Below are 57,671 nucleotides of genomic sequence, written 5' to 3'. Positions count from 1 at the left end.
CCCGAGCATCTTCTCCAAGAAGTCGCCGAGACGGCGAACGGCGACGAACTCGACTACCGCCCCAACCGCGGTAGTGACTCCCGCGGGAACTACTACGCTCGCCAGAACGATTACGACTGGACCCGCTCGACGGATGTCGCACCTAACCGCCGCCACGGCGAGACACTGGCCGCCCAGGAACAACGCCACGGCGAGGCAGCCGAACAGGCCCGCCATACCCAGACGGCCTGCGATGCCCACGGCGAGATCGACCGCGAAGCCTCGACCCGCCAGCTCACCGCCAGCGAGACAGAACACCCGGAGACCTTTGAGGCAGAGCCAGACCCACGTACCGAGATGGACGTCGACGTGCTGGCCGACGTGAATCAAGACGCTACCACGGTCAGCGACAAGACTGGCATCAGCACCGCCGCGGCAAGCCGTCTCGTCGCCGGTCACACGACCGACAGCGACTCACGCTTTGACGGTGTCTTCGGTGCGCTCACGGCCGCTCGTGCTGCGATGAACACCCCGGTCCCCGTTGCGGATATGAACCCCCACGGGTACGAAGCCACCATCGAAGGAACGGTCACGCATCTTATCGAGAACCCCGCCGCTCCGAATCAGTATCAGGTAGCCTACGTCGAAGACGACGACGGCGATACGGCGAAGGTGACTATCTGGGTGAAATCCATCCACGGTGGCACGATGGTTCGCACCCTCCATGAAGGCGACCGCGTGCGCATCTGTGCCGGCAAGCCCGGCGAGTACAACGGACTGAAGACGCTGGCCGTAACGAGCGACTCCACGCTGTGTATCCTCAAACGTGGCGATGGTCCCGCCCCGACTGGTGACTGTCGCGCTTCCTTTGGCTGTGCCGGTGAGAGTCCCCGACTGGCCCCGTGGGACGTGGAATCAGACGCTCATGCATGGGTGAACCAGATGGACATGGAGAAGGCTGTTAAGGTGACGCTAGCCGACTAGGCCGGCCTTCGGTCGGCGGCTTTGCCGTCAAGTCGAGCGGCTCGGTCGGCGTGGAGCCACCTCGTGCACACGGCATCGTCGCCGCTCACCGGCAGGGTGGGGTGACGACGAGCCAACCACGCGTACGGACTGTGACTGCAAACAGCGTTGAAGTGGTAAGCTGGGCTTGATATCGGGAGTGTTCGATTTGCTTTTGAGATATTCACATAGGCCAGCCAGCGGAGTGGTGAAAGATGCTTGGCTGGTTTTTCGCGGCGCTCAGTGCAGCGCGCGCCGCGCAGCAGTCCACCATGCTCACTTCGGTGTGCACGGTCCGATATATTTAAGCTGAACAGGAATTGCGGAGCGGTCTACTATCGAAGAGAAAACTGAAATAATTATGTGTGCGGTAGATATACTGCCGAGAAGTCCGTTGGTGAGTATACTCGTAGGAGCGAACTTAACAAGTGCATCATTTCAACAGGCAACTCTCATTGAGGCTAACCTACAGTATACTGACCTCACAGATGCTAGTTTAGTAAACGCAAATCTATCTGGCTCGGGCCTCCGATACACCGTGTTGACTAGTGCCGATCTTCGTAAAACTGGGCTGTCGCTAACTGAACTCAAACGAGTGGGTGCTGCTGTCTACAGTATGAAAATTTAATCGAATAATAACTTGATAAAATATTCCTATATTATACAACGACAGTTCTCAGGGACCATCATTGTAGAAGAATAAATAGGATTTAGTACTTCAAAGTCGAGGGTCCTGAAACGCGTCCTCATTATGTACCAAGTGCTCCCACAATGAGGATAGATCAGGTTCTGGATTTCCAATCAAGGCTTGCTCTCGGATTTCAATCGGGATACTCTCGAAGAGACTCTCAAACGCTATTGGATCCAAATTAGGAGATGAACCCTGCGCGTATTTTCCACTAGAATAGTATTTTACAATTCTGAAGTGTGGGTATTTACTAACAATCTCATTATCGTCTTCATCAGTAATCCACTTCATTCTGAAAGCTCGGTCTGAGCCATCTGGAAGCTCTTTTCTCGAAATATTCATATTCTTTTTATCCTCAATCTCTGCATATTCGTCGGTATCATAGAGAGCATCTACAAATCGTTGATAGGATATATTTTCTTCCCCAAAGGTAGCCTCACGAACCGGTCGGGGTAGTTGCGTCAGTAGATCTTCAAAAATATTAGTTCCCATCCATCCGAGTCGTGATTTTGTTACGTTAGTTGTATTTTCCCATGTGAGTGTAATCTCATAATTAGCATCACTATCTGGCTGAGCAATAGCTGGCCTCATCCAGAGTCGCTTATACGGAGGACCGTCATTTTGCGCAATAATGACTTCCAGCTGATCAAACCGTAAGGATTTGGCAAACTCATTCCAGAGATATTCATCTTTTTCAAGCTTATGCTGTAACTGCTCCTCAACATACTTTTGCGGTACACGGCTGGTAACTTCATTATACAGCTGTCCCCAAGTTAGAGTACCAGCTCGAGGATGTTCTGGCTCAGGTGGAATCTGCAGCTGGTGGCGGTATTTCGCCATTTGGGTTGGCTCAAGTTTGTCACTATAGGTCTTTACTTCAATACCAATGAAGCGTTTCTCTCCGTGATTATCCTGTAATACTAGCCACCCGTCAATGGTACTACTATTGTTCCGAGTTGGTCTTTCATCTGCCCCAACCTGCTCCCCGTAACGTGAGATGCCTAGTAGGTACCCTTTTGCACCATCATCAAGTGATTCAGTGATATCATCACTATTCAGTGAAACCTGCGTGTCAACTTTTTTGAGTTCGAATCCTTTCCAATCAACGCCTGAGAAGCCACTCGAAAGTAACCATTGAGCAAACGAACGATCAGTATCTCGTAGAATTGTCAGTAAATTCTTACTAGTATTGTTCTCAAGTTGGTGGAGGGTATCTTGTCCTGCATGTTGGTATAAGAATACGCTATTCCATTTTTGATCCATGACCTCAAAATAAAAATAGATATGACATATATCTTTCCAAAAACTTCGAGTCTCTCTGGGATTATTTTCCCAAGAGTAATATATAGTATTATATTCACTATATCGCACATATAGTCGATCTTAGCGTGGAATACTTGGTACGAGGAAGTATCTGGCATGTAGATAATTAAAATAATCTTACACATAAGATAAAAATAATAAAAAATAAATTATTTCTATTAGCACGGAATAACGCACTAATTAGAATTTTTCATTGTTCTGAGTCCGTTCTTATGTTCAGCTTCCTGGACTAGTCACATCTCCGCCACCGAAGAGTTGATGAAATCTCAATGTAGTGAATTCCATCACGAAAATTTGCATAGTCAATTTCAGCTCTCGCACGAGCCGTCAGCGGCCCTGTAGCGATTACAAGCCATTCAGTCCCAGCGGGTACCTCATACAGCTGATCTTGAATCATCGGCCACGTCACAGAATCTGTGTCTTCACAGTGGAACTGCATGCGGAGGTCCTTGTGGTCGAATCGTAGTTCGACCCCGTCGTCGCAGATAACCACTGTAGCAACTTCCGGCGACGGATTGAACGCATCACAATCACGCACCAATGCCAGCAAGACACCGGCCACGTCCGCATCGGGGAGGGCAGCAACTGTATCATTCAGCAGTACCGTGCCAGGGGACTCAGGGAGCGTTGTTGTTTCGACAGTGAAGCCTCTTTCCGAGTGAAAATCGGCGGAAAACACGAAGCCATCGTAGCAAGAAATACTATTTAAGACTTTAGTTTTTAGCAACTGAATAGTCAGACAAGGCGTTTGCTTGCGATTATCGGCAAAGACATAACTAAACCATCATACAGGCTGCCACGAGGTCGTGTCATGAAAATATACCCGTGGCTGGTACGGAAACTTATTTTCCGATTTGAATCGTGTATATCTGGCGGTTCTAGCGGTTTTCCGCAATGATTTGATTTCCTTAATTCGGTGCTGGATACAATTCCCAGTGGACGATAGATGTATATACTATAACTGCTAGAACCGCCAGCGATATATACAAGATTCTCATCAGACTGGCTGCATGTCGTCATCCAACGATTCTGGCCGGGTGTCCGCCACTCCTATCGTAAACTGGGAGATCAGGTCTACTGAAGTCATGACCTCGAGTAAGGGGGAACCCGATTCGACCCTCGCGCTGGCTTTGACACTGTTTCTTGAGAAGTTGGAGACCGACGACTGGAGTGATCGGTTGAAGTTCGCCGGTATCGCGCGAGACTATACGAACCTTGGTATCCGAGAAGTTGCGGGGCTTTTAGGTGTTCACCCGATAGCAGTCCGCGAGGCGCCGCCTGCCTCTGACCCGCCATGGGTGTTGCAGCATCCAAACGAACACAGTACCATTCGAATCCGTACTTGGACTGAAAACTAGGACACCAACCACACCACTCTCTGGAGGTTGTTCGGATAGGCGATTGACATCTTCCTCCGCCTGAAGACGGAGGAATCCCGACCGCGGTTGGGACAAGTCATGAAGGTAGACTGCGGGCTGTGCCAACCACTGCTACACCTATCCTCAGACAACTGCCCGGAAGGCTCGGAGTTATGGTGGATGTTCTCCGCCCCGTTCTTGTCAGTGTTGAACGCCGTATCGCACGCCTCACAGACTTACTGGTTAGGTTCGACACACTGACTGTCGTCTTCTCTCCCGCAGACGCAACACGCTTTTGGCGTATTATCTTTGGACAGTACCGACACCGGTAATTTCAAATCGTGCGCCGCCTGCAGGCCCCTCACAAAGGTTGATTGTCCAGCCGTGTGCCTCAACGACTTGTTTGACGATACTTAATCCAAATCCGGTTCCCTGTGGGAGCGTCGAGTAGCCAGACGTGAACACATCGTCACGTTCGTCTGGCGGAATTCCAAGCCCCGTATCTTCAACGTAAAAGCCATCGGGAAGATCGCCGACGGTAACGGTGACGGTCTCGCCACCGTGTTCAACCGCGTTGCGGATGAGGTTCTCGAACACCTGCTTGAGCCGACTTACATCCGCACGAATAGTGTGTGTTCCCTCGATGGCAAGTGTGGCATCGGCTGTCTCTACATTTTTCCAGCAGGTCTCTGCGAACTCCGGGAGTTCGAGTTGGGTCACCTCGATAGGCGCATCATCTGTGCGAGCTAGAGTGAGTAACTCGTCAATCAAATCCGCCATTCGAGTATGGGCCCGGGCAATCTCGTCGAGATGCTCGCTCTCACACTCCGCTCGTGCGAGCTCTAATTTGCCCGACGCAACAGTAAGCGGATTCCGAAGATCGTGCGAAACGACACTCGCAAACTCCTCGAGTCGATCGTTTTGTGTGGTTAGCTCTTGTTCACGAGCCTGAAGCTGTTCGGTTTTGTCTACTTGTTCCAGCACTGTCGCGATAGTGCCAGCGAGGAGTTCACCAAGGAGCAGATCCTCGTGATCGAATGCCGCAGGTGTTGGAGAGCCAGCCATGAGGATACCAACAGTCCCAATTGGAACTTGAAGCTCGCTTTGGATGGGTGACTCCGGGTTATGAATATCGGGATCACTCTGAACATCATCGAAGGCGACTGGCTCGCCTTGCTCGTATGTCCGCCATGCAATACCATTACCGGGCGTGAACGTTGGTGGTTCACCAATCAGGTCGTAGACCATTTCGCTTGCGGCAATCGGCACCAGCGCATCCTGGTCTTCGTCATACAGGTGGATCGCGCTCGCGTCGAGATCAAGGATATCTGTCGCAACCCGCACACCAATCTCGGCAACAGCTTCCTGTGTATCAGCTGCAAGCAACTCCCGCATCGCCCGATTCAGCGCTTTGAGCCGCTGGGTCAGTACCTGGAGTGCTTGTTCCTGTTGGATACGGTCGGTAAGATCACGATAGACCCAGAGATGGCCGTTTCCGTTCGGGAGATCAAGTGGGCGATAACTTCGTTCAAACGTCCGACCGTCTGGTCGGGCTAATTCCTCGTTGTTCACCGGCTCACGTGCCGAAATGATTTCTGCGATTCGGTCAACAAATGTCTCGGAGGCAAACTGATCACGAATAGTCGTCGCCATACGATCACAGTCTGAGCCGACAAGGTCAGATGGCGAGTCAGAGAACTCGAATAGCTCAACCAGTTGTTGATTCGCGGCCATTACAGCTCGTGTTTCGTCCTCAGCCAAGACGCCGACTGGGAGCGCTTCAATGAGAGTTGCAAGCAGCGTGTTCACTTCTTCAAGTTCCTGTTCACGCTCCTTGTGGTCGGTAATATCAGTGATGAAGCCCTCGACACTATCGTTCCCCCACGTTGGTGCTTGGACTGCTTGTCCTCGTTCCCAAACCCACTTCGTGGTTCCATCGGCAGCCCGAATTCGATAGGTTACTTCAAATGTATCCTCAGTCTCAAGTGCCGCCTGAACCCGTTCCCAGACGCGGTCCTGATCGGCGGGATGAATCACATCCTCGCCCCACGCGACGTCGCCATTTTCGAGTGCCGATGCAGTATAGCCAGTCAGCGATTCACAGGCACCCCGGATGAACTCCATCGGCCATGCTTGCCGATTTTCACACCGGTATGCAATACCCGGTAGATTGCCACTGAATGTTTCTAATTGGCGTGTGTGCTCGACACGGCCGGTCACATCAGCTGCCATATTGATGAGTCGAGACACGTTCCCTGCGTCATCTGTAATGGAGATAATGCGGTTGCGGACCCACCGGATGTCCCCATCTGGGCAGATAATTCGATATTGCTCATCAAAGTCACCGACAGGCACCTGCTCGAGTGCTGCCTCGATTCGCTGCCAATCGTCTGGATGGATATCTCCAAGAACGACCGTCGGATCAGCAGAGAGCATTTCACTGGGCTGTTCCCAGCTATCCTCGTACGCTGGATCCACATAGAGTATCTCATCACTGACGATATCAGCTATCCAGACGACTTCGTCGAGATGGGTTGCTAGCTGCTGCAATCGCGTCTCTTGTTCAGGTGACGCTGCTTCTGTGGTTGGCTGGTCCGAGATTTCATGTAAATAGCCAATAAAGCGACGATCACCGTTTTGTTCGAATGTACTGTACTGCAACAGAACTGGGACCGTCTGTCCATCTTTGTGTTGGGCAGTAAACTCTACTTCTGATCCGCTCCCGGCTGAGCGGTTTGACTCGACGCATTGCTCGACTGCAGCGAAAGAGACATCCTGATATCGGTCCGGTAGTATCGTCACTATTGGCATCCCTTCCAGCTCAGCAGGCGAATATCCCAGCAAGTCATTGACGGCCTGGTTTGCAAAGCGAATCTGACCATCAGCAGCGATCGTGAGTATCGCATCCTCAGAATGTTCCAGAATCGTCCGTAACTGCATACGAGTGTGTGCGGCCTCTCGCTCAAGCCGGTAATGGTCAGCAGCGTTCGTAATTCGATTCGCTAATATCGTGTACTGTTCTGTTCCATTGCCTTTCTGCAGGTACTCCGTCACGCCAGCAGATATGGCCTCACTGGCTACCGCTTCTGACCCTTTACCTGTAAAGAGAAGAAATGGAATATCGGTCGAGATGTCACGAATGGTCTCTAACAGCTCAACTCCGTTTTGGTCTGGCATATCATAGTCTGAAACAATACAGTCGAACGCCCCATCACGGAATTTCTGCAGTCCGTCATGGGGATGTGTTGCAGTTTCGACCGTAATCTGGGTTTGCGCTCGTTCAAGGAATGTCGCGGCCAGATCCGCAAAATCAGGATCATCATCGATATGTAGAACACGTATCAAATCACCCATACAGCATCATTCGAATGGGCTTATATAAAGCCCATCCGCAGAATATCAATTTGCAGAATTAGACAATTGGGAGTCCATATTACAGAAAGTCAAGGAGAAAGCCCACGACTGTAGTCGTGGGTGGATGTCAACCGTCGCGACGTCCCTCTGGCAGGGTTGAAGGGGGCTAGGTGTAACAGGCGATGGTGGTCCAGACGGGCCATCAGTGCGGTCATTGCGGGTTGGGTCGTATAGCTCACCGATCTCAACGTGCTCGCGAGGGACACTGTTCGGGATGCGCTTTTCGATTAAATCATAATCCTCGCTACCGCGGTGACTCCACCGCCGGCGAAGAGCATCCCATTCTTCGCGGCCCAAGTCATCGATGTCGACACCAAGATCGGCCATAGCTGCGTGAACGGCCTGCGTGTCGATACCTTGAAACCACACACCGGCAGGAAAGTTGAGCCATTTAGTTATACCACTATGCACGAGCTTGACCCGGACGCCGGCTACATCCGCCGCGCCGCGGACATGCTCGACACGGTCGGTCACCTCAAGAATGGTATCAACAGCGTCACTCATCGCCGTACTCCTCCAGGAGTCTGGGCGCTACCTGAGAGAGTTCATGAGCGAAGGCTCGGTAGTTTTCTTCCGCCGCTGTGGGATCGTAGGCGGTGTATCTTTCGACCCGTTGGGCGATCTTGTGCATGTGGCACCGCGTCGTCTTCGGGGACATATCCGAGCAATTCGACGTCAAGGAACTCTGCGACATGGTCCGCACCGGGAGAAGTTCCCGTTCCGGCTTTTGTGAGAATGAGCCCACAGACTGGCATCTCAGCTCAGTCAGCAAGTTTCTGAGTGTTTCCGACGTTGCGTAACCTATCTAATATCAATTCATAAACTGTCGTATAAGATGAGCATATTTGCTCAAATATTCAATAATCCATTAAATATGAGAGAATCAGTATTAGATTCTGTCTGAGTCCAGATATCAGGTCTCTGAAGCCGTTTATCGCCGTATATTATGTCTATTCGGCAGAGGGTAAAAGCTATAGCATATATTCTATTTCTAGTCTATGTAGCGATTGGTTGTGAATATTCGAGACCAAGATGTATGCTTCCATGACTTTATTACGATAGACGATATTCTTGTACGCAGAACTTCCTACCATATGGCCCCGCTCAATGAATGGGAGCCAGTACCAGTCGATCCTGGCACCAATATACTCTGTCTCGCCTCTATCTTCGAGGGGTCCGGCTCCAAAGCCTGTATGCAGCTACACGCTGTCGAACCGCCGGAACAGGTTGCTGCTCTTGTAATCACATACACTCAGTCGCCACGTGAGCAGTTGGCGCTCTATGAGAACCATTTTGACCGCTTCCCGTCGAGAACTGAGATTCTCCACGTTGGTGGCGATCGGCGGCCGATTACTGTCCCGTTCGACGATACGGCCGCCAGTGAGGTCCATGGGGAGGTCACAATCAAACCGGTTCTGTCCGCAACTGATCTCACTAGTCTTGGGACACTCATCACAAACCAACTTGATACCTGGCAAACGACGGTCTCTGATCATCAAATTGTAGTGTGTTTTCAGTCAGTGACGGATTTTCTCCAGTACAATAGCCTGCAGGCAACCAAACGGTTTCTGACCGAAGTGATCAAACGATGCGCTGATACCGCTGCTATAGCGCACTTTCACATGGACCCGAAGGCTCATGACGATCAGACCATCGATGCCCTTCGTCCGCTCTTTGACGTGGTTTTGGAATGCTAGAAGACGTCGCGAGTGAACCGTCTCGGGTTAATGTTATTCGAGAGAACGATGGATTCTCGTCAGCATGAATGGTGACGCTGCTACAGACAGCTATGAGGTATTCGGCCTTCTTGGACTGAAAATATCGGTGTCAGGCAAGGAAATACCTCAAGAAGACTCGCTGCTGAGTTGCTTCAGTTCCTTTTCGACGAGTTCATCTTCAATTCGTTGTTCCTCTTGTGGGTCAGTATCTGTGCTCTCGGAAACCGTCTCACGGCGTCTAGCAAAGACAGTAGTAACACGTCGTAGCAACACATAAACTGTCGCACCAGTCGTTATCGCTACTGCTGCATAGGCGAGTAGGAGAGCTTCTGGGCCAAGTAGCTCCAACAATAGTGGCCGTGCAAGCGCGAGGAAGACGATAACGGTCACAAGTGCACTTACAGTTAGGGCGGTCAAGCGTCCCATGATGATTCTATCGGGCTATTGGCGTTTCAGCCCTTTGACTGTTTTTGGGTTGTCTGTGTTCCCCTGTATCTAGTATGTAGGCAAGAATCTACTTGGCTCCGAGAGGGTTCACAGGCGATCGGTAGTTTCGATTGTCAGTGTATGTTCAGTCGCATCTTGGTGACGTTCCGCTTTCGATTCCGCTGCGATTCGTGATGGATGGGAGCCGATCTGTCCACACTCCTCACAGGTAACCTCGTACATGTACTATCCAGAGAGATCCATGATTATTAATAATTCAGAAGCTACCAGCGTAGAGCCGTATTTGTGAGTTGGTAACTAACCACAAATAGACGTAGACACCATCTTCAAATCGTAGCGACTGTCTGAAAATGTCGTATACGGTGACTATTCTTTACCTAGTATTACACTGGGCTAACTATGCCAGGTATTACCATAGCGGCAGGGGGTGAAATCCCGAGTACCGAAGAGAGTAAGATGGCTCACCGCTCGGGCATGTACGACGATCGATACACGTTCGAGTCTCGAGATGAGCGGGATATGCGGCTCATGACAACGCTCTATCCAGCATATCCATTCGAGCAGTATCAGCTCGAAGACGTAACGATATACGTCGAGGGCGTCGTTTACAATCGCGATGCACAGACACTCCGAGACGAACTCGAACAACGGGCCACTCAACAAGAGAAGTCACTGACCGATTCGAAGTGGCTTCGCTCACTCGACGGCGAGTTCGTCTTCTACGTGTATGACGCTGCAGCATCCAAACTAGTAATCGTCCCAGATCTTCTCGGACAGCTCCCGCTGTTCTACGCGACGAATACGGAGTATGCACTTGTCGGGCGTAACAAGCCGATTCTGGCTCGTCTTAGCGGCTGTGAGTCTTTCGATCAGATGGCTGTCGCCCAGTATCTCCGACTCGGGTACGCATTGACAGACCGGACGCTCTATGCCGATATTCGTCGGCTCCCGGAAGGCCACCACCTCCAAATCAATATGGAGACGGGCGACCTCGCCATGCACCAACACTATGAGTTCGAGCTGGGAGGGGAGCCAAACGCCAGTAACATCAGCAAAGTGAATGCACGTGAACTGGCAAGCCGGTTCACCGATGCGTGCCGCCGTCGTGCCGAACGCTGTCCTGGAGCGAACGTCGTCTTGCTGAGCGGCGGTCTAGATTCTCGGGCAATTCTCGGTGGCTTTGAACATTGCGACGCTGACTACCGCTCGGCGACGCGAAACTTCGAACACGATTCGCAGGCCGATATCGACCTTGCTGGAGAGCTAGCAGCCGCCGTCGAGTCCAACTGGCAACTGCTGTCGACGCCAGGCCCGACTGGCACTGAGCTCATTGATCACCTCAACATGACAGCTGGCACCGACCCATTCAGTATCGCACATATGCAGCCGTTTCTCCGCCGCGTGCAAGAGATGATTGAGGGCCCGCTCTGGTCATACACAGGGGACGGCGGGGACAAACTCATTCCAGATCTCTCACCGGTCGTTGAGTTAGAGTCGCCGGCAGCGCTCGTCGACTACATCCTCGACTCGGAAGCGAAATTTAGTGCCAACGACGTCGAGCAAATGACTGGCGTCAGCGAGGCCGCAATCCGCACAGAGATCCGAGAGACAATCCGCGACTACCCTGAATCGTCGCTCGCAAAGAAGTTCGTCCATTTCGAACTATTCCAGCGGGCGTTCGCGTGGCTGTTCGAAGCGACGGATACGAACCGGAATTACTTCTGGACGACGTCGCCCTTCTATGCGATCGACTTTGTCGAGTATGCGATGGACTGTCCCGACGAGCAAAAGCGCAGATATCGCCTTTACAGTGAATTCTTGCAGAGCCTCGACGCGGAACTGGCATCAGTTCCGAACGCGAACTTCGGTGCGCCACCGACAAGTCGATCGCATGAACTGCGAGTGGGACTGTACAATGCCCTACAACGCCATCCCGGCGTCTTCGAGACCGTCAAACCGACTATCAAACGCATCCTCGGGCTCAGCAGTACCAGCGACCCTGATCCAACAATTCTCACCTGTCTGCGGCAGCAAAACGCCCGGAATTCACAGCATGTCGTCGAGCCACAGGGTATCGAACAAACTGTCCTCGCGAGTCCGGAGTCCTATTCGCGAGGCGAGCTCTGCCATGTCCTAACGCTGCTATCGCTGATCGACAGTCACCGGGATGAACCCGTGTTACATGAGTACAGCACCACAGAGTTCGCCTGAAACAAGAATTGACTGTCGTCTACAGCGAAATTTCAGTTTATAGAAACTACAACGTGAATACATTCATCTACAGATGGCAATATTGGTTCATTCGGCTCCGGTGAATCGCCAAATGGCGCCGAGTTAAGTCGTCTTAGCATCCTGGTGAATGGTTCCATTTGCTTCGCCAGTATGGACGCTGGAAAACTGTAGTCAGATTTCCCCAAGTGTCACGAATCAAGTCGCCGGCTCTATTGCCGGAAGTCACTGCAGTCTCCCGATTCACCAAAGCCACTATTCAGAATAAGACCAACTTATCGAAAACCCGGCTTAGAACAATCGTATATTACAATTAACACGTCACGACGAACAGCAATGATGTATGGGTCCAAACCATTCGCTATCCCGTCGGACAGTTCTCGGTTCCACAGGAACTCTTCTGGGCATCGCAAGTATGGCTGGCGTGGTGAGAGCTCACGACGATGAGGAAGAAGATACAGATGAAGAACAAGATGCAGACAGGGACTCAAACCGAACATTCGAAAGCGGGACTGACCGACTATATACCGCATTCGATAGCCGCACACGATATGCGAACCTCGGTGAGCGTATCGACAACTTCGAAGACATCGACGAGTGGGACGCTACAAGCGGGTCACTTGCTATCGAGGAGCAAAGCGTTTACGAGGGGTCACAGTCGGCTCGTCTCACGTCAACGACCGACGACGATGGGAATATTGAGATCCGCCGCGAGTTCGACGAACTCGATCTTTCGAATCGTACTCTCTCCGTCGCAGTTCGGCTTGAATCCCCTGATGTCGAACAGCTGGAAGCCATTGTCGAAGATGAGTCCGGCGACGAAGTCGTCATGCAACGACGCACGATCACGCCTGACTATGGCTGGTTCGTTCTTGATCTGGGTGTTACGGAAGAAAAAGGGGAGCCAGATCTTGAGGACGTTGCGGAGATTCGGTTCCGAATGAATCAGGATTATGGGAACCCGATCTCGGTCTTGTTTGATGACCTCCGTGCAACCGAGCGTGGCGACAGTGGGTATGTACTCCTCACATTCGATGATACGGCGGAATCACAGTACGAGAAAGCATTTCCAGTGATGCGTGAGTATGGGTTCCCTGGGTTTGCAGCGATTAATCCGGACCGTGTCGGGGACGGAAACTCGCTCTCACTCGAGCAGCTCACGGATCTACAAGATGCCGGCTGGGAGATCGGGAGTCACACACTGGACCATCGCAATCTCCCGGAAATTGAAACATCAGAAGCGCGTGAACAGGTCGCTGCTGCCAAAGAATGGTTACTCGAGAACGGCTTCGAGACGGGGGCAGACAGCTTTGTCTATCCATGGAGTAGCAATGATCCGTCGACGCGTGATATAGTGAGCGAGTATCACTATCTGGCGTTTACCGATGGCAGTAATAGTCACGGACGGCAACTACGCGGTCCATTGACTGTGGGGCGGATCTTCGCTGAGGAACGCGAACGTGTTGTGGATGCATTGTCACTGGCTGCGAAATACGATCAAGTGGTCGTACTTGCCTATCATGAGATTGGGACTGGCAAGTGGATTGATGAAGCTGGGTTCCGCGAACAGATGGAGCTGATTGCGGAGCTCGAGGAGCTTGAGGTGGTTACACCCTCGAATTTGCTTGAAAACGTCCTTACGCCCCCAATGCTGTGATTCCACCAGCGACCCGCGACTGGATTATGATAGTGTTCTCAGTTTCGAATATTGTGTACCGTGAAACATCGGGCGTCTCAGCTGGGTCTGCTAAACTTGCTTAGGTTCTAACCGTTACGTCGTTCATAGTGGTGTCCCGGTCTTATTGAGACGCGATACTGCACGCTGTCCAGGGAGTTGCCAGTAGCTATGTGCGTTCTCTGCAGCACCGAGGGCGAGAGCGTCGCGTTAGAGGTATCATCAACATCGTCCAAGTAGAATGGTTACGGAAATCGACAAATATCCGAGATAGCCACAGAATTTCATAATTGAGGTTATATATAGATATGAGAAATCGAGAAGAGCCTAGAAAATTCGAGATTGGCCGAGATAGAGTGCTATTGGGCTATTATAATAACAATTTATCAAATATACAATTCAATCAGTGATTCAACGTTTAAAACACAGAGTTGTACGGTTCACAGCGCAGTTTCTCCCATTCGAGGTACCTCGAACGGGTTCCAATCGACAGAAACTGTATCTGACTCAGGACACCAATCATCGAGAAGATTCTGGGCAAGCATTATATGATGGCTGCTCGAACAAGCTAGTACGTATGTCAGCCAGTAGCATGCTATATCCGGAGTGTTGTCAATACTGCCCGCATCTGCAGACGATCCAAGGTTCATGCGGGCACGAACTACGGCAGTCGCTTATCCAGGGGTTAGCAGAGGGAGAAAAACTTGACTCGCCCTGTCCGGTTTTCGACCAGTGGCACGCAGAGAAGATGCAGGAACTCTCCGTGGCACTCGAATCGTAAGTGAGCCGCCGTTCACAGCTGGAGTTATTCTCAACTTCAAGATTGAACTGCCCGGCCAACACCGGGTGGGAAACCCACGACGATCGTCGTGGGGGCACGTCACATTTGCGTCACGTCTCGATATCTGCGGTCACGAATTCAAGGGCTCGGCCGGAAACCTCGGTAATTCCCCTGATTGAGCGGCCAAGATCAGCCTGAATGATGGTCCCGGTCATTGGTCGAGAGTTCTGTGGTGAGGCGAGCAACACGTAAGCGCCTGTGTAGTCAGTGGGCGTCGGAACGATGTTCAGTGGATGGTTCGAGGCGTCGAACGTGTCCGCCGAGGCGATGCTCTGCTTGCCGCCGAGGGCCTCGGCGTCAGAGAGGTCGGTTGGGACGTACCCCGGCGCTACAGCATTGACACGAACTCTGGGAGCGAGTTCAAACGCGAGCTGACGGACGATGCCAACGATCGCATGCTTCGATGGAGTATAGAGAATGCCGCCACCATCGGCATTGAAGCCGGCCTGAGAGGCTGTAAAGACCATCTGTCCCTCGCTCTCAACGAGTTCTGGCAGGGCCGCGCGTGCGCCCATGAGATAACCGAGGACGTTGATACCGAAGAGCTCCTTGAAACTCGTCTCGATGTCATCAGCCGGAAGTTCCGGCAGCGTAACGTTATCATCGAAGACACCAGCGTTTCCAACGAACACATCGAGTGAGCCGAATTCGCGTACTGCCGTGTTCACCGCACGCTCGTTTGCCTCGAGACTACGCACGTCGCCTTGGACAGTTACCACACTGTCGGAGAGTGTCATATCTGCATCTATTTCTTGAAGTTGTTCTTCATCAACGTCTAGAACGACCACGTTCGCGCCTTCCGCGACGAACCGCTCAACGATCGCTCTACCGAGGCCGGAGCCGCCGCCGGTCAGGAAGACGGTCTGGTTGTGAAGCCAACCCATATATCTACCTCAGTACAGTCTTACATAATAGTTCGCACTGGGTCGGCTACATGCGGCGACCCCTTTACGTTCTGTAATTCAGAACCGAGCGCTGTGACGCAAGTGTTCGGCGACTCTGTATTCGTCCCCCGATTCGAATAACTCGTGTACCTGTGTTAGTTACACTGGAGACATACTTCGGGTCGCAAAGCATCACTAGATTAGCGAAACGCCCTCGGCACGACTGCTTCTAGTTGTGGTGTGAGACAAATGGTCAGCGACGTCGAAAACAAGGCCATCTATACAAGCTGGTTCTGTAATTCAGAACGAGACGAAAATCGCTCGTAAGTGTCTCACTCAAGTCAATATCATACCGTCAGCGGATGCAGCGAAGATCAACATGCAGATACAGGTCACTGCAAGCTCAGGTTCAGTTCAATCTCGTTTGCAACGCCGAGGAGAAGGTCCGTCAACTCAGTCTCCTGTTGGTCGCTCCGAAGACGGTACGACGGTGCAGCAACGCTCAGGGCCCCAAGCACCTGCCCTTCGTCTGTGTATATCGGAACGGCGATAGCGTGCAACCCTTCGATATGCTCTTCTTTGTCGAACGCATATCCGCGTTCGTTAATCCTCGCTAATTCCTCAAGGAGTTCGTCTACATTGGTAATTGTATTCTCGGTTTTCGCTGGCAGTCCATGTCGCTGAGCGAACTCCTCGACGCGGGCAGCCGACTGAGCGGAGAGAATCGCTTTCCCAGCGGTAGTGTGATGAAGATGGAGTCGTGCTCCGGCCCGTAACTTTGTTTCGACGGCGTTGGCCCCTTCTCTCCGAAAGACGACAACACCTTTCCCGTGTTCTTCGATCATGAATTGACACAGCTCGCCCGTCTCGGTAGCCACCTGCTCGACTTTCGACTCGACAAGCTCCAGCCGCGAATCTCGCATCAGTGCGTGTTCACCGTGGTCGAGAAAGCGAAGGCCAAGATTGTATTCCTCGCCTTCTTTGACGACGTACTCGAACTGTTCAAGCGTGGCTAAATGGTTGTGAGCCGTACTCTTCGAGATATCGAGTTTCTCGGCGATCTCCGTCACTTTCGCGCCGTCGAGTTCCTGCACTACCTGAATGATTCGAAGCGTCTTGGCGATGGATTTCACCGGCACGTTCGGCCGCCGTGTTTCGTCCATGAGAGGAAGAGACACCCTAGCAACTTGAATGTTCTGTAATTCAGAACAGCTACCTGACGCTGGTCTATTCGGTGTGTCTCGAAGCTCGAAACGGAAACACCGTTCTGACAGGTTATTTGTCTCTGAATACAGGATTGAGGGTTTATAACTAGTACTCTCGTCATATATCAAAATGGGCCTCGGTCCAACTATCAGAAACTTATATGTACTAGGGGGTAAATCATGATAAACATGTCATGGCGAGAAGAATGGCGGTTAGAAGACCGTCCAGACGCGGGAGAGATTCCAGAACGATACGGATTGCTATCGAACGTCGCGGACAACCTGATGATGGGGTATTTCGCAGGCGTTCTGATCCTCGCGTACCTCGGGCTGAAGTTCATCGGAACGCAGGCGACGCTCATCGCCGGAATCCCAGTACTGATCTGGCTGACTGTTGGCGTCTCAGTGTTGATCATCACCGGGCTGTATCTTAGTCTCACGCAAGCGGACACGAGTGAAGACATCTCGGACGTAACGGTCGAACAGGGAGTGAAAGATGACTAGTGCGATAGGTCCGTCGCTACAGATTCTGCCGCCCGACCTCGCGGGACGAATCTCGGACAATCTCCCCATCGCACTCGGGATACTAGCGGCGTACATAGTAGTGTTTCTCGCTATCACCTACGTCGCGAGGCGACAATACTCGGAAAGTCTCTCGGATTACGTCGTCGCCTCACGTGGGCTGAGCTGGATCGTCGCGTCGCTCACGCTCGTCGCGACAGTGCTAAGCGGCGTTGGCATGGCCGGGTTCCCCGGAACCGTCTATTCGGTCGGTATCCCGTTCATCACAATGATTCTCGTCGGCTACGCTGCGACCGCTCCCGCCATTTGGTATCTTGGCCGGCGTATCTGGGTCGTCGGGAACGAATACGACCTTAACACGCCGGGTGACCTCCTTGGTGACTACTATCAGAGCGATACAGTTCGCGTCTACACCGTCCTGGCGAGTATCGCGTTCAATACCACCTACATCGTCGCCCAGTTGCTCGCCGGTGGACTCATCCTGACGGTGCTGACGGGGGGTATCGTCCCGTTCAACGTTGGTGTGCTCATCCTCGCTACCGTCGTCGTCCTCCATGTCGTCGGCACGGGGATGCGCGGCATTGCGTACTTGGATACGTTCAACGGCGCGCTCATCTCAGTCCTTCTCGGTACCTTCGGTATCTTCATCATACTCCACGCTGGCGGCGTGAACGAAGTCTTCACCCAGCTGGGCGATTCGATGGGCGGATACACGACCGTTCCCGGTGTCACCGGCCTGTTTACCCCCGAAGTCATCGTCTTGTTCGGTATCTTGGTGACTGTGGGGAATTCACTAGTCGCACCGGCGTCATGGATTCGGATGTATTCGGTCGACAGCGAGCGGAACTTCGCGCGAATCGCGGCGACTATCGTCGGGGTGTTCACGCTAATCTACGTGTTTGGGACCAGTTTCATCGGTATTCACGGGCGCACCGTCCTCCCAGACGTGTCGAACCCGGACACGGTGTCGTCACTGCTCGCCTTCGAGGTGATGCCGTTCGCGCTGGCTTCGCTGTTCCTCGTCGGAATCCTCGCGGCAATCGTCTCAACCACTGACTCGTACGCCCACGTCATGGCCGCGACCGTCGTTCGTGACTTTGTGAAGTCCGTCGTTAAGACGGACCTCTCTGAGCGTTCCGAGTTGTTGCTCAACAAGGTTGTGATCGTCTTGACAATGCTCGCGGGTGTCATCGGTGCGCTTCTGTATCCCGGACTGATTACCCCGCTGGCGCTTATTGTCGGCGGTGCCACGGTACAGCTACTCCCACCGTTGATCGGTGCAGTCGCGTGGCCGCGGGCGTCTGCTGAGGCAGCCATCATCTCGCCGGCCGTCGGCGCGATCTCGCTTGTCTTGTTCCAGCTCCAGCTACTTCCGAACCCGTTCGTGACGCCGCTCGTTCCGGGTCTCGTCACCGCTTCGGTGCTCAATCTCGTGGTCTTCGTTGGGACCAGCTATCTCACTAGTCCTCAGCCGCTTAGTAAGATCGAGCAGTACCACGGACTCATCTACGAGCGGCTCTGATCGGCAAGAACTGGAGATTCGTGGGTAGCGTGATTGCTGGCTACCGTTGACAGGAGTTCAGTTTTCCTCAGGTGGCTCTAGCAACTCGACGTAGTTCCCGTCCGGATCACGCACGTACGTGATCTGTGCCCCATTGCCGACCATCTGGGGTTCCTCGACGAACGACGCGTCATCGCGATTCTCTTCGTATAGCTCCCAGACGTCATCGACTTCTAGACAGAGGTGCGCGACGCCGACATCGTGACCCAACGCGTTGGTGTGGACGTTATCGTTCGCAGGTGTGTCGTAGGCGATGAGTTCGACTTCGAACCCGTCCGCATCGAGAAACGTGATGGTTCCCTCAACGTCCGCGACGCCGACAATATCTCCCTGCACGTCGCTCATTGATAGTTCTCGAGTAACCTCCAAGCCGAGCAGGTCTCGATAAAACGAGAGTGCGGTCTCCATATCCGATACATTCAGCCCATAATGGGTGGCGCTATGTCTCATGGTCGCTCCACATAGGGAATCCACTCTCGAGGTAATATCAGTTGTCACTTCATCGCATACTTGCTGTGTTGGTGCCCCTACCCGACTTCGGACTTCGTGCATCGCCAATCACGATGCACCCACCCGCGAACGAACGAGCGTCTGCGTCAACGTCAGCGGCAGTATAATATCCCTCTGGGACAACAGACAATCCAATGGAACGACTCTCGCTGTCGAACACGGCTTTCGAAGGGAACAACAACAGCTACCTCTTCGCTGACGGCCCGGAGACTGTGCTGGTAGATACCGGGGACTGGACGGGCGCTACGCGCGAACAGCTAGAAGCCGGACTTGAGGCCCACGGCTATCAGTTCAGCGACATCGACCGGATACTGCTTACTCACTGGCACCTTGATCACACCGGCCTTGCGGGCGAAATCCAGGCCGCGAGTGGGGCGTCCATCCATGTCCACGCCGCAGACGCGCCTCTCGTCGAAGGCGACGAAGAGGCGTGGAGCGAGCTTCATGACCACCACACGAGGGCGTTCGAGGCGTGGGGGATGCCCGAGTCGAAACAAGAGGTACTTCGAGAACGGCTATCTGGGCCGGAGACCATTGGTGAAACGCCCGATGTGACGCCATTCGAGCACGGCGAGACGTTCTCGGTCAACGATAGTGAGTTGTCCGTCGTCCACACTCCCGGCCACGCCGCGGGGCTCTGTCTCTTCGAACTGGACGACGGAGAGCGCACCGAGGTGCTTTCCGGTGATGCGCTGTTGCCAAAGTACACGCCGAACGTCGGCGGTGCAGACGTCCGTGTCGACCACGCTCTCGAGAAGTATCTCCACGCACTGCGGGCCATCGTCGAGGCCGACTACGCTCGAGCATGGCCCGGCCATCGTCAGCCTATCGACAATCCGACGGCACGGGCGAGAGAAATCCGTCAGCACCACGAAGACCGCACACAGCGCGTCCTGGACGCGCTGGACAAACGGGGGCCGAGCGACGCGTGGACCGTGAGCAACGAACTGTTCGGCGCACTCGACGGGATACACATTCTCCACGGTCCCGGTGAGGCGTCCGCTCACCTCGAACACTTAGTGGCGGATGGATTCGTCGCTATCGACGGAATCGAGTATCGATTAATTGGCGAATAGACGACAGCTGTGGCCACCGCGTGTCGTCGCAGCTTGGCAGACCAGCAGTGACCGTAGCCGAACTTTTTTTACGCGGGCAGCGCGCATAGCGTGTATGCCGACGACAGAACCAACTCCAGCAGATATCACGCTGGAATCGATGACGTATACCGCTGAAGACGGGCAGGCGTTCGACGGATTCGAAATCACGAGTGACCATGTCGAGATGGAACACCCAGATACAGGCATTCTCTTTCTCCACGGTCTCCGCGGATTCGCCCTCGGCGGTGGCATCGCTCCAGTCGCGCACCCGCTTGCCCGCAACGGGATGCGCTGTCTCACGGTCAACAAGCGGAACAGCGGCAAGGGGTACGAGACCTCGAACTTCGACGAACTCGACCGGGACATCGCTGGCGCGATCGATTGGCTCCGCGATCAGGGCTGTAGCGAGATCATCCTCTGGGGGCGGAGTCTCGCCGCGACGGAAGTCGCGTACTATCAGGGCAAGCGTAACGACCCAGACGTCGACGCAGTAGTGTTGGCCGCACCGTTCGCTGACATCCGCGAACGCTCGACGAAGAACTACTTCGAGGCCGTCTCAGACGACTCGAGCGCTGCCTACGAAGCGTTTGTCGCGGACGCCGAGGAACTGGTCGCATCGGGACACGGTAACGAACTGGTGGCGCTGCCGCGGCCGGTCGACGACGGGATTGAGTACATCCCAATGACCGCCGAGTCATTCCTCTCCTATCGCTCGCCGGAAAGCAACTGCGCGACCATCGACTGGGTTGGAGATATCTCGGTGCCGATACTCCTGCTACCGCATGCCGCCGACCGGAACGTTACCCCGGACGAAGCGCGAGAAATCGCCGACGCCAGCAGGCAATCCTCGCTGGTTGAGGTCCATCCCATCGAGGCCGACCACTTCTTTACCGGAGCAGAACACGAAGTCGCTGGCGTCACAGCCGACTTCATCCGCCGCGCGCGAGAGTCGTAGGTTGTCGCTGTCTTAGATCGGCAAAAGTTAGACCGATACCATCTCCTACTCGTGGTCGTCGGGACCGAAGGGTGTTCGCAGAAGCTCTGAGAAGAACGTCTTTGGTTTTTCTGTGAGCGCCGCGAACGCACGGGCATCAACCCGGGTTCCGTACCCCAGTTTTGGAGCGGTCAATTCGACTGCCGAACGGTCCGCCTCAACGCGGAAGCGGACCACAGTATACTCGTTGCTAATTTGGATGGCTGCTGGCTCCCGTGGCTGTGGTTCAACGGTGCGATACTCATACTCACCATCGACGAGCGTCGCGTAAAACGATTCGTCCTGCCAGGTCAGCGTCTCGCAGTCGAGCGCGTCGAGTCGCGTGGTCACGTCCTTGCTCTCGACCTCGATTCGTGCGCCTGTCGGTGTCGTCACTTTGGTCAGCGTCGCGGTCGTTCCGTCCGCCGTCAGTTCGATTTGGTCTGTGGTCATAGGATGATCGAGAGCGTTCCGACGACAGTGTGGTCAAGCAGCACTCGGCGCTCGGCGAGGCGCCAGTCGCCATCGACTCGACGGAGCGTATCGTCGCGCTCGCCGGAGATGAGGTCAGGGTCGGTGTCGTCTGATTGGAGCCGGTGGACGAGGAGGTTACTTCGGACGGTTATCTCCTCGGCTTCATCGTCCCAGTTGGTAACTCGGACGTTCGTAACGAACCGCCGATTCATCGTCGGCGGGTCTTCGGACCACGCGAAGTCGTTTTCCATCCGGTCGACGCGGACTTTCAGCGTCCCCCAGTCTTCTTTCATATGGTAGGACTCGTTGCTGAACTCGGTTTCGGCCGACCGTTCTCGCGTGGTGCGGATAGGGACACGATAGTCGATATCCTTCGTAACCATGTTCTCGTGCCACTCGATTACCTTTCGGTCGTCAAGTAACTGCGCTTCCTCATAGAGGAACTCCTCGCAGGATGCCCGGCGCGAATGGGTGTCGGTGCCCCGCATCTTACTCCTCCTTGGACATCGTTTCGTGCCACTGGCGATAGTAATCCCGCTGGTTCACGTCGGTCTTCCCGCCCTCGATATAGGCCGTTCCCGGACCAGGCCATCCTTCATCAATCTCGGCGACCGCTCCGTCGCCACTGCCCATCGAAAACACCGTCGTCGCGTCGACTTTCTCGGCGAAGACGCTCTCGGCGGAGTCCGGAATGCCGTTCCAGATACCGACGTCGTCGACCTCAAAGTTACCGGACGGGCTAAATGTCCCGGTCCCAACCTCGTGGACACGCGCTTTGTACTCTTCGGGCGCGTCCTTCGGCGCGAGCGTCCAACTCCATGCTTCCATCTTTCCGGGCTCAACCGGCTGCCACTGCCGCAGCGAGAGCAACCCGACCGGCGGTTTGTCGGGGTCGTTAGACCCACCGAGGTGAATGAACGAGAGGTTCGGAAAGATCGTTCCCAGTGAGACGCCGGACTGTCGAGCCACTTCGTACTGCTCGTCGGTGAGCGAATCCTCGTTGAACGTCTCGACGATCTCCGGCGGGTGCCCCCAGAAGAAGTCCTCGCCGGGTATCTGGTAAATGCTGAAGTTGTGGCCGTTGTGACCGGTGATGGCGTACAGGTCGCTCTCCTTGTTCCCCTTCGCTGTCTCGCTGCCGATACCCACGTCGATGGCGGATTTGTGCCCCATTGGGATGTGGTAGTTGTCACCCGCAAAGTTCTCCGCAGGGGTCTTCCAGTCAGTGTCTACCTCCCAGCGGTGGGGGTCGCCGATGACCTCCATGTCGATGAACTTGAAGTAGAGATCGAGATACCACGTCGCTGGACCGAGGAATTCCTCTAAGTCGGGGACGTCGGGCGCGATCGCGGCAAACACCAGCCCGTGATAGCTCTCGACGTTGGGCGCTTTGTGGAGTCCCTTCTGGTCGGGATCGAGGTCGGGAAAGCCCTCTCCTTTCTGCGGGACACCGATTAGTTCGCCCGTGTTTCGGTAGGTCCAACCGTGGTACGCACAGCGAAAGTGCGTGGTGTTGCCCTTCTCTGCCCGGCAGACGGTCGCCCCACGGTGTCGGCAGCTATCCCATAGCACCTGTACATCACCGTTCTCGTCGCGGACGAAAATGAACGGGTCCTTGCCGATGTACCGTCGTCGGTAGTCGCCCTTTTCGGGGATTTCGGACTCGTGGCCGATGTACACCCACGTCTGCCCGAAGATACGGTCAAGTTCTTGTTCGAAGATATCTTTGTCGTGGAGAATTTCGAGTAGAACCTCGTTGTTGTCGAGCGCGGCCCCCATCTTCGCCAGTTTCTCGTCGACGCGAGACGCGTATCTATCACTCTCTTCCGTTGCCGGTCCGCTATCTGTTTCTGAGGGTTGGTTTGCCATGTCAGTGGGTACTACAATAAGGAATCATTAAAAATTTTCCCCTCCCCCGGGCCTGGGCAGGACGGTCAGCGACAGCTCCGTGAACTCTCGCCCAGAACAGCGTCCCACCAGACCTAACGCGCTAAGTCGAGTGCCAGCGCCGTGCCGTCGAATTCCTACCAGATCTTCCGGGAGACATACTCCGCCGTGGGGTCCGTTCGAATATCTACGACGACATGGTCGTCGTCGGCCAGCGCCATCTCCAAGGCGGGTTTGACCTCCTTCGGCTCGTTGACGCGAATACCTGTCACGCCGAGCGCTTCGGCCATGCTAGCGATATCAGTGGTGGGGATATCCGTGGCAATCTCCGCGTGGTCACCGCCCCGCTGGTAGTTCCAGATCATCCCGTACTTCGAGTCGTTCATCACGACGGTGACGGCGTCAGTTTCCGTGGCGGCTGCCGTCACGAGTTCCATGTTGCACATCAGGAAGCCGCCGTCGCCGATGAGGTTGACAACCTGTCTGTCCGGGTCGGCGAGTTTCGCGGCGTTGCCGGCGGGGATCGGGAATCCCATTGAATCGTACAGGCGCGAGTGTTGAAACGAGTTCGTCGCGCGGTACTCGAAAACATCATTCGGCCATGCGCCCCCAGCGGCCCCGGCGTCGCCAGTAACAATGACGTCATCGTCGGCAACCTGCCGGAGGTTGTCCATGATGACCAGCGGGTGGATCGGCGTCTGTTCGCGGACAGCCGCGAGATACGCTTCGACGTCACTCTCGACCCGTTCGACCTCGTCCCGAACAGCCTGCCGGTAGTCGGAGTTCGTCTCGCTGGCCGTCTCCGAAAGCGCGCTGATGACCCCATCGAGGAGCGTCGAGAGGTCCCCGGCGACGACAGCCTCGGCGTTCGATTCTGGGAGCTCGGGGTGTCCGGCAGCGAGATACGCAATGTCGACCTCGTCATCGGTACGGTCACCGAGGACGGCAGCTTCGTGAGAACTGGGCCGAACACCGAGCGAGAGAACCGCCTCTGCCTCCGCGAGCGCTATACTCGCCGCGGGATGATCCGACATTCCGACGGTCCCGGCATAGGCGTCGTGGTCGTTCGGGAAGGCATCGGGATAGTGGCGCGGACAGACGACCGGGCAATCCAGCGCGTCGGCGATGGCGACGACGTTTTCCGTGGCGAACGCGCGGAGGACCCCCTTGCCGACGTACAGTGTGCGTCTGTCGGCGTCCGCAATCATGTTGACGGCGTCCACAACTACCTCCGGGGAGGGGTCAGTCTCCGAGACGTGCGTCCACTCGAAGCTCGATTCAGGGATCTCGACGTCCTCCATCAGGATGTCCTCATCGATACCGACGAAGACTGGTCCCGGGCGACCACTCGTTGCGACGTCGAACGCCCGATTGAGCGCGTCCGGAACCCGTTCGGGGTCGTGAACCTGCGTGCTCCACTTCGTCGCTGGCTCAAATGCCGTCTCCAGGAAGTGCTGGTCGTCCACGCCGTGTAGCGACTCCGTCGGCGCGTCTTCGGGCAGGACCGCACTTACGAGAATCATCGGTGACGCAGCGGTGTAGGCCTGAGCGACACCTGTGAGCGCGTTCGTCCCGCCGGGGCCAGCAACGGTAATCGCGACGCCAGGTGCGCCTGTAAGCCGTCCCCGAGTATCCGCCATGACGGCCGCATTGTACTCATGGCGAGCAGTGACCACGTCGATCTCTCGTTTATCGAGGCCGTCAGCAATGTCCACGGTCTGGTTGCCGAGTAATACGTACGTTTCCTCCACGCCGTTCTCCGCTAGCACACGGGCTACGGAGTCTCCGCCGATTGTCATCGTCTGAGTATGTGGAGTCTAGGGAAATAAAATTACCTACTGTCCTCCCGTCGGCAGTGGCCGAACAAATGATGGCATCATTGCGGCGAGGGCGGTTCCACTGTCGGGTACGTCGCCCAATTTCTCCAGCAAAAAAGAAACAGCAGTCGCGGGGACAGAACCGACCGCTTCTGTATTGCCGTCAGTAGCCTAAACCGTGCTGAATCGTCTCTCAGACAGCATCGGACACGACGTCGCCCTCGACGACGACAGGTTCACCGTCGAGGTAGACACTACAGTTCTTCTGTGCGATGTCGTAGTGACACGGCGCGTATCGGTCGATGTGCGTGTTCGGGCCGGTACTCCACAGCATGTTACCGGACCAGACCCGCCCCTCACTCGCGCTGACGCCGGTCTCGTCGGGCTTTCTGTCGTGCAGCGCCATGTTGTAGAACTCACCGTTGGGGTTGAGACCCCAGCCGAAGTGACTGGTGGCGAAGACGTCGCGGTCGTCGTAACTCTCCATGTGACCCCGCATCAGCTCAGCGTCGCCGCCCTCACCGTTGATATCGACGATGTAGTTGTCCTCAACGACGCACTCAACGGCGGAGTTGACGTAGTCGGCGAACGGCACGACGTTGTAGTCGCCGGGTGCAATGACGATGGTCCCTTCCACGTTCGACGGGTAGTTGGACACCATGTTCTGTCCCCAGACGTCCCACTTGCCGGGTTTGTCGACGAACCCATAGGAGTCAAAGGCCGTGTCTGCGTCGACTTCCATCGTCACGTCTGTGCCGTACTCGGACGTGATCCGCATCTCGTCACTACTGGCAAGTAGTTCGCTGTGCTTCTGGACGGTCTCTTTGACTTCCTGCGCTTCTTCTTCCGTCCACGGCATCAGCTTCCGGAGGTAGAACGGTTCCCGGGCACCGACACGGAGGATTCGAGTCCCAGCGTCGCGGATTTCGCCCCGCTCCGGAACGTGGATGAACCCTTCGAGGGTGAAATCGAACACCATATCGGCGTTCTTACACGCCTCGACCGGGCCTTCGGGGAGGCGAAGCGTGCCGCCCTGTCCGTCCGACATCTCCGGTCCCACGGAGTTGCGTCCGTACTCCGGAACCTGTACCTCGAAGATGTCCGCACCGAGGTCCTGGGCCGCAGCAAAACTGGCACCCACGTATTCTCGGTTACTCTTTACATCTGTGACGAGCGCTACCGTCTCGTCGTCGGTCACTTGGCAGTGCTCCATCTGTCGCCGGAACAGCGGCACTAGCAAACCTGCTTCTTCCATGAGCAATAGCGACTTCCGAGTGGAGATACAAATACCTTTCCCATAATATAGAATATATTACCAAAACAGTGTAGCAACAAATAATTTTTGTATGTCTATCCCACCGATAGAGACGTGCAACTGACAATCGGTATTCTCGGCTGTGGAACCATCGGGTCTGAAATTGCCGCCGCGATCGCCGACGGAACGATTGATGCGCGACTCGGCGCAGTATACGACCGCCACCCGGAACGAGCGACAGACACTATCTCGGCGTTCGCTCCGTCAGAAGAGCCTACTCTCGCTGATTCCGTCACAGCATTGGCGTCGGCCGTCGATTTAGTCGTTGAGACAGCCGGACACCCCGCCGTTGCCGAACATGGCAAGCGCGTTCTCGATGCCGAATGTGACCTCATGCTCCTCTCAGTCGGCGCGCTTGTCGACAACGAGCGTCGATCAGCACTCCTCGCGGCAGCGGAACGAACGGATGCGTCTATTCACGTCCCGTCCGGTGCGATTGCCGGTCTTGACGCGATAAAGGCGAGTGCGGTGACCGGCGAACTAGAGGACGTCACACTCTCGACGACGAAGCCACCGGCGGGACTCGAAGGGGCGCCCTACATCGGGGAGAACGATATCGACCTCTCGGCGCTCACCGAACCAACGACCGTCTTCGAGGGGGATGCAGCTGCAGCCGCAGATGCGTTCCCGTCGAACATCAACGTCGCGGCCGCGCTATCACTGGCCGGTATCGGTGTCACCGAGACGACCGTCACGATAGTGGCGGACCCAGCCAAAGAGAATAACGTGCATCGAATCGAAGCAAGCGGCAGTGCTGGACGTATTGAGACGGAAGTCCAGAACGTTGCCTCGCCGACCAATCCGAAGACTAGCTATCTCGCCGCGCTGTCTGCGATAGAAACGCTGCGCGAGATGACGGCGACTCTCCGCGTGGGGACGTGACTCGGGCCGATTTCCGTGACGCTCGATGCTTCCCTCCCGATACTGCTCGCACTCGGTACGGCGGCGACCTTCGCAACCTCCGCGACGCTCGTTCGCTTCGGGGTCGAACGCTCGACACCGCTGGTCGCGCTGGTCGTCACCTTAACCGTCAATATTCTCGTCCTCTGGGCCGGGACCTTGCTCTACTACGATGTCTCGCTCGACCTCTGGGCACTGCGTTACTTCATCCTCGCGGGCGTGTTCGCTCCGGCACTCGGACGGCTCTGTAACTACATCGGCATTCAGCGGGTCGGCGTGAATCTCAGCGTGCCGATCAGCAATTCGAACCCTGTCGTTGCCGTTATCTTAGCGGTGCTCGTGCTCGAGGAATCTATCAGTTCCGTTGGACTGGTCGGGATACTACTGGTAATTGGCGGCGGCATACTTCTCTCGACAGTCCGGGGAGGTGAGACCCGACAGTATAAGCGAACAGATATTCTGTACCCCATACTCGGCGCGGCCTTCTACGGCGGGACACAGATTCTCCGTGATCTCGGATTAGACTTGGTCCCGCTGCCGGCTCTCGGCGCGGCTGTGAACCTGACGACCTCTTGGCTCCTCGTCTGTGGCTATCTACTCTTCACGTCGTCTGCGGACCAACTATCGGTACGCGACCCGAGCCTCGTATATTTCGTTCCGGCCGGAATCGCGTCCAGTATCGGACTGGTATGTCTCTATAGCGCGCTCCAACTCGGCCAGGTCGTCATCGTCACGCCGATCCTCAACACGTCTCCACTGTTCGCGCTCGCTATCACATATCTGGTTGCTCGTGACGGCGAACTATTCACGAGGCGAGTCATCGTTGGGACCTGCTGTATCGTCGGTGGCGTGTCGCTTCTGTCAGTCGTAACATGACAGCGTATGATTCACCGATAGATATATATTGTGGGAGCATATCTTTTGAATCGTATGGTCGTTGAGAACATGGGTTTAGACCACATAGCCATCAAAGTACGAGACATTGAACGCACCATCGAATTCTACCGAGACGTGCTGAATATGGAAGTTTCGGACCGTATCGGGGATCGAGTTGCGTTTCTCAGGACTCCCAGCGTCGCGGCGGAGTCCCAGCACCACGAAATGAACATTACGCAGATGTCCGAGGCGGAACTCGAAACGCTCGAAGAACGCGGTGAGCGCGAGTTAGACCTTCACGACTTCGAGGAGGATCTCCCTGCGGACGGACCGCCAATGTTGCCGACGACGGGGCCGATCTACCATATCGCCTTTGAAGTCCCGGATTACGACGCTATCAAAGCCGCCGAAGAAGGACTGAAAGAACGCGGACATCCAATTTATCGCGGCCCAGGCCGACACGGCCCTGGAAACAACATCTTTCTGTATTTCCCCGACCCGGACGGCTACCCGATCGAACTGACGGCAGACATGGAAGACGCACCGGAAGTCGGCGGTCGGCCAGCTCGCCAATGGCCCCAAGAGCCCGAAACCTGGAACGTCTGGGGCAACTCGGCAGAGTTAAAAGATCAGTAACGACCCTCAGTATCGACGCTTTTCCTCGGTGAGACACTAATCGTCCCGGTTTGGCACCTTGAGGTAGTTGCTACTGCCTCTTTTTGACGGAATATTTTCTCATGCTGTTTCGGATCATGTTCTATAATGCAAAACACTTATACTCACGATGATGGATTACCAACTATGACAAAGAATAACAAACAGGACCTGCCGATCAAATCGCCTGCGACGATGCTGGAGGTGCTACAGGAGTTGCAAGACCGCAAGGGAGCAGGGATTACAGAATTAGCAGAGAGCCTCGACATCTCGAAGAGCACCGTTCACAACCATCTCACAGTTCTGCGAAAATACGAATATGTAAAGAAAGACGGCGACACGTACGAACTCGGACTCCGATTCTTAGACCATGCAGGCCATGCACTGGAGCGACGGGAAGGGTACGACGAAATCAAGCAAAAAGTCAGTGCCGCCGCCGCTCAAACTGGAGAACTCTGCCAGTACTTAGTTGAGGATCACGGACGAGGCATCTTCATCATCCGCGAAGCCGGACAGCAGGCTGTCGAGACGCGTACGCGTCTGGGTACGCGGGCGTATTTGCACCACGTGACGTCGGGGAAAACCGTTCTTGCACACATGTCCGATGCGACCGTCGAGGAGATAATCAACCGGCATGGCCTCCCACCAAAGACCCACCAGACGATCACGACCAGAGAGGACCTCTTCGAGGAGCTAGATCACATTAGAGAACAAGGATACGCGTACGATAAGGCCGAGCACGTTCGTGGACTCCACGCCATTGCTGTTCCGGTACGTATCAACCGCGACCAGTTACTGGGGTCGATGAGCGTCGCTGGTCCCTCACACCGGATCAATGACAAATCAGAGGACATAATCCAGTTACTGCAGGGTCTAGCAAGTGAACTCGAGCTCAACCTCAGCTATGGTTCGGAGTGAGGATCCAACGATGCAGAACATAGTGCGTTCTGTAATGCTGGATGACGCTAGCAGTTCCATCTTTGTCTTCGTTGGAGACTCACCGCGTGAATATAACCCCAACCATCTCGTTTTGGGTGGTCACTTTGTTCTGCTTGCTACTTCGATCACGGTACTCAAGGCGTGTGATAGTACGGGATCCATCTGAAGTTGCATACTCATATAACAGACATACACATGTTATCCCCAATAGTGCCACTCTCTTTGTTGTGTATCCAGTATGTGTCCCTGTCTACCCACAAGCATTGGTTTCAGTATCATTTTGACCTACCTAGGTACATTCTCTAAAGGATAGAGATATCACCAAGTGGTGGCTTGACTACTATATGTATAGGAGCCCATAGAGCCCATCAACAGTGCATATAACTGTAGATATCTGCTATCTGTATAAGAAAATCGGTATCTAGAATTCAATTGGCCAACTATGAGTTATAAATTTGCCTCTCTGACGAGTGTCTGGAAGTTATTAGCCGTGAGTACCGCACTTTTAATATCAAAACAGGGTACAGACAAATCCTTGAACGATTGAAAATCACTGGGTTATTGAATCAGTGAATCAATGATTGCATTACACGCGGATGGAAAGTTAGCGCATCGGTTAGACACCCCGTTATATTGTTAGTACCCCGAGTGCCAATCTGTACCTAGTGTACAGTCGCCATGTACGCGAGCGTTGTTACTATCGCCAGCGGCAGGAAAGACACAAGCAAAGCCTCAATATGTCGGGCCAGTTGAGCCAGCGCGATGGGCGCTCGCTGAAGAGTGAAGTTGCGCTAGCTCGTGGACAAATGCATGACCAACGCTAATGAGAAAGAGGAGGAAGAGCCGTTGTCCACGCTCAAGACGGTCTTGTCCGAGACCTTGTAGAACGCCTGTAGACGAAGGCATCTCGACGCTGTACGTGGGCGACATCAAGGATGTTCTCTCGACTCACTGGTCGCCTCGTGTGAACGAGAAGACGCACAACTTCTGGGCGTACCGACGATTCATCAACCGTCTCGAAGACGTATGCGAAGAATACGGCATCACGGTCGAAGAAGAGTCTGAGGCGTGGACGAGTCAGGAGTGTCCTGAATGTGGTGAGCGTGAGGAGACAGTTCGTCACGAGGATTGGTTAACATGTCCATGTGGATTCGAAGGGCATGCTGACCTCGTAGCATCGGAATCGTTCCTGAGACAGCAGAACAACACGGTTGGGTCGATGGCACGACCCGTGTACCTCAAGTGGAACAATCACAGTTGGCGGGAAGACCACAGCCCGCCCTCTATCGCGGTGGAGACAACGGCCAACGAGGAGTACATAGACCAGAGTACCGCTACACGCGGGAATATCGCTCTCGGAGAGGCTCAGAACGACTGAGACACCCACGAGAGGAATCCCACGACTTCAGTCGTGGGTGGATGTCAAGTCAGCTCTCGCTGGGCTTGGTTGGGGGATCGCCTACGTACTCACCGGAATCTGTGGGTCCCGATGGGCAGCCATCTCGGGTTGACATCTCCCCGACCTGAAGGGCGAGGACATCCAGTTAAGGGTGTGCTGTATACAGCGCGCTTGTGCGCCCGATCCTGGGTTTTAAAAAATTCGCGCAAACCACTCAGGGCGATGTACTGACACGTTCCTCTAATACCGTGGACCCTAGTGACGTAACATGGTTTCGCAGTCTTCGCGTCCACCAAATCTCACCCTCCGCGAGGTCGTACGATTCTACCTGCTCGATCACAAGACACCGGTCGGGAAAGCCATCGACATCGCACTGCTGTCGCTGAATCTCCTGTTCATCGCGGTGTTTGTCGTCGAGACTATCCCCACTCTGCAGCGACCGACGCGTGGCTATGGCGTCTGGAGGTCGTCATCGCTGGCGTATTTCTAGTCGAATACGTATTGCGACTCTACGGCGCGACAAACCGTCTCGGGGAGGCCACCAATCCCTACACAATGACATCCTCCACGCCGTAAACGGCGCGGTTTCCTCCGTGGGAGTCTCGGCTATGCCGATTCCCCGGAAGCAATATTCCCGCCATGGTGGGCGGTACTCGGGTCTGTGCGCTGTTCTTTGGGACTTTCATGAGGGTGTGATATCCCCGACCAGTCGTGGTCGTCCCACTCGAACCGCACGGGCCGTGCCATCGACCGTGTTACCGTCGTCTGCCGCCGAAGAAGCGTCTCTGACACTGTAAGGTCGGCGTGGCCCTCGAATCCACACGGACAGGCGAGCGTGTCCTGATGCCGTGTCGTCTGGTCTGTCGAACCGCACTGCGGACACTCTTGGCTGGTCCACGCTTCCGACCGTACTTCCACCGACATACCGTATTCCTCAGCGGTACAGACCAGTCGCTTAATGAACTTCTTGAACGCCCAGAAGTTGTGCGTTTTCGCGTTCGTCTCCACCGACCAATGCGTGTCCAGCACGTCCGTCAACGCTCCAACGTACACCGTCGAAACGCCTTCATCGTACAGGCGTTCGATGAGGTCACGGGTGAGTGCATCTTGAGCGTGGTCACGCCGTTTTGTTCGCCGGTCGTACAGACGGCGGATACGGTGGCTACTGTATCGACCTCCCTCCAACAGAGATTGGAGTCGGGCGATTTCTCGCGTGGTGTCGCGGAACCGCTGGAACAACTCACGTCCTTCGTACAGATATTGCTCGCCAGTCGTAGTGGTACAGGCGACGAGATTGTTTGCACCAATGTCCAGAGCGGCCGTTTCGTCGGCCAGTGGAGTGTCCCGTACATCGTCAGAAACAGTCACAGGTTGTGAAGCTCGGAAGGTGCTGTCAGTCTCGTCGTACCACAGTTCGAGACGGCTTTGGTCCTCGTAGTCAGGCCAGCTCGGGTCGCCAACGATTTCCAGCCGGAGACGACTTTTCGGACTGTTGTGCCTGTCCCGGAGTTCTTCTCCGACGACAATCTCAAGTCGGGAGCGGTCGCCCCACTCAACGCTGTACGCGTCTTTTCGGACGACGCCTTTGAGAACACGTCCATCGTCCTCATTACCACGGAAGCCCGGCGGTTCCGGGTGTTCCGTGACCGACGTGTTTGACTCATCGTGATACGCTTTCTTATTCTCGAAGAACCCGCGCCACGCTTCGCTGTTTGCTCGCCGTACAGTTTGGGCGGTGGACGCGCCGAGAACGCCTTTGTATTTCCCTTCGAGTCAGCCTGTATCGGCGTCCCACACGTCACCACCGAAACCGTCTTCGTCGTTGTAGCGCATGAGGCGCTGGTAATTGATCTCGTTCCAGAGAGCGGCAGAAGCGTCCAACAAGTCCCGTAGCACCTGCTCTCCATCACCAGAGAGCGGTCGCACAGCGAACATGTTGGTGCGCTTCATTAGCCATTCCCGCATACGTTCGCTCTTGTCTTGAACGTCAGCCTACTACAGTGAAAGTAGAACCCGGTCAGCCTCATTGGAGACTCAAGGCCAGCAGTAACAAGGCGGTTTCTCATCGGAGTGAACGCGATTCACGCCCGCCGTGAACGGCGGGATTCTCTCGCTGATTCAAGATAGCGACGGACACAATCGACCTCAATTCCCATGATACACCGTATCCGTGTCGTCCTTATTTTTTGGGTGAGCGATCTCCTGCCAACGCTCGAACATGGGAGTAGAACTGGGTCAAGAACGCGTTGGTCGACGAGTACAAGGGCGAGAAAGAGCTCGTCATCACAGATACAACGCGGTCGAACGACTCCCCGAGGGTTTGATGGATCCGGAGACCGCAGCCGTCGACGCCTTAGATTACTCGGCGTGAGACCGGTCAGGCAGACGCTCTGCCAGCCTGGGCATGCCTGTCATTGGCGACGGATATAATACATGACCCTGTCGAAACACGCAGAACTTGACATCTGCAGACGAGAGCGATCAGGAAGATCTCAGTAACCGGGTCTGTAGCCACGAGCAATCGAGCGACGCTGCGGCCGTCGAGACGGCCATAATCGAATCACGGGACTCGATGGAACACCTGTGGTCTGTCGCCGGACGACTATTGCAGGAAATATTTCCCGTTGGACTGTCTGGGGATACTCATGAAATGTGGACGGTGTGGCGAAGACACCCATACTGAGCGGTACGATATCGATGGGTTTGCTGGCCAGCTCTGCGAGAACTGTCGAGAGACGTGGGACGACCTGCAGGGCTGACCCTGTCGAGCTGGTACTCGCTTCGGGTATCAGGACGGCTATGATGAGATGAAGCTGCGCCCCATGGTATAGCATGGAACGCAGCAGGATGAGTGCCCTTCGAGCACTATTCGGCCGGGAACCAACCGACCAATACTGAGTTCGCCGGCGCGGGTCAAAAAAGGATGTCTTTGTCTCGGCCAGCCAGCACCAGAGAAACAGTCGACGACACGTAATCTCCAGTGTCTTCCATATTACTGAAACATTCAGTGAGTCACTGAATCATTGAATCATTGAGTTCCATATCCGGTGGACGGTCATCAAGTCCGTGAAGGAGCGCTGGGCGTGCGATCGGACGGTCGCCGCCCAACGTTCTGGTGTAACCGTGACTGCCCTGCGGTTGCACCGGTACCTCAGTACAGCAGACCGTATGACTGTTCTCGACCGGCTCTGTCCGACGGCTATCAAAACCGCGCGGCGGCGGTGATTACATATCAACCTGCCGTTTGAACCGGTCACCGTTCGTCTCTTGAGTCGTATGAGTAGGGAAGCCGACACTCGCGACAGTATCGATCCACCTGAGATCACCGCCGAATCGATCCATCACCTCGATGATCCACGGTTTACCAGCGAAAACGTGGCAATTGTGACCGGCGCGGCTTCGGGAATCGGCCGTGCGACGGCGCTCGTCTTGGCGGCAAACGGCTTGACGACGATTGCGACTGACGCTGATGAAGACGGACTCGACGAGACGGCGGACAAAGCGGATGACCTTGCGGTCGAGGGTGCCCTCGAGACGGTCGTCTGTGATCTCACTGAGGATGCCGAGATTAAAGCGCTCGTCGAGACGGCCGCCGATGCGGGACAGCTCCGGTATGTCGTCAACATCGCCGGCATCCAGCATATCTCGCCGATCGAGTCGTTCCCAATGGAGACGTTCGATCTCCTCTACCGGGTGATGCTCCGTGCGCCGATGTATCTCACGAAACTGGCGCTCCCCCACATCCGAGAGGCCGACGACGGCGTCGGAGCGATTGCCAACATGGCGTCCGTCCATGGCCACTACGTGACCCGTGATAAGGTCGCCTACAACACGATGAAGTTCGGCCTTCGAGGGCTGACCAAATCGACTGCGGCTGAGGGTGACGGAGATATCCGTGCGTTCTCGGTGAGTACGGGCTACGTCAAGACACCGCTCGTCCTAGATCAAATCGCGGATACGGCCGAAGAGCGCGGTATCACTGAACGAGAGGTCGTCGAGGACGTGATGCTCGGGCAGGCACGGGCCTCTGAAATGATGACGCCGGTCGAGGCCGGCAACCTGTTCGCGTTTGGCCTTTCACGTCACGGGAAGCATCTTAACGGTGACGACCTGCTGTGGGACGGCGGCTTCGTGAACACGTACGAGTGATGTACACATGGAACACACAATGTGGATGCGACAGCGCGAACCGGAACGCGAGAATCGGGGCCGCGAGCCGACCGTCAAGAGGACAGAGACATGTTAGATGGCGAGGTCGACATCGAGGGAATGACCTCGGAGCTGATGCTCGCAAGCGGTGTCCTGTGGACGGCTGTGCTCGCGCTCGGGCTGGTCGGCCGCTGGTTCGGCGCCTTGCTCGTCTCGGTGTTTCTCTTCGTGCCGTGGTTCGTCATCGGTGCGAGTTCCAACGGGACGATTTCGACGAAGCTGCTCGTCTATCCCCTCGGCATCTGGACGGGCCTCCAACTATCGGCGTTCGCTCTGACCGAGTACTACTCGAATGCGTTTGCAGGCACCTCTCCGGATTTTCTGATTACCGGCATGCATCCGTCCTTCGCCGCCGTCTACTGGCTCTACTGGATTGGCGGGTTCATGACAGTCACGCTTGCCTACGGGATTTACTTCCGGACACACTTCCTGCCGGACGAGGAGTGGAACCGATTCCTCGAGGAAGTCGAGCAGGTGAACACGGAAAGCGAGACACAGGATGTCGACGAGTCCGTGGAGGTGTCTAGTCAATGAGCAACGTGCTCGTTCCCGGTTTCGTCGCGCTGTTTATCCTCTCGGTGTTCGCTGTCGGCCTGTATAGCCAGCGCCTGATCGACTCCTCTGACGAGTTTTATGGCGCGACGAAGATGTTCGGTGCGGCGGTCATCACCCTCGCGAGTATGTCCGGGATTATGAGCGCCTTCGGGTTTATCGGTGGCCCGGGGCTGGTCTATAAGATGGGCACGTCTTCGCTGTGGATGACCTTCGCCAGCGGCCTCGGGTTCGCGATGGCCTACTGGATCGTCGGCAAGCGCGTTCGCGGGATGGCCGATGTCGCCAATATTGGCACGCTCGGGGACATTGCCGACGAGCGATTTAACAGCGGCGCGATCCGGGGGATACTCGCGGTGATCCTCTTTATCGCGTGTTGGGCCTACCTCGCCTCGCAGGTCGCTGGCGGCGGCTACGTCCTCTCGGTGATCCTCGGAATCTCGATGGAGACCGCCGTCTGGCTCGTGTTCGGTCTGATCATCGTCTACGTTGCCGTCGGTGGGATGGCGTCGGCCCAGCTTGCAGGGGCGTACACAGGTGCGGTGATGCTCATCGGCGTCGTCGGTGTCATCGTCGGGTTCTTCCAGATCGCCGGTGGGATGGAGAACACGACCATGACCGTTATCGAGGCCGGCGAACTCACGGGCGAAGACGTGACAAAGGCCTTTACTCCTCAGATGCTCGATGGTTGGGGGCTCGCTGAAGGTTCCGCTCCCGGTCTGTTGTTGATCTGGCCGATCGTCTTCAGTATCGGCGTCATGGGCCAGCCTCAGGTTCTCCAAAGGATGTTCTCGATCAACAATCCGAAGGGACTGCGAACCGTCGGCCTCGTCAGTGGCGTCACCTATGCCGTCGGGAGTCTCCTCTGGTTGCTCATCGGCATCATTGCGCTCTATCTGGTCGCCTCCGGGACGGTTGAACCGCTTGCGGATCCTGACATGGCTGCCTTCGAGTTCGTCGAACGGTTGCACATCGTCCTGCAAATGATCATCTACGCGGGGCTGGTCGCTGCGATCATGTCCACCGCCGCGTTCTTCCTGTCGGTCGCCTCCGGCGCGATCGCCCGTGACCTCGTGCGGGCGATGGGCTGGGAGTTCTCCGAACGGCGGGAAACGTGGCTGGGTCGGGTCGCAGTCCTCGTTGTCGGCGTCGGCGCGGTGATCTTCGGCCTGTACGGCGGCCACCTCGTCGCGATCCTTGGCACCTTCGGCTGGGGAACGTTCGTCAGTGGAACGATCCCCGCTGTGGTCGTCGGCCTGCTCTGGAAGGGTGCAAGCCGAGAGGGCGTCATTGCCGGCCTCGCCTCCGCACTCCTGCTCAACATCACGCTGCTGACTGCGACACAGCTCGGGTACTCGTTCCCGATCGGGATGGACTTTTACTTCATCGCGATCGCTGTTTCGATCTCCGTGACGATCTTCGTCTCGTACCTGACTGACGGAGCCAGCGGCGAAAACGTCCCGGAGCACGTCAAACCCATCTTCAAACTCTAACGGAGGTGAAAGACATGAAACTCTGGCTCGTCGGCTTCGTTGCAATGCTGGTGATCAACCTGATCGTTCTCTTCTTGAAAATATAGGCGGCTCCCCGCTGACCGCCCGCCTCGCTGTCTCTCGGCGCGGCTGTACCCCATTTTCGAGACACCCCACGACGGCTGTCGGAGCAATCAGTTGATGATTGCAATCGACAGTCCAAGACGTTCTGACTACTCCGTCTCCCAGTCCGTCATCGTATGTTCGCGCCTGCGATCACGGGTTGGTATACATATCAACCCGCCGGTTTTCGCCGCTAGAGACCCTTTTCTCCAGTAATGCCAGAGATACTGATAGCTGGTGTCGGTGCGACCAGGTTCGGCGACCATGCCGGCCGAACTGGCCGGGAACTGTTCGCCGAGGCGCGATCGAGCGCACTCGCAGAAAGCGCCGTACCGGGTTCGGACATCGATGCCCTCTACTACGGCAACTATATGGGCGAGGTCGCAGAGAGACAGAGTCATCAAGCCCCGCTGATGGCTGCCGGGCTCGGGACGACAGGTCTTGAGGCGACACGCGTCGAGAACGCGTGTGCCTCCGGTGGCTACGCCGTCGCCGACGGTGTCCAAGCGATCGAGAGCGGCGCGGCCGATGTCGTCCTCGTCGGCGGGCTCGAACGAATGACAAACCTCGAGACCGCTGAGACGACGGCAGCACTCGCACGGGCCGCAGACGAACTCCACGAGGGGCGTCCCGGCCTGACGTTCCCCGGGGCGTACGCATTGCTCGCGGACGCCTACATGGAGCGGTTCGGCGGCACGCATGAAGACCTTGCACACATCGCCGTGAAAAACCACGAGAACGCGGCGACCAACCCGAACGCACAGTTCCACGACGAGATTGACGTCACAGACGTCCTCGAGGCACCACAGGTCGCTGATCCGCTCGGTTTGCTCGATGCCTGTCCAATCTCCGATGGAGCTGCGGCGGCCGTCCTTGTCTCGGGCGAGTACGCGGCCGAACACGACCTCGGGCCCGCAGTCGCAATCACCGGCTCCGGACGCGGGACGGACTCACTGTCCCTGCAAGAACGCGGGGACCTGACGCGGACGAAAGCGGCCGAATCGGCTGCGCAGGCCGCCTACAGCGGCGCCGATGTGACCGCTGACGACATTGACGTTGCCGAGGTCCACGACTGCTTTACAATCGCCGAAGTGCTCGCACTCGAGGCACTGGGCTTTTACGAGCCCGGCGAAGCGATCACGGCAGCCCGCGATGGGGAAACGGCCCACGACGGACAGCTGCCGATCAACCTCTCCGGCGGGCTGAAAGCGAAGGGCCATCCCGTCGGTGCGACGGGCGTCGGCCAGCTCGTCGAGCTAACCAAACTGCTCGCTGGAACTCACCCGAACGCCGACGCAGTTCCCGATGCGGAGGTCGGCGTGACCCACAATGCGGGTGGGACGGTCGCAACTGCCGCTGTCCACGTCCTGGAGGTGGCGAGATGAGCGTTGAGAGAGCCCGCGAGACCGGCTACGACGCCTGGCTCGACGCACTCGAGGCCGGCGAGGGCTACTACCTCCGTTGCGACGGGCGGGCACTGGTCCCGCCGGCTATGGCGGGGGCAGCAGCCGACCTCGAGCGCAAACCGCTTCCGGAAACCGGGACGGTCGAATCGAAAACGGTCATCCGCGTTCCCCATCCCGATTTCGGAGCGGACGCCCCCTACGCGATCGCGATCGCCAAGTTCGGCCCCGTGGCGCTGACGGGGCGGGTCACCGGAACCAACCCTGAAGCTGTCGAGACCCGCCTCGAAGTCGAGGCGACGGTGCTCGAGGCGGAGACAAGCGGCAAGCGGTTTGTCGCGTTTCGTCCCGTAGGCGAGGTGAGTGATCAATGAACGTCATCGACGAAGGAAACGGCGAACTCGTCGGCTGGGAACACCCCGACGATGTCAGAAAATGGAACCGCGAAAAGCGCTCGCGTGCGTTCGAGGACAAACGGATGTCCGCAAGGGAGGCGGTCGAGCGATTCGTCGACGACGGCGACCTCCTCGCCAGCGGCGGCTTTGGCCACGTCCGAATCTCGACGCCGATTCTCCACGAGATTGTCAGGCAGGACATTGAGAACTTGACACTCTCGGGGAAGACGACCGTCTTCGACGCCGATCTGCTGATCGCAGCGGGTGCGGTCTCAAAAGTCGAAGCCGCCTACTGTTTCGCCCACGAAACTCGTGGACTCGCCCCTGCAGGCCGCCGGCGAGTCGAAGAGGGCGACGTCGAAGTCGTTGCCGAAGCGAGCAACGCGACTCTGCAGTGGCGGTTTCTCGCCGCGAAGATGGGCGTCCCCTTCGTCCCTGCTCGAATCCTCGCGGGGACGGAGACCTTCGAGAAGAGTGCAGCGAAGATCGTCGAAGCACCCTGGACCGGCGACCCGATCACGCTCGTGCCCGCCTGTTACCCCGATGCCGTCTGCATCCACGTCTCGAAAGCCGACAAGTATGGCAACGCGGTCATCGACGGCATCAGCGTCGAGGACCCGGAACTTGCAGGAGCAGCGAAACGCCTGATTATCACCGCTGAGGAAATCGTCGACAGCGACGAACTCCGGGGGCGGTCCAAAGACGTCGAAATCCCCTATTTCCTCGTCGATGCGGTCGTCGAGGCGCCCTACGGGAGCCACCCCGGTGAGATGCCCTACCGGTACTACTTCGACGAAGACCACCTCGAGGAGTGGATGGACCTCACAACGACCGAAGAAGGCATCGAGGAGTACCTCGAGCGCTACGTCACCGGAACTGAGGACTTCGAAGAGTATCTCGAGGCTATCGGTGGCGGGGAGCGACTTGCCGATCTCGAAGCAATCGAGAACTACGACCGCCCGGACGCGGGCGGCCCCGAAGGGGGTGAGCAGGCATGAGCGAGGAGTATACGTCGACCGAACTGCTGACGACCGTCGCTGCGAGCCTCATCGAAGACGAGAGTACAATCATCGTCGGGACGGGAATGCCGATGCTTGCGGCAATGCTCGCACAGCGAACGCATGCGCCCGATGTGACCATGATCTACGAGGCCGGCGGCATCGGCCCAGAAGCGCCAGAACTGCCGATTTCGGTCGGCGACGAGCGGACCTTCCACAGGGGCGTGAAAGCCGCCGGGATGCACGACGTCATGTCCTACATGAGCGCCGGCTTCGTCGACTACGGCTTTCTCGGGGCCGCACAGATCGACCGCCGTGGCAACCTCAACTCGACGGTCATTGGCGACTGGGAGCGTCCGACCGTCCGGTTCCCGGGCAGCGGCGGTGCAAACGACATCGGGTCGCTCGCCAACGAAACAATCGTCACGATGCGCCAAGACGAGACGAGCTTCGTAGAGGAGCTTGACTTTCGCACCACGCCGGGCTACCTCGAGGGACCGGACGCACGCGAAGAGGCTGGGCTACCTGCCGAGACCGGGCCGAGCCACGTCATCACCCAGTATGGCGTTTACGGCTTCAACGACAACCGGGAGCTGGCACTCGAGTTCTTACATCCGGGTGTCGAAGAGACGATGATCAACGAGGAAAGCAGCTTCCAGATTCACGTCGGCGAGTACGATCGGAGTCCGGAACCGACCGCGGAACAGTTGCGGCTCCTGCGCGACGAGATCGATCCACGCGGCGTCATTCGCTGAATAGTCCTTGGCGTGACTGGCGGTTTCTGGCTCTCACTGCGGAGGCGACGTTTCGTCCTGTAACTGCATCTGGGCTTCGACATCGTTCATCACGCGAACGACCTGGCGGAGTACCTTTCGCTGACTACGACGAAGGTTCTTGGAGGCCCCCATCTTCGAGATGTCGAATTCCTCGGCCACGTCGTCGAGCGTTGCTCCCCGTGGCGTCGAGAAGTATCCTTTCTCGACTGCGGCGTCGAGCGTCTCGCGTTCTGTGTCCGTGAGGTCCTGGAGCGCCCGAAGCATCGCACCGAGGGATTCGACGTTTTGGAGGATATCGAAGAAGTCGTCGATATTGATCGAGTCGTCGCCCCTGACCGTGAACTCGTTCGAGGCGTCGAGTTCCGAAAGGGCATCTTCAGCCGCCCGCTCTCGATCGAAGCCGACGTTCCAGATCTCACTGCCGTTTCGGACCACGAATGGACCAGTCACGTAGCCGTCGTTCTCTCGAATTGCCCGCATAGCGTCTGTTTCGTCTATCCGCGACCGGATGAGCGCCGTGTTCTGTTTCCGAGAGAGAAGATCGTATCCCTGAAGCATTTCGTAGTCGTCAAGCGTCTTGAATGCGCCGTGTAACTCTTCGGGGGTTTCCCCAATCGCGAGCATCCGCGTCTCGAGCGTGCGGTCGGCTTGATTGAACTCCCAGTGCTGGGTATGGAAGGCGACGTCGTGTTCGCGGCTGGTCCTAATGTACGGGCAATCGTACTGGACCATGTCAAGCTTTATCGCCTTCATTTTGCAAGATGCTTGACCCCTAGTCGTATAGCGCTTTCTAAACTCTGTGACCTGAACCATCCATCGTTAGGTAGGAATGCCCTTAGCACGGCAGCTGGTCGCTACTGTCACCAGTATCGTCCTAGAGCGCTGGCGCAATTGCATCCACCCGAACTATTACGTATCCTTCAAGAGAAGCGACAGGTAGCGTGTCTGAACACTCGGGGGGTATGCACGGCGCGAACTCGCAGATACAGCCGGCAGCGGTCGAAATCCGAGCGGGGGCAAAAGCACTCATCGAGTCAGCCACGGGCGTTCTGCTTGTTAAGGAACGTCATCAGGATGGCGAGCCGTTCTGGACACTGCCTGGTGGGGGCCTTCAGTCAGGCGAAGCCGCTCGGGCGGGACTGCGCCGAGAATTGTGGGAAGAACTGCAGTGTCCAGTGGCTACTGGGTCAGCGTGTGGTCAGTGGTGGTATGCCCACCAGTCAGCCCACCAGACGGTCACACTGTATCAGGTGTTTCAGACGTATGTGGTGGCCACACCGGTGCCCAATCCTGCCGAGGGAGTGCTGGCAGCGCAGTGGGTCGCTCCCAAAGAACTGCCAGCACGGACACTCCCCCAGGTCCGTCAGTTGATTCAGGCTCGCTGAGGCTGTATCGTGGACAAACGGCTCTGTTGGTGAGACACTCAGTTACGGGATAACTTGGGTTTTCCGTCGGTGAGGGTGTCATCAGCCGAACCGAGTCTCTAGCTGGGATAGCTTTCAAAGGCATCGCGTGGCTAACCAACACGAGACAGTCCTCGTTTGTAATGTTGGTTAACGACGTGGCGAGTGTCTGGGATGCATTGTCGCCAGTGATCCATTTGTGTTTGTTATGCCCGCTGTAGCGTCTTCAACTGATGCGGTAGCGCGGAGTCCCCTCCTCAAGGAGTGAGCGAAGCGAGCGAGTAGGGAGGGGAGGAGCACGTTCGTATCGGCTACAAATATTCACCTATAAATAACCACCCAGATACATTGAAACTGAGGCAGACGACTACGTGCGTCGGACCGCAACACTCGTCTTGAAGTGACGGACGAGCAACGCGACCTTCTCGAAGAGACCATCTCCGAGTGGAAGCGTGGTTGCCAAATCGCCACGGACATGGCGTGGGGCAAGTGTAACGCAAAAAGCGCCGTACAGCCCCTCGCTTACGACGACGTGCGCGAATACACCGACCTCGGGAGTCAGCACGCGATTCTCGCCACCCATCAGGCCGCCCAAGCCATCACCGGCTGTCTCGAACGCCGCTCGAAAGGCAAGAAGGTCAGCAAGCCGACCTTCACCACACCCACGGTGAAGTACGATACTCGGACCATGACACTGTTCGATAATGATACGGTGTCACTCTCCACCACAGAGAACCGCGTCCGGTGCCCGCTTGAGTTGCCCGACGCCGACGATGGCTACCAACGACAGTACCTCGACTCCGAGAAGTGGAGCGTCACGGAAAGCACGCTCACCGCCCGCGACGGCGACTACTTCTTGCATATCGGCTTCCGCCGACACAAGACCGATACCGAACGAAATACCGCCGAGGACGGAACGGTCCTCGGGGTCGACCTCGGTATCGAAAATCTCGCCGTCACCAGCACTGCTAAGTTCATCAGCGGGCGGGAGTTGACCCACAACCTCCGCGAGTTCGAGAAGGTACGCGCCGGACTCCAGCAGACTGGGACACGAAGCACCCATCGGACACTCGAACAGTCGAGTAGCCGGAGCTTCGCTACGTTCGTGACGTGCTACACCGGGCGTCGAACGCCATCGTAGACGAAGCACTCCGGTACGACTGTGACGTGATATTGTTTGAGGACTTGACCCACATTCGCGAGCGAACAGGCGCGTCGTGGGGGCATAAATGGGCGTTCCGAACGCTGTACGAACAGGTAGAGTACAAAGCTGAGGCGATCAGCGTCTCGGTAAAGCAAGTGGGTTCGGCGTACACGTCGAAGCGGTGCGCCGAGTGTGGGTTCACCGCAGACGAGAATCGCCTGACCCGCAACGACTTTCGATGCGTGAAGTGCGAGTCGGAAGCGAACGCGGACTACAATGCGGCGAAGAACATCGGTATACGGTATGTCCGTCGGGGCCAACAGTCGTCTCGGCGGACGGGCAACAGTCAGCTTGCCCTGAAGTCTGGAACGGTGACGTCCTCAGGTTTCGTAGAAACCTGATGGGCTGCACGAGAGCTCCGCTCTCGTGAACGTCAAGTGGCGGATTCACCGCCCACCCGGACGGGTTCGAGACTGAGTTCATGGACAAGCCCCACCCTTCACAAGTGAGCCCGTCAGGTTGAGCGAAGTAGGGTGGGGTCGTTGACATGTAGTACCGTCCCATTCACGGAACCAAGTAGATGAATAACCAGTACTCCATAGGCGAGCTAATTCGCCTGCTTGTTTTTTCCTGTATTTATCACTTCTCCTATTGTCCGAATAAAGACAATCAGTAATCGAACCGGACCCTCTCTGCAGCACACCCATTGAAACCAGTCACAGCTCGCAGGTTTCGATAAAACTGTCGAAATTGAAAGAATCGAACGTTGACAGCGGTAGCGTTACGTATTACGAAGCATCCGGATTAGAGGAGCCGGTCACGCCGCTGTCACTTTGTTCGTTCACAGCCTTCACGTTAAAGGCAGCAGTTGTCGACAAGATTCCAACGTGATTTTCGGCGTTACCGCGGAGGTCTGCGTACGGGATCCCCGACGGCGTTCCGAAGTTGAAGTTTCCGTCCTCACCATTCATCACGATCTTCGAGTTCCCGGCGTCGATATCGGACTCTTCGAGCCAATCGAGTTCGTCTGCAGCTTTGGCTTTCTTCTCAGCGTCGGTTGAGAGCCCGGAGAAATCCACGAGATAGCTGAGCTGACTTAGATTTGGCCGCTGAAGTTCGAACGTGTACCGGAGTTGGACGGTGGTCTCCTGCGGGGTGCCATCGTCAGGATTGTCTAGCACTGACGTGTCGTCTGCAGCACCATAATAGCCGGCATTGATATCCGGGTAATTGTTCTGATGGCCGCCTTGTTCGTGCGCACCGGGATAGTCGCCTGCACTACCGATACTCGTCCCATCTAAGAATGAATTCAGGTCAACACCACTCGGGAACGAGAGTGAGGAATAGTCCGGCCGTCCCTGTTCGTCTGCCACGATGAGCGGCCCTGCAGAGGCATCAGGGCCACTCCCATCATCGAACCGCGAATCCTGATTAAGCGCTTGTGACAGCGGCACCTTCACTTGGTAACGACCTGTCGTGCCAGGGATCTGACGGATGTAACCGTTGTTCAGCTCCTCAGCGATCCATGGCGTGGCACGGAAAATCGGCGACCAGTCGCCGCCGCCCACTTTTGCTTCCACGAGGTAGAACACCTTGCCGACTGCATCATCGAGATTCTCCCATTCCACATCGAACATGGGATCGGCAGAGACTTCGGAAATATCCCCGCGGTCGTTTTTCACCTGCGCAGGATTGCTTGCGCTAATATTGACTGTGGCTGCCGCGGCACTACCCGTCGCGGCGAAAAGCCCTGCACCACCAACAGCTGTTGCTGCCCCAATTCCACCAATCGATTTCAGTAAACTGCGTCGTTGCATTGTATTCGGCGGGATTTGTTTCCCGCTATGTTGAGCGTCAGACGATTTGGATATTGTATCGTGCTCTCTAGACTGTTTTTAGGAGTTATTTGCTAGTTAGAGAATAATCGTTAGGTAGGTATATTGCAATTAATCTAATCGCAAAGCTGTAAATTCCGGGTTATACAATCTTTACAGCTCTGATGGCAGGACAACTCGGGGTTTCTGGCGACCGCCCCCACAGCCGCACCGTAGAGGATGTCTTCCGCCGAAGCGGATCAACAGTAGAACCAAGTCACTGATTGGGGGATGACTTTCGAAAGCTACAGCTTGCTAACCAATATGGAGACAGCCTTATGGTATTATGTTGGTTAGCGTTAGAGTCTGGCGACTGAATCAAGTCGGTGACGAAACAACCGTTGGATATCGAGGAAATTGAAGCGTTGCGTACTATCCTCACGGAACTAGTCAATCGGTGCACGGCACTCTCGGAGAGGGCTGGCGTGTCACCAACACGATGCCGCGAATACGAAGACGCCGTGCACCGCTATCGCGAGATCGACGATGAACTACGGATAGTACTAGAGCAACGAAGCGAGATTATCGACCCCGTCCCACGGGGCCAGCTCGAAACCGAGATTGAAAGAGTACGTCACGAGCGCATCTCCGAGACGGCGCAGGTAATCCATGATGCGCTTGCAGCCGATACACCGGTTGAGACAATTGTTGAGCAGTACCCAGAGCTGGCCCGACAGGTGACAGCTAGCGAGCTATGTAAATAGCCTCGGGCGCGGTGGCCCGAGGCTTTTGTTGGTTCCCTCAGCCGTGCGCTAGCACTCCCTGCTCGGCAAGCGAGCGGGATGAGGGTGGACGGCTTACGCGCCCCGACCCCAGTGGGTCGGGGAACTCGCCCTCGCAAGTCGTTTAGACACTGGGGGTTGGGCGGGCCGCTCTATGCATGTTATCCGGCGGCAAAGCTCAACCGAATCCGAGATGAACTCGTAGCCGCTCCTCCATTTGCGCACGAGTGTGGACGAATCTAGTACTGCTCGTCGATGGAGAGGTGTGCAATCGTACCGAGAAGCGTCTCAATGGGGATTCAAATGGCACAGGCCAGAGCTGCAGCCAGTCACGGCCAGTTACCGGGAAACGCCGTGTTTCGGTCAAGCCGCACGGAGTAGATATGTAGCCGAAGACTGTGTCGGGGGTGGGCAGGCCCGACACAATGGGGGGTGGAAGTTGAACCGCAGACCCATTGGAAGTGATGGCTTCAACGGGGTCTGCATTTTATTATTCTGGTTACTAAATATAGATGTTATGATTGTCGGACAAGACAGGTTTTCGAGATAAAAATCAGATTGAAGGTCGTCCTTTACGGAGCACCCGGTAGTGGTCGTATAGGAACTTACACGTACAGGACTCCGGAAGTCTCTCACTATTTCACTGAGTCAGTGAATCAGTGAGCTACCTAAAGTACGGTCAGCCCTTGACTCCCAGCAGTCTACCTAAGGAGGTTGGTCACGGAAATGTGGTATGAACGTTGGAGTTACGGTGGGCAACTCGGTGGAGCGACTGGAAGCGACAGCTGAGAGCTTTGCGTTCGCCGAACTCTCGATTGGCGAGTCGTCATACGTACCCACCGAGGAAGCGGACAGTCGCCTCCGGGCAACATTGGGCGCTGTCGACGCGGAGCTCTGTGTCCACCTGCCATTTGAGCAAGTGGTCTCGACGCCAGTTCGCCAGCTCAACGATGCAATCGTTGCTCACCTCGCGGAGCTCCTCGACTGGGCGGGGACACTCGGCGCACAGAAAGCCGTCCTCCACGGCACGATGCGGGACCCACACGACGTCGATCAGCGCCAGGTTTTTGCCGACCAACTGTCAGCTATCGCGAGGGCCGGCGACGATGCCGGGGTTGAACTCGTCGTCGAGAACGTTGGGCATCAGGCCCGCGGTCTGCCCCTCTCCGTTCTGGGCGATATCGCGCGAGAAACCGAGACCGCGGTCTGTTTCGATGTCGGGCATGCATATATGGAAGAGGGGAACGACGGGATCGAGCGCTTCCTTGACGACTATGCTGACCTTGTCTCGCACTTGCACGTCCACGATGCACGTCGACGTGGCGATACGCACATCCCGATTGGGGCCGGCGAAGTAGAGTACGAGCTCGTAGCCGATCCGCTTTCAGATTTCGACGGCACTATCGCTGTCGAGGTATTTACCGATGACGTCCCACTATTGCGAGACTCGGCCGAGCGGGCGAGAACTCACCTGCAGCAGAGCCATGGAAGTCTCTCGACGAATAAGTGATTTTCTGGGGTACGGTCACTTGCTGGGTGGGGACTCCACGCCTTCGTAGTACGATCCGGCTAGAAGAAAGCGCGAAGTCGAACTGGAAATGTGTTAGCTAATCGGGGCTGTTCAGCGCTGGAAGGCGTACTCCCAGAGCGTTCACTCTGTGGAGTCGTCATTCGAAACAGCATTGTAAGTAGCCGTGACGATTTCAGGGGTGCGATAGCTCCGGTGCTCCGCGACTCCAGTCGTGAGAATAAATAGGACGAGAAATCCCGCGGCGACTGCCTTCGAATCGCTTGCATCGACCTGATCAAGCGTTCGATGGAACCAAAAGAGATCGACCCACGGGGAGGTTTGGTGGATGGATCGGAGCTGCTGGGTGAAGACAGGGCTCACCCAATGGAGATCCGGAAGCATTGCCCAGCCACCACCCACCAAGAAGAGTGTTCGCGGATATCGGACGGTCGGAACGAGAACGGTAATGAGAAGCGTCGTCATCGCGGCTCCAAATGCAAAATGACCGAGCGCCATCGACATACTGTCTCTGTTCGTCGATCGCGGATATAATCATTGGCGTGTGGCAGTCGTGCCGTTAGTTCAGCGCCATTTACAGGCGGCGCAGGCTGAGCGACCCGGGCGGCTGGTGGTGAGCTGTCGGCACCTCGCAGGACTGTTCAGGTCGCTTCCGTCGACTGCACCCCGCACCGCAGACGATGTCAGCCGCCTGAGAGAGTGTCAACAATAGAACCAGGTCACTGACTGGGGCTGACTCTCGAAAGCTACAGTCTGCTAACCAACATAGAGACAGTCGTCTGGTACTGTGTTGGTTAGCGGCAGTGTCTAGCGACTGAATCAAGTCGGTGACGTTTGCTGGGCACCAACTAGAGGAGATCATAACTGAGACGCGGAATACGAACATTACCAAAGTCACTAGTTCAACGGCTCCGAGATGCATTCTACCGCCGCGACAGCCGAAGATGGACCGAATCTCATCAATGCGGTAGTCGGCCGCGTTCAGAAGCGGTTCACTCTCGCCCGAGATTCAGGGCCAATCACGTGGATGGGTGAGGAACTTATTCCGCTTTCACGTGCCTCTCGATGAGAGTCCGAACGCGCTCGGGTTCAAGACCTAAGTACGGGCCGACCAATTCAGCAGAGTGGTCGTGGGCGGCTAGGTACGCAATAATCGCCTCGTTGCCTTCACGGATAATGGACATCGGCACTTGGGCATTGATCGGCGTCGTTTGTTGGACATCATTCTGGTACCGGAAGCAGTGAACGTGCCTGGCCGGTAGGACGTGGTCTCGCAACACGCCCCAGCAGTACCCTCGTTTGAGCGGGTCCCGAAAGATAGTCGGCTCGTCGTCGGCGCTGGGGTCTCTGAATTTGACTACACCAGCCGGGATCCATGAATTCTCATCGAATGATTGGCCAGACTGTACGTGGCAGCCGGGGGAGAATCGTCCCCTGGTACCGATATCGCCGTCAGTGCGGTTCAATATCGCTGATTCTGCTCGTTCGACGATATCTGCCGTGGAAATGAGACTCTCAATCGCCTCGAAGTCGGGGTTCCCGTCTTCATCGTGGAACTCCTCGGCAGACTCCATCTGGGCCACCTGCTCCATGCCCGCCCGTCTTCGCGCTTTGTCGGGCACATAGTACGCGTGGGTAAATTCCTGATCAGCGCACGTGGCGTGGGATTTAGCCTCGATGAGCGTTCCGTGTTCGAATCGCTCTACGACGGTCAGCTGACGCGTCATTGGGCGCCCTCCGTGAACTCCTCGAAGGCCGCTCGCAGAATCGTCGTGACGACATCTCCCTGTTCTAAGAGAATTACGTCCAGCGCTTCGTTGTATGTGGCAGTGTGGTAGTCCCGATACTCGATCTCGACAGGTGTGCCGCTCCGCCAGGCATTTTCGACGGACCGTGCATCGAGGCCGGCTCGCTGAAGCAGTCGAAATTGCGCATGGGAACTCGCTTGCGGTGTGGCTGAAGCGCTCATCGGATTCCCTCCGAGCCGTGATGGACGGCCGGTGACTCTGCGGCGATGGGTGCCACCGTACAGTGGCGACAGTGCGATTGTGCTAGTAGCGTCGGACTCCGGGAGATTCGCTAAAGCTACGATAGCTAACCAACAAGACCACAGTAGGCTGTTGGTTATCGACGTAGTGAGTATCTGGAGAAGAGTCACTGCCAGAGAGCCACTTGTCTCCGTCACACCCGTTGTGACGGCGTCGAATGCTGAGGACGCCTCGTTCATGTTATACACACTCTCTCGGCGTCTGAACAAGAGGGCCGCCCGCCCAGTCCTGCAGCTAGCACACAGCAATGTCGACGACGGTAGGGCACGTACCGTCGCGTTCCCACAGCTCGAGTAGAGCCAGTTCTCGCCTCAGTTCGCTGGCGTCACGTGGTCACTCATCTGCGCCCGTCACAACGGGCGTGACACCGCCCGTGGTTGCTTTGTCCTCGCTGCCATCCAAGAGATCCAACCCGACGTAGCGCTGGTCTAGCAAGCCTTCGGCAGTGTCTTTGTCCATCGCAAGCAACTCGGTCTGGTCTTGGTCCAGTTCAAATAGCCAACTTTAATCCCAAATATTCCACCCGATGTAATCCTTTAGCGAGGCGAACGGAGACGCTATGAGTCGGGTGAGGAGGTGTTTATTCTCCTGCGTTGGTCGCCTGGTAGAGAGCAGCCTGGGCGTCGCCAACGTTAATCTCGCCGTCGCCATTGAAGTCGAACTTCGCGATGTTGTTCTGGACGACCGGGCTGTCCTGGTTGTAGAACAGCGCCTGCGCGTCCACGACGTTGAACTCGCCGTTGCCATTAACGTCCTCGAGGACTTCGTCGTCATCCATGTTCGCAGGCGGGTTATCGCCAACAACTGGTTCGAGACTCACAGATAGCGTCGCACCGGTGGTACTGTCGACGGTGTAGCCGTTCCCTTGTTGATCCGAAACGTGGTCGATTGACAGCAGCAGTTCGGTGTCGCCGAGTGCGTCGGCGGAGACAGTAACCGTCCCAACGGTGACCGGCTCGCTCGTGTCCGCGGGCAGTCCAAATGCCGTGAATTCGGCGCTCTGGCCGGTGACGGAGATGTCCTCATTGCCGTCTGCCGCAGACGTGGTCAGCCCGGTAATCGTTGCGGCGTCGGGGTTCGAGAGGGTGACACTTCCCTCAACGGCTCCGACTTCGTCAGTCCCAGTAACGACGATTTCGTAGGTCACCTCGTCATCGGTTGCAGCGCTCTGTTCGGCGGGTTCGAGGCTCACGTCGACTGTGCCAGGGTCTGGTTCAGACGCGGGGTCAGTGATCGTGAGCTCTGCAGTGGCACTGTCGTCAGCGGTAGACACAGTATGCGTATACGTGCCAGGAGCCACGTCGGTCGTATCGACGGTGAAGGAGATGGTATCGCTTGCACCACTTGCGAGCGTGACCGATTTGCTGTCGAGAACTGAGCCATCGAAGGCGAACTCGACATCTTGGGTTCCCTGCATATCGCCAGTATTCTCGACGACGGCCTCAACCGTAACGGTGTCACCTTGGGTCGCTGACGAGGGTGCATTCAGGCTCGTGACTTGGAGGGTCGCTGGGTCGGGCGCCTCGCTGACCGAGACAGTCGTGGTCGCCGTAGTCGAGGCTCCGTCGTCGTCGGTGACGGTCAGTTGGACAGTATAGTCGCCAGGTGAGCTGTAGGCGTGGGAGACAGACTGGCCGGTCGCCGTGCTATCGTCGCCAAAGTTCCACTCGTAGCTGGCGAGTGACCCGTCATCGGAGGCCGATGCCTCGAAGGTCGCTTGCTCGCCAACCTGCAAACTATCCGGCCCACTGACCGAAGCGGTGGGCGGCTGATTCGTCGGTGTCTCCGCAACTGTAATCGTTGTCGCTGCCTCGTTACTCACGAAGCTATCGTCAGCTGGGACAACTGCCGTGCCCTCACTCGTCACCGTGTACTCACCGCTCGCATCGTCAGGCACTGCGACGGTGTAAGTGAGCATGTACTCTCCGCCCTGTAACCAGACCCACTCATTCGTGAGGGATTTGTACGATGCGGGTCCTTCCGCTGATTGACTCTGTATCGACCAGCCAGACGGCAGGTCGGCACTAACCGCCGGTGCATTGTATCCGCTGGCATTGATCGTCGTTTGAATCGTGACGGTATCACCTGGAGCGACTGTCTGTTGGTCAGCTGTCTGTTCTATGCCGATCGTGCCGTTTGCCTGCGGGATGGCTACTGCGGGCGTGACAGCCCACAGTGCCACCGCCACGACAACAGTAATTACTCCGATGCTCCGGACTGTCGTGTTACTTATTCGCATTGGTTAACTGCCTCCATTGATTGCTTCAATCGTCTCATCCTCGACCCATATGTCGATGAGCTGCTGGATCTGCTGGGTCGAGATGGTTTCGCCGCCGGTCCCGGGCACGTCATCATCTTCGATCCAGAGGTCGATCGCCTGCTGGATCTCCAGTGTTTCGATCTTCGAATCATCGCCGTCGTCGTTCAGACTGGCGACGGCTTCTGGGACCGAGTCCGTCGGCTGTTCGTCGATGGTGATCATCTGTGTGGTTTGGGCGGTCGCACCGTCATCATCGGTGACGGTCAGCGCGACCTCGTACTCGCCGGGTTGGTTGAACGTGTGTGCGATCGTCTGACCGCTCTTCGTTACAGTGCCGCTTTCACTACCGGATTCGGCGGTGACCGAGACATCGTCAACGTGCCAATAGTCCCCGTTGGTAGCGTCAGCACCTTCCTGACGGAATCGAAGCTGGAAGCCGTCATGCAGCGCTTGAGCGCTGTCGACAGTTACACTGCCGTTGGAGGTTGCTCCGGGTGCGACTGCGGAGTCGACCCGGTCAATTTCGACCCACTCACCGGATGCGGAGAGATATTCGACACTGAGGTCCTCATCGTCGTTCGCGTCGGGATTCTCACTGAACGAGTCGTGGCCCTTCTGGATCCAGTATTCGATCGTCACCGAGGACGTGCTGCTGGTGTCCAGCGTCGGGGAGACGAGGGCGCCGGCCCCGCCATGGTGGAACGCAGCAGCGCTACCGGAGTTTGACGTGGCGTCGTTGACACCGGCCGATGCAGACGACTCAAACGCATCATGGGTCCATCCCGCGGCCGATAGTGACCCGCCCTCAAAGTCGGCATCGAGGAGCGTGGTTTCGCCGCCCATACTGGCGGTTTCGATGGTCCATTCATAGCTCGCGATGGCTCCATCGGCGTCGTTCGACTGCGAGGCGTTGAAGTTCACTGTCTCTCCGGCCAGCGGATCTGCCGGTGCGGTAGTGAAGGTCGCTGAAGGTTGCTCGTTGGGTGGTTCTTGGACAGTGACGTTGACCATATCAGTATCCGCCTCACCATCGTCATCGGTCACTACGACCTGGAAGGTGAGCGTCGTCTCGCTGTCAACGTCGGGGGCGGTGAACGTCGGTTGGGCCACTGCGGTATCCGAGAGGCTCACCGATGGCCCGGTAGTCTGGGTCCAGGCGTAGGTATCGACGGTGCCGTCTGAATCGCTCGATCCAGTGGCATCAAGCGTCACAGGCGTCTCTTCCTCAACCGTCTGGTCAGCGCCAGCGTCTGCTGCCGGTGCTTGGTTCTGCTCTGGGACAGTAACGGCCAGCGTATCGGTGCTAGTCACCGGGGAGTCATCGGCTGGATCGATACCCGATCCCGCTGCCGACAGCTCGTAGTCGCCCGCGGCCGCATCTTTGGGAACCTGCACGGTGTAGGTGACGGTATGGTTCCCAGCGACGCCGTCGGCATCACCTTCAATCCACGTCCACGCAGGTTTCGGTGGGCCGTACGTGCCGCCATCATCGGTGTGACTCACGACAGTCCAGCCCGATGGCAGGGTAACGTCGATTGCCGGAGCATTGACGTCGCTGTACTCTAGGGTCGCCTCGACAGCGATCGTCTCGTTCGGTGCGACGGTGGTCGATGAAGTCGCGACCTGGGAGATCGACACACTTGGCTGCGTGTCGACAGGTTGGACGGTCACGTTAATCGTATCCGTACCCACCTTCCCATCGTCGTCAGTCACGTCAACTTGGAAGGTGAGCGTCGTCTCGCTGTCAACGTCGGGGGCGGTGAACGTCGGCTGGGTTGCCGTGGCATCCGAGAGGCTCACCGATGGTCCGGCGGTCTGAGTCCAGGCGTAGGTATCGATCGATCCATCCGCGTCACTCGATTCAGTAGCATCGAGCGTCACAGTCATCCCTTCCTCGACCGTCTGGTCAGCGCCGGCGTCTGCTGCCGGTGCTTGGTTCTGTTCTTCGACTATGACAGTCACCGCGTCGGTATCGGCCACAGAAGAGTCATCAGCTGGGTCAATAGCCGACCCCTCAGCTGAGATCGTGTACTCTCCTGGCGATGCATCACCGGGCACCTGCACGGTGTAGGTGACGGTATGGTTCCCAGCGACGCCATCAGTATCACCTTCGGTCCAGGCCCAGGCTGGCTTCGGCGGGCCGTACGTTCCACCATCGTCGGTATGACTCACGACGGTCCAGCCCGATGGCAGGGTAACGTCGATTGCCGGGGCATTCACGTCGTTATAATCGATCGTTCCCTCAATAGTGACTGTCTCAGTCGGTGCAACGGTGGTCGCCGAAGTTGCGGTTTGAGACATCGACACGCTGGGCTGCGTCTCGACAGGCTGGACAGTCACATTGACCGTATCTGTACTCTCCTCGCCATCGTTATCGGTCACCGCGACCTGGAAGGTGAGCGTTGTCTCGCTATCGACACTAGGTGCAGTGAACGTTGGTTGGGCCGCTGCGGTGTCCGAGAGGGTCACCGACGACCCCTCGGTCTGCGTCCACTGATAGCTACTGATTGAGCCGTCCGAATCGGCCGAACCCGAAGCGTCCAGAGTCACAGTTGCCCCTTCATCGACCGTTTGATCGGGGCCCGCATCTGCCGTCGGCGATTGCGTCGGCTCCACGACGGTGACGGTCAGCCCATCGGTATCAGCGACCGTCGAACTGTCGGCTGGGTCGATTCCTGACCCGTTTGCACTGATCGTGTACTCTCCCTCCATGGCATCGGCGGGCACCTGCACGGTGTAGGTAACAGTGTGGCTGCCGGCAACGCCGTCAGCATCACCTTCGAGCCACGTCCATGCGGGCTTTGGTGGGCCATAGGTACCGCCATCGTCGGAATGGCTTACAACAGTCCACCCCGACGGAAGCGTCACGTTGATGCCTGGCGAGTTCACATCACTGTAGTCCAGCGTCGTCTCAACCGCAACTGATTCTCCCGGCGCGACAGTCGTCGGTGACGTCGCAGATTGCGATACCGACACACTGGGTTGCGTATCGATTGGTTGGACGGTCACGTTGACCGTGTCGGTGTCGGTATTGCCGTTTCCGTCGGACACTGTGACTTGGAAGGTGAGCGTCGTCTCGGTAGTGACACTCGGTGCAGTAAAGGTCGGTTGGGCTGTCGTAGTGTCTGAGAGGGTCACGCCCGTACCCGCGTCATCCGTGACTGTCCACGAGTAATCCAGTGGGTCGCCATCCGGATCGCTGGAGGTAGACGCGTCTAACGCCACGGTCGTCCCTTCCACAACCGTCTGGTCAGCCCCAGCACTCGCCGCGGGTGACTGCTGTTCGTCGACGGTGACGGTCATCTTGTCAGTACTGGTCACGAACGAACTATCGGATGTATCGATGGCCGACCCGTTCGCACTAATCGTGTACTCCCCTTCCGTGGCATCCGCGGGCACCTGTACGGTGTAGGTGACGGTATGGCTCCCAGCGACGCCATCAGCGTCGCCTTCGAGCCAGGCCCACGCAGGTTGTGGCGGGCCGTACGTGCCACCATCGTCGGAGTGACTCACGACGGTCCAGCCCGACGGCAGAGTGACATCGATTCCTGGCGAATTGACTTCGCTGTAGTCCAGCGTTGCCTCGACAGTAATCGTGTCTCCTGGCGCGACGGTGGTGTCCGATTGTGCCGTCTGTGAGACCGTTACCGTTGGCTGTGCGACTGCAATCCCGACTGGTCCAGCCGCCGATATGACGACCGTTACGGCTATGCTAAGCGCCACCAACCGTTGGATCTGTGTTGTAGGTCTCTTCATTGATATTTCATGTATTCGTGTACGTTTATCTAGTCTCATCAGTCTGTACAGCCGGGATACAGCGGATAGCCGATTTCCGGATAACCGGAATGGGACCACTGCAGCCTGTCAGATCGCCCCTCCAAGAGGAGGGGGGCGTGCGAATAGTCTTGGAATTCTTTCTATCGGCTCCGCTTGTCTCATGGATCAGTTGCCCCCATATCCGGTCAGCTCAAGCGACTGGCTCGTGGTACCGCTGTCACTATTGACGGACTCGCCTGTCGCCCACAGGTCGATGAGCTCTAGCATCTCGTTGAATCCGATTGTCTCACCGCCTGTTCCAGGAACCGGATCGCCAGCCGACCACCAATCGATCGCAATCTGGATTTCGGAGAGAGTGATCGTCCCGTCAGCCCCTGCGATGGCTTCTGGGATCGTCTGGGTGGTGACCTGTGCCTCGATCCAGTCGGCGTGATCATAGGACGTATCGCCGTTCCCATCGGCGACGAGCGAGAGTACACTGACGTCGGATACATCAACATCAACAGACATGGTTCCCATATCATGGGTCACCGGTCCCTTCTCGGCGAGAATCTGTCCATCACCAAGCACCCGGAAGACGACCCCGTTCCCGCCTGCAGCTCCGCCAGTGAACTCGCCGCCTTTCTCGTCCATGCCGACCATCGCCGTGAACCGGGCTACCTTCTGATCGAGGCAATACCGGATCTCGGATGTTGCGTGCGTCCCGATGCCCTTATCATAGGTTTGTCCATCCACTTGCAGTGGGTTTCCGGTGACAGCCTCGTTTCTGCCGAAATCGTCGAAGGTGTAGCCGACAGTGAAATCGATCGCTTCGATATCGCTGAGATAGGTGTCACTTGTCGGTGCACCAGTCGCGTCGGTGTTGATTGACTCGAAGTCAAACCAGAGGACAGGGTTTGCACTTCCAGCAGGGTCCGATTGGTCGAGTTCGCTCGCAGTGAGCCCTGCTCGATGGATCCGCACTCGGTCGATGACCGTGCCAGCCGTGAGTTTTCGCGTCGGGTTCCCGAAGTTACGGCCAATCTCAACCGGACTTGTCGTGGCTGTAAGCGGACTGGATAGTGAGACACTGTCCTTCTCCGTACCGTCAACATAGAGTTTGACCGCGCTACCATCGTAGACGCCGGCGAGGTGGTGCCAAGTCCCTTGCCAGTCGTCGGGCACCGGAGCTCGAGGCGTGTAGAACTCCCCTCCAGAGTTCACCGCGAACTCGAGTTGACCATTCGCTTCATTGTCCAGTGACGTCCGATGGAGCGAATACTGTCCGGTCTCGCCGACCTTCGTCACATATGGTTCGTAC

General features: G+C 56.5%; 44 protein-coding genes and 4 pseudogenes (2 of these 48 cut by a window edge). 26 read left to right on the top strand and 22 right to left on the bottom strand.

Translation table 11 applies throughout. The features are described from left to right. On the top strand, positions 1–963 hold the 3' portion of the coding sequence (locus tag E4S61_RS15055) for a single stranded DNA-binding domain-containing protein (protein ID WP_135304791.1). It extends 84 nt beyond the left edge of the window; the window shows 963 of its 1,047 coding nt (coding positions 85–1,047); its start codon lies beyond the left edge, outside the window; its stop codon occupies positions 961–963. Positions 964–1,342: 379 nt separating this feature from the next. Beyond that, entirely contained in the window at positions 1,343–1,609 is a 267-nt protein-coding gene (locus tag E4S61_RS26680; RefSeq protein WP_135304790.1) for a pentapeptide repeat-containing protein, read from the top strand. Positions 1,610–1,699: 90 nt separating this feature from the next. Here the strand turns inward: E4S61_RS26680 and E4S61_RS15045 are convergent, their stop codons facing one another. The 3 genes from E4S61_RS15045 to E4S61_RS26180 all read right to left on the bottom strand — a co-directional run bounded on the left by E4S61_RS15045 (position 1,700) and on the right by E4S61_RS26180 (position 7,704). Further along, a complete protein-coding gene (locus tag E4S61_RS15045) occupies positions 1,700–2,932 on the bottom strand; it encodes a hypothetical protein (RefSeq protein WP_135304789.1) in 1,233 nt (410 codons plus the stop codon). A 289-nt stretch (positions 2,933–3,221) separates the two neighbouring features. After that, a complete protein-coding gene (locus E4S61_RS15040) occupies positions 3,222–3,671 on the bottom strand; it encodes a hypothetical protein (RefSeq protein WP_135304788.1) in 450 nt (149 codons plus the stop codon). A 982-nt stretch (positions 3,672–4,653) separates the two neighbouring features. Continuing rightward, a complete protein-coding gene (locus E4S61_RS26180) occupies positions 4,654–7,704 on the bottom strand; it encodes a hybrid sensor histidine kinase/response regulator (protein WP_135304787.1) in 3,051 nt (1,016 codons plus the stop codon). A 1,154-nt stretch (positions 7,705–8,858) separates the two neighbouring features. On the opposite strand from E4S61_RS26180, the gene E4S61_RS15025 reads away from it, so the two are divergent. Then, positions 8,859–9,461 carry a DUF7504 family protein gene (locus E4S61_RS15025; protein ID WP_135304786.1) on the top strand — a complete coding sequence of 201 codons (603 nt, stop codon included), beginning with the start codon at positions 8,859–8,861 and terminating at the stop codon, positions 9,459–9,461. A 147-nt stretch (positions 9,462–9,608) separates the two neighbouring features. On the opposite strand, the gene E4S61_RS15020 is transcribed toward E4S61_RS15025, so the two are convergent. Next, a complete protein-coding gene (locus E4S61_RS15020; protein WP_135304785.1) occupies positions 9,609–9,908 on the bottom strand; it encodes a hypothetical protein in 300 nt (99 codons plus the stop codon). A 540-nt stretch (positions 9,909–10,448) separates the two neighbouring features. Here E4S61_RS15020 and E4S61_RS15015 point away from each other — a divergent pair. Both E4S61_RS15015 and E4S61_RS15010 read left to right on the top strand, forming a co-directional pair. Beyond that, a complete protein-coding gene (locus E4S61_RS15015; protein ID WP_167768520.1) occupies positions 10,449–12,140 on the top strand; it encodes an asparagine synthase-related protein in 1,692 nt (563 codons plus the stop codon). Between the two features lie 433 nt (positions 12,141–12,573). After that, on the top strand, positions 12,574–13,815 hold the full coding sequence (locus tag E4S61_RS15010) for a polysaccharide deacetylase family protein (protein ID WP_167768519.1): 1,242 nt from the start codon (positions 12,574–12,576) through the stop codon (positions 13,813–13,815). A 909-nt stretch (positions 13,816–14,724) separates the two neighbouring features. Here the strand turns inward: E4S61_RS15010 and E4S61_RS15005 are convergent. Then, a complete protein-coding gene (locus E4S61_RS15005; RefSeq protein ID WP_135304782.1) occupies positions 14,725–15,558 on the bottom strand; it encodes an SDR family NAD(P)-dependent oxidoreductase in 834 nt (277 codons plus the stop codon). A gap of 392 nt (positions 15,559–15,950) precedes the next feature. Continuing rightward, on the bottom strand, positions 15,951–16,721 hold the full coding sequence (locus E4S61_RS15000) for an IclR family transcriptional regulator (RefSeq protein ID WP_135304781.1): 771 nt from the start codon (positions 16,719–16,721) through the stop codon (positions 15,951–15,953). Positions 16,722–16,952: 231 nt separating this feature from the next. Here E4S61_RS15000 and E4S61_RS14995 point away from each other — a divergent pair, with 231 nt between their 5' ends. Both E4S61_RS14995 and E4S61_RS14990 read left to right on the top strand, forming a co-directional pair. Then, entirely contained in the window at positions 16,953–17,267 is a 315-nt protein-coding gene (locus tag E4S61_RS14995; protein WP_135304780.1) for a hypothetical protein, read from the top strand. After that, positions 17,260–18,807, top strand: a complete 1,548-nt coding sequence (locus E4S61_RS14990; protein WP_135304779.1) for a sodium:solute symporter family protein — start codon at positions 17,260–17,262, stop codon at positions 18,805–18,807. The genes E4S61_RS14995 and E4S61_RS14990 overlap by 8 nt, the downstream gene beginning before the upstream one ends. Positions 18,808–18,864: 57 nt before the next feature. On the opposite strand, the gene E4S61_RS14985 is transcribed toward E4S61_RS14990, so the two are convergent. Then, on the bottom strand, positions 18,865–19,296 hold the full coding sequence (locus tag E4S61_RS14985; RefSeq protein WP_280663814.1) for a VOC family protein: 432 nt from the start codon (positions 19,294–19,296) through the stop codon (positions 18,865–18,867). A 194-nt stretch (positions 19,297–19,490) separates the two neighbouring features. Here E4S61_RS14985 and E4S61_RS14980 point away from each other — a divergent pair, with 194 nt between their 5' ends. Both E4S61_RS14980 and E4S61_RS14975 read left to right on the top strand, forming a co-directional pair. Next, on the top strand, positions 19,491–20,432 hold the full coding sequence (locus E4S61_RS14980; RefSeq protein ID WP_135304777.1) for an MBL fold metallo-hydrolase: 942 nt from the start codon (positions 19,491–19,493) through the stop codon (positions 20,430–20,432). A gap of 94 nt (positions 20,433–20,526) precedes the next feature. Continuing rightward, positions 20,527–21,408 (top strand): alpha/beta hydrolase family protein, encoded by an 882-nt coding sequence (locus E4S61_RS14975; protein WP_135304776.1) that lies wholly within the window; start codon positions 20,527–20,529, stop codon positions 21,406–21,408. A 45-nt stretch (positions 21,409–21,453) separates the two neighbouring features. On the opposite strand, the gene E4S61_RS14970 is transcribed toward E4S61_RS14975, so the two are convergent. The 5 genes from E4S61_RS14970 to E4S61_RS14950 form a co-directional block, all read right to left on the bottom strand. Further along, the gene (locus tag E4S61_RS14970; protein ID WP_135304775.1) at positions 21,454–21,879 is read right to left on the bottom strand and encodes a hypothetical protein; all 426 of its coding nucleotides are present in this window, start codon (positions 21,877–21,879) and stop codon (positions 21,454–21,456) included. Further along, entirely contained in the window at positions 21,876–22,388 is a 513-nt protein-coding gene (locus E4S61_RS14965; RefSeq protein WP_135304774.1) for an aromatic-ring-hydroxylating dioxygenase subunit beta, read from the bottom strand. The genes E4S61_RS14970 and E4S61_RS14965 overlap by 4 nt, the downstream gene beginning before the upstream one ends. Position 22,389: 1 nt before the next feature. Beyond that, entirely contained in the window at positions 22,390–23,769 is a 1,380-nt protein-coding gene (locus tag E4S61_RS14960; RefSeq protein WP_209309511.1) for an aromatic ring-hydroxylating oxygenase subunit alpha, read from the bottom strand. 155 nt (positions 23,770–23,924) lie between these two features. Next, on the bottom strand, positions 23,925–25,586 hold the full coding sequence (locus E4S61_RS14955; RefSeq protein WP_135304773.1) for a thiamine pyrophosphate-binding protein: 1,662 nt from the start codon (positions 25,584–25,586) through the stop codon (positions 23,925–23,927). Between the two features lie 211 nt (positions 25,587–25,797). Continuing rightward, on the bottom strand, positions 25,798–26,859 hold the full coding sequence (locus E4S61_RS14950; protein ID WP_209309510.1) for a M29 family metallopeptidase: 1,062 nt from the start codon (positions 26,857–26,859) through the stop codon (positions 25,798–25,800). A gap of 114 nt (positions 26,860–26,973) precedes the next feature. Here E4S61_RS14950 and E4S61_RS14945 point away from each other — a divergent pair, with 114 nt between their 5' ends. The 6 genes and pseudogenes from E4S61_RS14945 to E4S61_RS14920 all read left to right on the top strand — a co-directional run. Continuing rightward, a complete protein-coding gene (locus E4S61_RS14945; protein ID WP_209309509.1) occupies positions 26,974–27,801 on the top strand; it encodes an aspartate dehydrogenase in 828 nt (275 codons plus the stop codon). Positions 27,802–27,816: 15 nt separating this feature from the next. Continuing rightward, positions 27,817–28,695, top strand: coding sequence for a DMT family transporter (locus E4S61_RS14940; RefSeq protein ID WP_135304772.1), 879 nt, complete (start codon positions 27,817–27,819; stop codon positions 28,693–28,695). Between the two features lie 54 nt (positions 28,696–28,749). Next, complete coding sequence (locus E4S61_RS14935) at positions 28,750–29,331, top strand: VOC family protein (protein ID WP_135304771.1); 582 nt, start codon at positions 28,750–28,752, stop codon at positions 29,329–29,331. Between the two features lie 165 nt (positions 29,332–29,496). Further along, a complete protein-coding gene (locus E4S61_RS14930; protein WP_167768517.1) occupies positions 29,497–30,267 on the top strand; it encodes an IclR family transcriptional regulator in 771 nt (256 codons plus the stop codon). An 872-nt stretch (positions 30,268–31,139) separates the two neighbouring features. Further along, positions 31,140–31,666: pseudogene (locus E4S61_RS14925) on the top strand (zinc ribbon domain-containing protein); the annotation flags it as partial. 289 nt (positions 31,667–31,955) lie between these two features. After that, positions 31,956–32,245 (top strand): annotated as a pseudogene (locus tag E4S61_RS14920) (ion transporter); the annotation flags it as partial. Between the two features lie 48 nt (positions 32,246–32,293). On the opposite strand, the pseudogene E4S61_RS14915 reads toward E4S61_RS14920, so the two are convergent. Next, positions 32,294–33,637: pseudogene (locus E4S61_RS14915) on the bottom strand (RNA-guided endonuclease InsQ/TnpB family protein). A gap of 1,326 nt (positions 33,638–34,963) precedes the next feature. Between E4S61_RS14915 and E4S61_RS14910 the strand changes: the two are divergent. The 7 genes from E4S61_RS14910 (at position 34,964) to E4S61_RS14880 (ending at position 41,594) form a co-directional block, all read left to right on the top strand. Next, complete coding sequence (locus tag E4S61_RS14910) at positions 34,964–35,836, top strand: SDR family NAD(P)-dependent oxidoreductase (RefSeq protein WP_135304769.1); 873 nt, start codon at positions 34,964–34,966, stop codon at positions 35,834–35,836. A gap of 90 nt (positions 35,837–35,926) precedes the next feature. Continuing rightward, positions 35,927–36,430: a hypothetical protein gene (locus tag E4S61_RS14905; RefSeq protein WP_135304768.1), complete on the top strand. Its 504-nt coding sequence runs from the start codon at positions 35,927–35,929 to the stop codon at positions 36,428–36,430. Continuing rightward, the gene (locus E4S61_RS14900) at positions 36,427–37,941 is read left to right on the top strand and encodes a sodium:solute symporter family transporter (RefSeq protein WP_135304767.1); all 1,515 of its coding nucleotides are present in this window, start codon (positions 36,427–36,429) and stop codon (positions 37,939–37,941) included. The genes E4S61_RS14905 and E4S61_RS14900 overlap by 4 nt, the downstream gene beginning before the upstream one ends. Positions 37,942–38,258: 317 nt before the next feature. Continuing rightward, positions 38,259–39,428, top strand: a complete 1,170-nt coding sequence (locus E4S61_RS14895; protein WP_135304766.1) for a thiolase domain-containing protein — start codon at positions 38,259–38,261, stop codon at positions 39,426–39,428. Further along, entirely contained in the window at positions 39,425–39,820 is a 396-nt protein-coding gene (locus E4S61_RS14890; RefSeq protein ID WP_135304765.1) for a Zn-ribbon domain-containing OB-fold protein, read from the top strand. The genes E4S61_RS14895 and E4S61_RS14890 overlap by 4 nt, the downstream gene beginning before the upstream one ends. Further along, a complete protein-coding gene (locus E4S61_RS14885; protein ID WP_135304764.1) occupies positions 39,817–40,839 on the top strand; it encodes a CoA transferase subunit A in 1,023 nt (340 codons plus the stop codon). Before E4S61_RS14890 ends, E4S61_RS14885 begins: the two co-directional genes overlap by 4 nt. Further along, positions 40,836–41,594: a CoA-transferase subunit beta gene (locus E4S61_RS14880; protein WP_135304763.1), complete on the top strand. Its 759-nt coding sequence runs from the start codon at positions 40,836–40,838 to the stop codon at positions 41,592–41,594. The genes E4S61_RS14885 and E4S61_RS14880 overlap by 4 nt, the downstream gene beginning before the upstream one ends. Before the next feature lie 33 nt (positions 41,595–41,627). On the opposite strand, the gene E4S61_RS14875 is transcribed toward E4S61_RS14880, so the two are convergent. Next, a complete protein-coding gene (locus E4S61_RS14875; RefSeq protein WP_135304762.1) occupies positions 41,628–42,347 on the bottom strand; it encodes a helix-turn-helix domain-containing protein in 720 nt (239 codons plus the stop codon). Between the two features lie 230 nt (positions 42,348–42,577). Here E4S61_RS14875 and E4S61_RS26675 point away from each other — a divergent pair, with 230 nt between their 5' ends. Together E4S61_RS26675 and E4S61_RS14865 are read left to right on the top strand one after the other, a co-directional pair. Further along, positions 42,578–43,000, top strand: coding sequence for an NUDIX hydrolase (locus E4S61_RS26675; RefSeq protein ID WP_394346453.1), 423 nt, complete (start codon positions 42,578–42,580; stop codon positions 42,998–43,000). A gap of 389 nt (positions 43,001–43,389) precedes the next feature. Further along, positions 43,390–44,685 (top strand): annotated as a pseudogene (locus E4S61_RS14865) (RNA-guided endonuclease InsQ/TnpB family protein). Positions 44,686–44,950: 265 nt separating this feature from the next. Here the strand turns inward: E4S61_RS14865 and E4S61_RS14860 are convergent. Next, a complete protein-coding gene (locus tag E4S61_RS14860; protein WP_135304760.1) occupies positions 44,951–45,979 on the bottom strand; it encodes a hypothetical protein in 1,029 nt (342 codons plus the stop codon). A 398-nt stretch (positions 45,980–46,377) separates the two neighbouring features. Between E4S61_RS14860 and E4S61_RS14855 the strand changes: the two genes are divergently transcribed. Continuing rightward, entirely contained in the window at positions 46,378–46,740 is a 363-nt protein-coding gene (locus E4S61_RS14855) for a hypothetical protein (protein ID WP_135304759.1), read from the top strand. Positions 46,741–47,491: 751 nt separating this feature from the next. Beyond that, positions 47,492–48,268: a sugar phosphate isomerase/epimerase family protein gene (locus tag E4S61_RS14850; RefSeq protein WP_135304758.1), complete on the top strand. Its 777-nt coding sequence runs from the start codon at positions 47,492–47,494 to the stop codon at positions 48,266–48,268. A gap of 141 nt (positions 48,269–48,409) precedes the next feature. On the opposite strand, the gene E4S61_RS14845 is transcribed toward E4S61_RS14850, so the two are convergent. From E4S61_RS14845 to E4S61_RS14820, 7 genes are all read right to left on the bottom strand, one after another. Beyond that, complete coding sequence (locus E4S61_RS14845) at positions 48,410–48,790, bottom strand: hypothetical protein (protein ID WP_135304757.1); 381 nt, start codon at positions 48,788–48,790, stop codon at positions 48,410–48,412. Between the two features lie 536 nt (positions 48,791–49,326). Further along, a complete protein-coding gene (locus E4S61_RS14840) occupies positions 49,327–50,013 on the bottom strand; it encodes a hypothetical protein (protein WP_135304756.1) in 687 nt (228 codons plus the stop codon). Next, on the bottom strand, positions 50,010–50,255 hold the full coding sequence (locus E4S61_RS14835) for a hypothetical protein (RefSeq protein WP_135304755.1): 246 nt from the start codon (positions 50,253–50,255) through the stop codon (positions 50,010–50,012). Before E4S61_RS14835 ends, E4S61_RS14840 begins: the two co-directional genes overlap by 4 nt. Before the next feature lie 412 nt (positions 50,256–50,667). Next, positions 50,668–50,793, bottom strand: coding sequence for a hypothetical protein (locus E4S61_RS26550; RefSeq protein WP_280663813.1), 126 nt, complete (start codon positions 50,791–50,793; stop codon positions 50,668–50,670). 121 nt (positions 50,794–50,914) lie between these two features. Beyond that, positions 50,915–52,573 carry a PKD domain-containing protein gene (locus tag E4S61_RS14830; protein ID WP_135304754.1) on the bottom strand — a complete coding sequence of 553 codons (1,659 nt, stop codon included), beginning with the start codon at positions 52,571–52,573 and terminating at the stop codon, positions 50,915–50,917. Positions 52,574–52,576: 3 nt separating this feature from the next. Beyond that, positions 52,577–56,350: a PKD domain-containing protein gene (locus E4S61_RS14825; protein WP_167768516.1), complete on the bottom strand. Its 3,774-nt coding sequence runs from the start codon at positions 56,348–56,350 to the stop codon at positions 52,577–52,579. A 186-nt stretch (positions 56,351–56,536) separates the two neighbouring features. Continuing rightward, on the bottom strand, positions 56,537–57,671 hold the 3' portion of the coding sequence (locus tag E4S61_RS14820) for an NPCBM/NEW2 domain-containing protein (protein WP_167768515.1). 1,349 nt of this gene lie beyond the right edge of the window; only the last 1,135 of its 2,484 coding nucleotides appear in the window; its start codon lies off the right edge, out of view; the stop codon is at positions 56,537–56,539.

Source organism: Haloarcula amylovorans (assembly GCF_004681185.1).
Classification (GTDB): Archaea; Halobacteriota; Halobacteria; order Halobacteriales; family Haloarculaceae; genus Haloarcula; species Haloarcula amylovorans.
The sequence above is the reverse complement of the archived record's forward strand: the minus strand, read 5'-3'. Positions and strand labels throughout refer to the sequence as shown.

Bases quoted from the DNA above. Each gene is read 5' to 3' on its own strand.
- E4S61_RS26680 (WP_135304790.1), top strand. From the start codon at position 1,343: ATGTGTGCGGTAGATATACTGCCGAGAAGTCCGTTGGTGAGTATACTC.
- E4S61_RS15045 (WP_135304789.1), bottom strand. From the start codon at position 2,932: ATGGATCAAAAATGGAATAGCGTATTCTTATACCAACATGCAGGACAA.
- E4S61_RS26180 (WP_135304787.1), bottom strand. From the start codon at position 7,704: ATGGGTGATTTGATACGTGTTCTACATATCGATGATGATCCTGATTTT.
- E4S61_RS15025 (WP_135304786.1), top strand. From the start codon at position 8,859: ATGGCCCCGCTCAATGAATGGGAGCCAGTACCAGTCGATCCTGGCACC.
- E4S61_RS15020 (WP_135304785.1), bottom strand. From the start codon at position 9,908: ATGGGACGCTTGACCGCCCTAACTGTAAGTGCACTTGTGACCGTTATC.
- E4S61_RS15015 (WP_167768520.1), top strand. From the start codon at position 10,449: ATGCGGCTCATGACAACGCTCTATCCAGCATATCCATTCGAGCAGTAT.
- E4S61_RS15010 (WP_167768519.1), top strand. From the start codon at position 12,574: ATGGCTGGCGTGGTGAGAGCTCACGACGATGAGGAAGAAGATACAGAT.
- E4S61_RS15005 (WP_135304782.1), bottom strand. From the start codon at position 15,558: ATGGGTTGGCTTCACAACCAGACCGTCTTCCTGACCGGCGGCGGCTCC.
- E4S61_RS15000 (WP_135304781.1), bottom strand. From the start codon at position 16,721: ATGGACGAAACACGGCGGCCGAACGTGCCGGTGAAATCCATCGCCAAG.
- E4S61_RS14995 (WP_135304780.1), top strand. From the start codon at position 16,953: ATGTCATGGCGAGAAGAATGGCGGTTAGAAGACCGTCCAGACGCGGGA.
- E4S61_RS14990 (WP_135304779.1), top strand. From the start codon at position 17,260: ATGACTAGTGCGATAGGTCCGTCGCTACAGATTCTGCCGCCCGACCTC.
- E4S61_RS14985 (WP_280663814.1), bottom strand. From the start codon at position 19,296: ATGAGACATAGCGCCACCCATTATGGGCTGAATGTATCGGATATGGAG.
- E4S61_RS14980 (WP_135304777.1), top strand. From the start codon at position 19,491: ATGGAACGACTCTCGCTGTCGAACACGGCTTTCGAAGGGAACAACAAC.
- E4S61_RS14975 (WP_135304776.1), top strand. From the start codon at position 20,527: ATGCCGACGACAGAACCAACTCCAGCAGATATCACGCTGGAATCGATG.
- E4S61_RS14970 (WP_135304775.1), bottom strand. From the start codon at position 21,879: ATGACCACAGACCAAATCGAACTGACGGCGGACGGAACGACCGCGACG.
- E4S61_RS14965 (WP_135304774.1), bottom strand. From the start codon at position 22,388: ATGCGGGGCACCGACACCCATTCGCGCCGGGCATCCTGCGAGGAGTTC.
- E4S61_RS14960 (WP_209309511.1), bottom strand. From the start codon at position 23,769: ATGGCAAACCAACCCTCAGAAACAGATAGCGGACCGGCAACGGAAGAG.
- E4S61_RS14955 (WP_135304773.1), bottom strand. From the start codon at position 25,586: ATGACAATCGGCGGAGACTCCGTAGCCCGTGTGCTAGCGGAGAACGGC.
- E4S61_RS14950 (WP_209309510.1), bottom strand. From the start codon at position 26,859: ATGGAAGAAGCAGGTTTGCTAGTGCCGCTGTTCCGGCGACAGATGGAG.
- E4S61_RS14935 (WP_135304771.1), top strand. From the start codon at position 28,750: ATGGTCGTTGAGAACATGGGTTTAGACCACATAGCCATCAAAGTACGA.
- E4S61_RS14930 (WP_167768517.1), top strand. From the start codon at position 29,497: ATGACAAAGAATAACAAACAGGACCTGCCGATCAAATCGCCTGCGACG.
- E4S61_RS14910 (WP_135304769.1), top strand. From the start codon at position 34,964: ATGAGTAGGGAAGCCGACACTCGCGACAGTATCGATCCACCTGAGATC.
- E4S61_RS14905 (WP_135304768.1), top strand. From the start codon at position 35,927: ATGTTAGATGGCGAGGTCGACATCGAGGGAATGACCTCGGAGCTGATG.
- E4S61_RS14900 (WP_135304767.1), top strand. From the start codon at position 36,427: ATGAGCAACGTGCTCGTTCCCGGTTTCGTCGCGCTGTTTATCCTCTCG.
- E4S61_RS14895 (WP_135304766.1), top strand. From the start codon at position 38,259: ATGCCAGAGATACTGATAGCTGGTGTCGGTGCGACCAGGTTCGGCGAC.
- E4S61_RS14890 (WP_135304765.1), top strand. From the start codon at position 39,425: ATGAGCGTTGAGAGAGCCCGCGAGACCGGCTACGACGCCTGGCTCGAC.
- E4S61_RS14885 (WP_135304764.1), top strand. From the start codon at position 39,817: ATGAACGTCATCGACGAAGGAAACGGCGAACTCGTCGGCTGGGAACAC.
- E4S61_RS14880 (WP_135304763.1), top strand. From the start codon at position 40,836: ATGAGCGAGGAGTATACGTCGACCGAACTGCTGACGACCGTCGCTGCG.
- E4S61_RS14875 (WP_135304762.1), bottom strand. From the start codon at position 42,347: ATGGTCCAGTACGATTGCCCGTACATTAGGACCAGCCGCGAACACGAC.
- E4S61_RS26675 (WP_394346453.1), top strand. From the start codon at position 42,578: ATGCACGGCGCGAACTCGCAGATACAGCCGGCAGCGGTCGAAATCCGA.
- E4S61_RS14860 (WP_135304760.1), bottom strand. From the start codon at position 45,979: ATGCAACGACGCAGTTTACTGAAATCGATTGGTGGAATTGGGGCAGCA.
- E4S61_RS14850 (WP_135304758.1), top strand. From the start codon at position 47,492: ATGAACGTTGGAGTTACGGTGGGCAACTCGGTGGAGCGACTGGAAGCG.
- E4S61_RS14845 (WP_135304757.1), bottom strand. From the start codon at position 48,790: ATGTCGATGGCGCTCGGTCATTTTGCATTTGGAGCCGCGATGACGACG.
- E4S61_RS14840 (WP_135304756.1), bottom strand. From the start codon at position 50,013: ATGACGCGTCAGCTGACCGTCGTAGAGCGATTCGAACACGGAACGCTC.
- E4S61_RS14835 (WP_135304755.1), bottom strand. From the start codon at position 50,255: ATGAGCGCTTCAGCCACACCGCAAGCGAGTTCCCATGCGCAATTTCGA.
- E4S61_RS26550 (WP_280663813.1), bottom strand. From the start codon at position 50,793: ATGGACAAAGACACTGCCGAAGGCTTGCTAGACCAGCGCTACGTCGGG.
- E4S61_RS14830 (WP_135304754.1), bottom strand. From the start codon at position 52,573: ATGCGAATAAGTAACACGACAGTCCGGAGCATCGGAGTAATTACTGTT.
- E4S61_RS14825 (WP_167768516.1), bottom strand. From the start codon at position 56,350: ATGAAGAGACCTACAACACAGATCCAACGGTTGGTGGCGCTTAGCATA.